Genomic DNA, 57,625 nt, shown 5'->3' on the forward strand with positions numbered 1-57,625 from the left:
GGTGGCGGTGCTCGGCGCGATGTACCGCTGGGCGGGGGCGGGGGGGGGGCGGGGGGGGGGTACAGGTGGTGCGTGCGGGGGGGGCCGCCCGCCGGTGCGCGTCGGCCGGCCCCGGGACCCGCACGCGCACGAAAGGCATGGGACAGGGGGCGCTGGCCAGATCTTTCGACGCAAGGGGTGCGACACGACATGACAACGACCGATCTGCCCACCACGGTTCCCTACCGGGAGGTCACCGACGCGAACGGTCGCGTCTACCGCCTCGGTGAGACCGACATCGACATCATGGGGCGCAAGCGCAAGTGGATGGTGATCCTGCCCTGGATCGGCATGATGGGCATCTCCTCCGCCGAGTACGCGTTCGCGTCCGCCGAGGACACCCTGCACACGGCGCACAGCTGGAACAGCATGCACATCTTCTGGATGATGACCGTCTGGGTCTTCTTCCAGGCCGCGGTGGCCTTCCCCGCGGGCAAGCTGCGTGAGAGCGGAAAACTGCCGGCTCGCTGGGCCATGATGCTCGGCGCGACGGGCACTCTGCTGGGCTACCTGTCCCTCGCCTTCGCGCCGCACGTCGTCTTCGCCTACATCGGCTTCAGCATGTTCAGCGGCATGGGCGCGGGCATGGTGTACGCGACCTGCGTCAACATGGTCGGCAAGTGGTATCCGGAGCGCAAGGGCGGCAAGACCGGCTTCGTCAACGGCGGTTTCGCCTACGGCTCGGTGCCGTTCGTCTTCCTCTTCAACGGCTACATGGACCTGACCAACTTCCGCTGGGTGCTGGTCTCGGTGGGTGTGCTCCTGGCCGGAATGGTCGCGTTCTCCGGCTACTTCTTCAAGGATCCGCCGAAGAACTGGTGGCCCGGCACCATCGACCCGCTGAACCCGCGGGACGACCCGCGTGCGGCCCGCTCCCTGCGGATGAACCCGCCCGCGGTGCACCAGTACTCCCCCAAGGAGGCCTGGAGGACCGGCCGGGTGGCCCTGATGTGGTTCTGTCTGGCCTGTACCTCCGGCGTGAACATCTTCGGTATCGCCTTCCAGGTGGAGATCGGCGAGGAGGCCGGATTCGCGGGCGGGATCGTCGCCACGGCCATGTCCCTGAAGGCCATCGTCAACGGCACCGGCCGCGGTGTCATCGGCTGGCTCTCGGACCTGTACGGCCGCAAGCGGTGCCTGCTCGTCGTGTGCGTGATCCTGGGCCTTTCCCAGTACGGCATCCTCTGGTCGGCGAACGCCGAGAACCTTCCGCTGTTCCTGGTCTTCTCGTCGATCTCCGGCTTCGGCGGCGGTGCCATCTTCCCGATGTTCGCGGCGCTCACGGCCGACTACTTCGGTGAGAACAACAACGCCTCCAACTACGGCATGGTCTACAGCGCCAAGCTCGTCTCCGGCCTGGGCGCCGGCATGGGTGCCGTGGTCGTCGGCGCCTGGGGGCACTCCGGTGCCTTCATCCTGGCCGGCTCCATCTCGCTCTTCGCCGGCTGTATGGCCCTGTTCCTGACCCCGCCGGGACGCGACAAGAAGACGGGCCGCATCTCCCCCAACCCGCAACCGCTCGGCGAGGACACAGCGTGACCTGACGGCAGGTCCTGGATCTCATCGGCTGCCACGTCGAGATCGTGGTCGTGGCCTGAGCGGTCTTCTTCACGGAACCGCCGAAGATCGGGTGGGGGGCGGCATTGCCCCGTCGGCCTGCTCCGGCGACCGGAAGAACGCCGCGGGCCTCGGGCTGCGTCAGCCGGGGCGGCAGCAAGCGGTGGGCTGAGGGCCGTTCCACACATGAGGAGGCCCCTCCCCGTCCGGGGAGGGGCCTCCTCATGCCCGTACGCCGGTCAGCACTTCTCCCTCAGGGAGTGCAGGTGCGCGCTGGAACGGCGCGCGAACGTGAAGGACTCGGCCGGGTTGTCGTGCTCGGCCTGCCAGTGGTGGGCCATGCGGTGGCCGCGCAGCCGGGTCACGGCGGAGATGAACCGCTGGTAGTCGATGTCCCCGTCGCCGACGTCGGTCATGCGGTAGCCGTACGGGTTCGACGGGTCGCTCTCGCCGTCCTTGACGTGGAAGAGCGGGTAGCGGTCGGGCCGCCTGAGGACGTAGTTCAGCGGCTCGAACGGCGCGGGTGTGCCGTCGGGCCGCTTGGAGAAGCGGAACTGGCCGACGTACGCCCAGTAGATGTCCATCTCCAGGTAGACGAGGTCCGGGTCGGTCTCCCTGAGGAGGATGTCGTAGAGGCGGACCTTGGGGTTGTCGGTCGCGAAGGAGAACTCCTCGGAGTGGTTGTGCTGGTAGAACTTCATGCCCCGGGCCCTCGCCGCCGCGCCGTAGGTGTTGAAGTCCTCGGCGGCACGCTTCCAGGCGTCGACGGTCGAGCCGTAGCGGAACGGTCCGGCGGCCGTGCCGATGTGCTTGAGGCCGAGGGCCTGGGCGTCGTCGAGGACCTTGGTGAGGTTCTGGGCGAAGGTGTAGGCGTTCGGGTCGTCGGAGTAGTAGCCGACGTGACTGCCGATGGGGTTCAAGCCGTGGTTCCGGGCCAGCCGCTTGAGCTGGGCGAGGGTGATGGGGCCCGCCGAGCCCTGGGTGTAACCGGCGAACTCGACCTCGTCGTAGCCGTACCGCTCCAGTTCGGCGAAGACGGGGCCGAAGCCGAGGGTGGAGACCTTGTCACGCAGGCTGTAGAGCTGGATGCCGAGGCGGCCGGGCGGCAGGACGGGGCGGCCACGGCCCTTGGCGCCGGAGGCGGTACCGGTGGACGCCGTCGTGGCGGCGGCGGTCGCGGGGGCCGCGGCACCGAGCAGGGCGGCTGCGGTGGCACCGGCGGCCACGCCGAGCATGCCTCGTCTGCTGAGGCGGTCGCTGAGCTCGGGGTCGGGCTGGGAGAAGCGGCTCATGCGTGGAACTCCTCGTGATCGCGGGGCGTTGTCAGTGGTGAGTGCTTCACTTGTGACCGGTCGTGACCGAGGGTTTCGACCTCAGCCGAGACCGGCGAGTCGGAGCAGCAGTGACTTCACATCGGTGGCCGCGAGGCGGTCGCCGACAGCACGGGGGGTGGAGCAGATGAGGAGCGGACCGTCGTCGTCGCTCGCCGGGAGGCGGCCGTGGCTGCCGCGAATAGGTGAGGGGTCCAGGGGCACGACCGCCATGCGGTAGCGCATGCCGAGCTTCTTGCGCGCCAGTGCGGTGGCCGCCTTGACCTTGACGTACGGGTCGAGGGGATCCATGAAGAGCTCGACCGGGTCGTAGCCGGGTTTGCGGTGGATCTCGACGAGTTGCGCGAAGTCGGGCGCGTGGTCGTCGTCGAGCCAGTAGTAGTACGTGAACCAGGCGTCGGGTTCCGCCACGGCGACGAGTTCGCCGGCGCGCGGATGGTCGAGGTGATGGGTCTTCTTGCCTTCGTCGTCCAGGAGTTGGTCGATGCCGGGCAGACCGTCGAGTGCGGCCCGGGTGGCATCCAGGTCCTCGGGACGGCGCACGTAGACATGGGCGATCTGGTGGTCGGCGACCGCGAAGGCGCGGGACGCCATCGGGTCGAGGTACTCCATGCCGTCCTGCGTGTGCACCTCCAGCAGGCCGGCGCGGCGCAGGGCGCGGTTGATGTCGACGTGCCGGTTCACGCGGGTGATCCCGTACTCGGACAGTGCGACGACGGTACGGCCCTCGGCGCGGGCGTCGTCCAGCAGGGGGGCCATGGCGGCGTCCAGGCCGGCGGCCGCTTTGAGGGAGCGCGGGTCGTCGGGGCCGAAGCGCTGCAGGTCGTAGTCGAGATGAGGGAGGTAGCAGAGCGTCAGGTCGGGATGCCGGGTGCGGATGATGTGGCGGGTCGCGTCGATGATCCACCGGCTGGAGACGAGGTCGGCTCCGGGGCCCCAGAAGTGGAACAGGGGGAACGTGCCGAGCTCTTCGGTGAGTTCGTCGTGCAGCGCGGCCGGCCGGGTGTAGCAGTCGGGTTCCTTGCGGCCGTCGGCGTAGTAGACCGGACGGGGGGTGACGGTGAGGTCGGTGTCGGCGCCCATGGCGTACCACCAGCAGATGTTCGCGACGGTGTAGCCGGGGTGGGCGCGGCGGGCGGCGTCCCAGAGCTTGTCACCGGCCACGAGCCCGTTGTGCTGGCGCCACAGCAGGACGTCACCGAGTTCGCGGAAGTACCAGCCGTTGCCGACGATGCCGTGCTCCGAGGGCATGGTGCCGGTGAGGAAGGTGGACTGGGCGGCGCAGGTGACGGCGGGCAGGACGGTGCCGAGCGTGGCGCGGGAGCCGGACTGGCCGAGCGCCTTGAGGTGGGGCATGTGGTCGAGGAGACGGGGGGTGAGACCGACGACATCGAGGACGAGGAGCGGGATGGGGCGGTCCGTGGCGGCCGGGGCGGGGTGCTCATGGGTGCCGGTGCTCATGGCAGCTCCTTCAGGCCGAGGTCCGTCAGCAGGTCGCGGGCGAGGGTGAGTTCGGCGGCGATGCCCTCGGCGAGCTGGGTGCGGCTCCTGGGACGCAGCTCCGGCGGGAGGGCTTGCCAGGTGTAGGTCTCGACCTCCAGGTGGCGGGTGAGCGGGGCCGGTCCGCCGACGAGCCCGGTCAGTGCGGATGTGAGCACCGCAAGGGTGGAGGTGAGGGGCGCGGCGGGGGCCGCGTGCAGGGGGACGTGGAAGTGGGCGCGCCAAGGTGAGGCGTCCGGCAGGGCGTTGCCGGCGACGGCCTCGTCGAGGTCGTCCGTGGCGCGCAGGCCGGCGGCGGTGGCTGTACGCGTCTGGTGCAGGAAGCGGGGCTCGGCGAAGGCGGCGAGGGCCTCGCGGACCTCGGGGAGGTGAGGGTGCTCGGCGTGCAGGGCGGCGGAGAGCTGGGATTTGACGACGGGGACGCGGGCTGCGGTGAGCGTGTCCAGGGCGGTGTGCGGTTCTTCGAAGGAGGTGGCGAGATGGCAGGTGTCGACGCAGATGCCGATGCGGTCGTGGCCGATCGCGGTGAGCGGGGCGATGGCGTCGTGGGTGGTCTCGACGACGCAGCCGGGCTCCGGTTCCAGGCCGACGCGGATCGAGCGGCCGGTCAGTTCCTCGAGGGCGTCGAGGCGTTCGGCGAGGGTGCGCAGCGCGGTGCGGGCGGTTTCCGCTCGTTCGTCGTCGTACGCGGTGCGCCAGGCGAGGGGCAGGGTGGAGATGGTCCCGTCGGTGACGTCGTCGGGGAGGAGCCCGGCGAGGACGCGGGCCAGTGCAGTGGTGTGGTCGAGGCGTTCCGGGTCGGCCCAGTCCGGCTTGTAGACGCGGTACTTCACCTCCTCGGCGCCGAAGCCCTCATAGGGGAAGCCGTTGAGGGTGACGACCTCGAGGCCACGCCGGTCGAGCTCGGTGCGCAGCCTGCGCAGTGCGGAGGGGTCGGTGACGAGGGCGTGCGCGGCGTCCTTGGCCAGCCACAGCCCGATACCGAGCCGGTCGCGGCCCAGGCGGCGGCGGACGGGCTCGCAGTGGTCGCGAAGCTGGGCGAGGACGCCGTCGAGGGTTTCGGCGGGATGGACGTTGGTGCAGTAGGCGAGGTGGACGGTGGAGCCGTCGGGGTGGCGGAAGCGCATGGTTCACGCCTCCGCGGCGGGGACCGGCGTGCCGGGTCCGGTGTCCGGCCCGTGCGGGTCCTTGGGCGCGCCGCGGAGGATGGAGTTGCCCTCATGGGTGGCCTCCGTGCCGGTGACGTCGAGGTTCAGGCGGCCGCTGAGACCGTAGAAGGCGACCGGGTTGCGCCACAGCACCTGGTCGACGTCGTCCTCGTCGAAGCCCTCGGCCAGCATCAGGTCACCGACCTTGCGGGTCTTGAGGGGGTCGCTCTTTCCCCAGTCGGCGGCGGAGTTCACCAGGACCTGCCCGGTCCCGTGGGCGCGCAGGAGCGCGACCATGCGTTCCTCGTCCATCTTGGTGTCGGGGTAAACCGAGAAGCCCAGCCAGCAGCCGCTGTCCCTGGCCTCCTTGACGGTGGTCTCGTTGAGGTGGTCGACCAGGACCCGGTCCGGGGCCAGCGCGGACTCCCGGACGACGTCGAGGGTGCGGCGCAGCCCGGCGAGCTTGTCGCGGTGCGGGGTGTGCACGAGGGCGGGCAGGCCGTGGTCGGCTGCGAGCTGGAGCTGTGCGGCGAGGGCGGTGTCCTCGGCGGGGGTCATGGAGTCGTAGCCGATCTCCCCGACCGCCACCACGTTGTCCTTGACGAGATACCGCGGCAGTTCGTCGAGGACGGGCAGGCAGCGCGGGTCGTTCGCCTCCTTGGGGTTGAGGGCGATCGTGCAGTGGTGGGCGATGCCGTACTGGGCGGCGCGGAAGGGCTCCCAGCCGAGAAGGGAGTCGAAGTAGTCACGGAAGGAGGCGGGCGAGGTGCGCGGCTGGCCGAGCCAGAAGGACGGCTCGACGACGGCGCGGACACCGGCGGCGTACATGGCCTCGTAGTCGTCGGTGGTCCGGGACGTCATGTGGATGTGGGGGTCGAAGATGCGCATCAGGACTCCTTGCCGTGGGGGTGGTCCGTGCCGGGGGCCGGAGTGACGGACTCGGTCAGGTCCAGGACGCGGTACAGGTCCTCGGGGACGGAGCGGCCGGCGGCGGCACGCTCGGCGGCGTAGTCGCCCAGCATCCGGGCGAGTTCACCGTCGCCGGCGGCGCGCCGGGGCAGGTCTGCCACATGGTCGACGGGGACACCGGTGAACAGGCACTTCAGAACGGCGTGACGCCACGCGTGGGCGGTCAGGTGCCGGGCGGCGTAGGGACCGACGGCGGCACTGAGGAGCCGGGTGTCGTGGGTGCGCAGGGCGTCCTCGATCAGCGGGAGGGCGCCCGGGCCGGCCACGAGGTGGGGCAGGGCGTACAGCACGGCTCGGCGCTCGTCGGCGGTGCCCTGGAAGTACACCCGGGTCAGGGCGCCGGCGTCGGCGCGGGCCGCCTCCAGGATCAGGACCCGGGCGGTGTCGGCGTGCGCGGGTCCGCAACGCCGGCCGGCTTCGGCGAGTCGCAGCTCCCACACGGAGATCGGCCCGTGCAGGCCGGGGTGGGCGACGGCCTCGTCGAGGGCGTGGTCTAGCCAGGTGCGCGCGGCCGGGTCGAGGTGGGTGGTGAGGTGGCGGCGGAGGTCTGTGAGTGACGGGTGGGAGGTGAGGGCGGTACCAGGGGTGGGTTCGCCGGTGTGGGTTCTGGGGCTCGGGGCGTCCTGGGTGTTCTCGGTTCTCGCCGCGGGCGTGGCCCGGGGGTGGGTCATCTGCTGCTCCCTTCAGGGGCGGTGGAGGGAGCGCCGTGGGGTGGCGCGGCCTGCTGGAGGGCCTGAGCGGGACCGGGTGGCACGGTGGCCGCGGTCTGCTCGGCGTGGCGGAGGAACGGGAGGGAGTGTGCGGCGAAATGAGGGCCTGCGTGGGAGTGGCGGGGCAGCTCGACGACGGTCAGGCCCTGGTAACCGGTGGCGGCGAGGGCCGTCAGGACGGGTGGGAAGTCGATCTCCCCGTCCCCGAACGGGAGGTGTTCGTGGACACCGCGCCGCATGTCCTCGATCTGCACGTGCCGCAGCCAGGGGGCGGCGGCCCGCACGCAGTCGGCGGGAGAGAGGGGTTCGAGGCACTGGCAGTGGCCGATGTCCAGGGTCAGGCCGAGGGGTTCGGGGTCGCCGAGAGCACTGCGGAGGTGATGGAAGTCGGCCAGGGTGGCGAGGAGGTGGCCCGGCTCAGGTTCGACGGCCAGCGGGACGTCGGCGGACACGGCGGCGTCCAGGACAGGGGTGAGGGCTTCGGCGAGCCGCTTCCACGCGGTGGCGGTGTCGGTGCCCTCCGGCACGATCCCGCTGAAGCAGTGCACCGCGTGGGCGCCGAGGTCGGCGGCGACCCGGACGGCCCGGGCGAGGAGGTCGACGCGGCGGGCCCGGTCGTCGGGGTCCGGGTCCAGCAGGGACGGGCCGTGCTTGCGGCGCGGGTCGAGCACATAGCGGGCGCCCGTCTCGATGGTGACGCCCAGCCCGAGCGCGTCAAGCCGGTGCGCGACCTGGCGGGTACGGGCCGCGAGGTCGGGGGCGAGCGGGTCGAGATGCATGTGGTCGAGGGTCAGTCCGACGCCGTCGTAGCCGAGGTCGGCGAGGAGGGAGAGGGCGTCGTCGAGCCGGAGGTCGGCGAGCCCGTTGGTGCCGTAGCCGAAGCGGAGGGAGGGGTGGGCGCCGGACTGGACGGTGACGGGGTGGGGCGAGGCGGTGCTCTGGGCTGTGGTGGAGGGCGAGGCGGTGCTGTGGGCCGTGGAACAGGGCAAGGCGGTGCTCTGGGCTGTGGAGCCGGGCGGGACCGCGGCCTGGACGGCCGGGCGGGGCGAGACGGCGCTCTGCGCGGTGGAACGGGGCAACGCCGCGGCCTGGACGGCGGAGCTGGGCGAACGCGCGCTCTGGACGGCCGGGCGATGCGAGACCGCGGTCTGGACGGCGGAGCGGGGCGAAGCCGCGGCCTGGACGGCGGAGCGGGGCAACGCCGCGGCCTGGACGGCGGAGCGGGGCGAACGCGCGCTCTGCACGGCAGGGCGATGCGAGACCGCGGTCTGGGTGCTGGGGGGTCGTGAAGCCTCGGCTGGGTTCTCGGAAGGTCGGGCTTCGGGGCTCATGTGACGCTCACCTTCTTCGCGAACCGGGCTCCCAGCGGGGCGAGGGCGGCGATGAGGAGTGCGGTGGCCGTCCCCCGGGAGCGGGCGGTGAGGGTGGCCTGGAGGGGGATCGTGGCGCGGATGCCGGCGCCGACGGCACGCTGGATGAGAGGAGGTGAGGGGTTCAGGGCGGCGTGGACGTAGGGGCGGGCGGTCGTCGTGGCGTAGACGGCTGCGAGACCGGTGGTGAGCAGCGCAGGGGATTGCCGCCCTGGGCACCCGGCAGTTCGGGGACCCGTCGGCCCGTGGTCGGTTGCCTGCGGGCGACCTCTCGTCAGCCCGGCGGGGCGGCGCGTCACCAGTCGGGTCAGCAAGGCCGTCGTCGCGAGGGCCGCCAGGGGGGCCAGCGGCGTGCCGCCCCGGGCCTCCTGCCGGGAGACCGTCGTGACGGCCAGGGTGTGGGTGCCGAGGAGGGTCGCGGAGGGCAGGGCCGGGCGGGTGCTGCCGGTCGTGGCGGCGGCTCCGAGGAGCAGGTCGAGGCCGCGGGCCGCGCCCATGGCCACAGGCCCGGCGGGCGTGTGCTTGAGTCCGAGGTCGTACGCCCAGACGGTTGCCGCCAGCGGTGCGGCGACGGCCAGGGCCGGGCGGCCCGCGCGCGCGGCCAGGGCCAGTCCGGCGCCGGTGAGGGCGCAGGCCGCGGTGAGTGCGGCGGCGGGCCGGACGCGGCCGGAGGGGAGGGGGCGGTGCGGGCGTTCGACGGCGTCGATGTCGCGGTCCGCCCAGTCGTTGAGGGCCATGCCGGCCTCGTAGAGGCAGAGGGAGGAGCCGATGGCGAGCAGGGTGCGGGAGCTGGGTGCCGCGCCGGTCGCGGCCGTACCGGCCAGGACGTCGCCGGGGACGCTGAACAGGGCGGGCAGACGCAGGAGTTCGGCCCAGGCACGGCTCCGGGACGAGTGGCTGCACGCGCGGGAGGCCGGGTCTCCGGCGGTGGCTTCGGGCGCGGCTGCGGACGCCCCGTCGGGGCAGCCGCACGGGCTCTCGCGCCAGGTCACAGCGCTTCCCCCGTCTCCTCGGTGTCCCTCACCGGCCGCGCGGCACGGTCCTCTCCACCGGCCCGCCCCAGGCTTCGCCCGAACCGGACCAGTTCTTCGTACTGCTCGGACAACCCCGAGGGCCCCTCCCCCACCGGGTCCTTGAAGTAGAAGCCGAGGGCGTCGAGCGGACCGGACACCCCCGTCTCGTGGGCGCGGGCGGTGAGACGGGCCAGGTCCAGCACCAGGGGTGCCGCGAGCGCCGAGTCGCAGCCCTGCCAGATGGTCTGGAGGATCATGCGGGTACCGAGGAAACCGTCGAAGGCGATGTGGTCCCAGGCGGTCTTCCAGTCGCCGAGGGCCGGGACGTCGTCGATGTGCACCTCGCCCTCGGGGACGGTACCGAGGGTGTCGGCGAGGACGCGTTCCTTGCCCGCGTTCTTCGCCGCCGCGGCGGCCGGGTCGGCGAGGGCCGCGCCGTCGCCGCCGCCGAGCACGTTCGTACCGGACCAGGCCCGGACCCTCAGTGCCCGCTGCGCGAACATCGGGCCCAGCACCGCTCGAAGCAGCGTCTGGCCGGTCTTGCCGTCCCGGCCGGCGTACGGCAGGCCGCTCCGCTCGGCTTCGCGGGCGGCGACGGGGTGGTGCATGCCCTCTGAGGGGGTGAAGTTGATGTAGGGGCAGTCCGCGCGCAGGGCGGCCAGTGCGTACAGGGTGCTGGCCGGCAGTGGGGCAGCGGGGCCCTGGGACGCGGGTTCGGTGGAGGCGACGTTCACCACCACGGCTCGCTCCAGTGCGTGGCGGTGGATGAAGTCGCGTATGTCGCCGGCGAAGGCCGTGATCAGTTCGGCCTCGCTCCTGGTGTCCCCCGGCGTGGGGCCGCCGGGCCTGATCTCCCGGTCGGCGGCGGTGAGTTCGGCGGCGACGGCGGTCGCGACGCCCGGTGGGAGGACGCCCCCCGCGGTCAGGGTCTCGGCGCGTTTGGGCAGGGGGCAGTCGAGGGTGTCGTGGCCGCCGAAGACGAGGTCGGACAGTGCGGGCAGACCGCTGTCGGTGAGCGCCGGGGTCTCGGTCACCATGCCGGTGGGCGGGTGCAGTCCCGCGGTGACGGCGGCGCACCCTGTGACGACGGTGGTGGCGACGGAGCCTCGGGCTCCGATCAGCCACACCCCCACACGCGGTCGGGAGAGGGACGCGGACATGGGCAGCCTCCTGATCGTGCGCGAGCCCCGGGGGGAGGTACGGGGACGGCGGGCGGGGGTCCGGCGTCCCCCGCCCGCCGCCGTTCAGCCACCCTTGACGGGCAGTTCCTTCAACTGGATGTTGCGGAAGGAGACCTGGTCGTCGGCGCCGTGGTTCTGCAACCCGATGTAGCCGTCGGTCAGGCTCCGCTGGGGGTCCTTGTTGGTGAAGTCGTTGATCTTGACTCCGTTGAGGAACACCCGGAGGCGTTCGCCCTGGACCTTGATCTCGTAGGAGTTCCACTGGCCGGGCGGCCGCAGAACCTGGTCACGGGCCTTGATGTCGGCCGACTTGAACGAGTAGACGGAGCCCGTGGTGCGGTCGGGGGCGTCCGTGGCGTCGATCTGGATCTCGTAGCCCTTGTTCACCGCGGACCAGGGGTCGTCGGAGGCCGGGAAGCCCACGAAGATCCCGGAGTTGTCGTCGCCCTGCATCTTCCAGTCGAGCTTGAGCGAGTACGACGTCAGCTCCTTGGCCTGGTACCAGAGCAGGCCCATGCCGCCCTCGGACTCCAGGGTGCCGTCCTTGACGTTGAACGTGCCGGGGCCGGCCTGCTTCCAGCCGTCCAGGGTCTGGCCGTTGAAGATCTTCCGGTAGTCCTTGCCCGGCCTGCAGTCCGCCTTCACCTGGCCGGTGGCGTACTGGAGGCCGCCGAGCAGATGTGCGCGGAAGGCCGCGTCGGCGTAGGACTCCTTGGTGTGGCCGCCGCCGGTGTAGAAGGACCGGCCGCCGCCGTAGCTCTGGCACCAGGCGATGGGATGGTCGCCCTTCATGGTGCCGCCCTGGTAGGTGGTCTCGTCCAGGGTGGCGAGGACCTTGGCCTTCTCACGCGGGTTGGTGCGGTAGTTGTACCACTCGTCGGTGCGCTCCCAGGCGTCGTCCAGGTGCCCGGTGGACGGGTGGTCGTGGTCCTCGACGCGGACGGTGGCCTTCTGGATGGCCGGGTGCGAGTGGAAGTAGGCGCCGACGAGGCCGCCGTAGAACTCCCAGTCGTACTCGGTGTCGGCTGCGGCGTGGATGCCCATGTAGCCGCCGCCACCCGCCACGTAGTTCTCGAACGCCTTCTGCTGCTCGGCGTTGAGGACGTCACCGGTGGTGGACAGGAACGCCACCGCGTCGTACTTGGCGAGGTTGGCCGTGGTGAACTGCCTTGCCTCCTCGGTCGCGTCGACCGTGATGCCCACCGGGCCGCCGAGCTCCTTCAGCGCGGTGATGCCGGCCGGGATGGAGTCGTGCCGGAAGCCGGCGGTCTTGGAGAAGACCAGGAGCTTCTTGCCGCCCTTGAACGGCTCCTTGGAGAACTCGAAGTCGTCCACGTCGTACAGCGCGCCCTCGCCGCCCTTGAAGACCAGGTAGATGTCCGTGGTCTTCCTGGGAAGCGACCGCAGCGGCACGTCGACGTTCTGGAAGGTCTCCCAGCCGCCGGTCGGCGGGATGTAGGCCGAGCCGTGCAGCGGTCCGTCGGGCGAGCCGGTGCGCAGTTCGACGAAGCCGCCGGCGCCGCCGGAGGAGGCCCGTACGGTCATCTTCTTCTGCCCGTCGAACCGGTAGGGGGCGAAGGAGATCCAGTCGCCGTCGTTGATGTCGCCGACGGTCTTGCCGCCGTTGGCGCCGGTCTTGTCGATGACCGAGACACCGGACTGGGTGGTGAAGTGCTCGCCCTGGCGGTGCAGCGGCTGGAGGACGGTGCGGGCGGTGCCGGTCAGGGCCTCCTGCCCGTTGGCCCCGCCGTCGGTGTAGGCGGCGCCGACGACACCGTAGATGTTGGCGTTGGGGTCGTGGCCGCCGTCACCGGCGGGCGGCGTCAGGGTGCCCTCGCAGCCCATCTCGCTGGTCAGCTCGTGGGCGTGGGAGTCGTGGCCGAGGCTGTAGGAGACCTTGACCCTGGAGCAGTCGACCGTCTCCTCGGGGTCGGTGACGGTCACCTTGAACGGGACGGGCTTGCCGAACTCGGCCAGGGCGCCGTTGCCCGGGACGACGATCCTCACCTTGGGCTCGGTGTTGCCGACGACGATCCGGACGCTGGCGTTGCCGGTGTTGCCCTCGGGGTCCTTGGCGGTGAAGGTGGCGCTGTAGGTGCCGACCTTCTTGTACCGGTGGATGGGGTTGAGGCCCTCGCCCCTGGTGCCGTCGCCGAAGTCCCAGCTGTAGGTGAGGTCCGGGGAGTCGGCGTCCTTGGCGGAGGCGGTGAACTTGACCTTCAGGCCCGCCGCACCGGACGTCTTGTCGGCGCTGACCTCGGCGATCGGGGAGAAGCCGTCCTCGGCGTTCTCGATCCGGTACAGCGCGGAGTGCTCGTCGCCCTGGAACCAGGAGACGCCGTAGTCGAGGACGTAGAGCGCGCCGTCGGGGCCGAACTCCATGTCCATGATCTGGGTGCCGGTCCACGGGAAGTCGTTGATCTTCGCGACGGAGCCGTCGGGTCCGTCCGAGGTCTGCTCGATCCGCTTGATCCAGCGGCGGCCGAACTCTCCGGCGAAGAAGTCGCCGTCGTACGCCTCGGGGAACTTCACGCTGGAGTCGAGCTCGGGGTCGTAGCGGTAGACCGGGCCGGCCATCGGGGACTCGGAGCCGCTGCCGAACTCGGGTACGGAGCCGCCGTCGTACGGGATCCAGGCGGCCTGCGCGGGCGGCAGGTCGACCAGGCCCGTGTTGTACGGCGAGGTGTTCTTCGGGGCGTCGCAGTCGAACGTCTCGCCGGACTCCTTGGTGGCGAAGTCGTAGTCGACGTAGGCGTCGTTGTCGCCGGTGCAGAAGGGCCAGCCGAAGTTGGTGGGCTTGGTCACCTTGGCGAACTCGACCTGCCCTCCCGGACCGCGGTTGGGGTCGGCGGCGCCGGCGTCGGGGCCGTAGTCGCCGACGTAGACGGTGCCGGTCTTGTCGTCGACGCTCATCCGGAACGGGTTGCGGAAGCCCATCGCGTAGATCTCGGGGCGGGTCTTCTCGGTGCCCGGGGCGAAGAGGTTGCCGTCCGGGACGGTGTACGAGCCGTCCTCGGCGACCTTGATCCGCAGGATCTTGCCGCGCAGGTCGTTGGTGTTGCCGGAGCTGCGGCGTGCGTCGAAGGCCGGGTTGCGGCCCTCGCGTTCGTCGATCGGGGTGTAGCCGTCGGAGGCGAAGGGGTTGGTGTCGTCGCCGGTCGACAGGTAGAGGTTGCCGTCCGCGTCGAAGTCGATGTCGCCGCCGACGTGGCAGCAGGTACCCCGGGAGGCCGCGACGTCCAGGACCTTCTTCTCGCTGGACATGTTCAGCGTGCCGTTGGGGTTCAGCACGAAGCGGGAGAGGCGGTTGACGCCGTCGAACTTCTTGAAGTCCTCGGCGGTGCCGGTCTCCGGGGCGTCGCCCGCGGGGGTGTCGAGCGGCGGGGCGTAGTAGAGGTAGATCGCCCTGTTGTTCTTGAAGTCCGGGTCGATGCCGACGCCCTGGAGGCCTTCCTCGTCGTGGCTGTAGACGTCGAGCCTGCCGGCGACCTTGGTGACGCCGCCCTGGTCGGTGAGGCGCAGCGTGCCGTCGCGCGAGGTGTGCAGGACGCTGCGGTCCGGGAGCACGGCGAGCGACATCGGCTCGCCCGTCTCGGGTTCGCCCTTGGCGAGCGGTACCTGCTGGAACTGCCCTTCGGCGGCTGCCGGTTCGTCGTGCTCCGGGTGACCGGGGTGGGCGCCGGCGACGGTGGCCGGGGTGCCCACGGCGAGGAGCAGGCCGGTGAACAGGGCGACGGTGGTGCGAAGCCTGGGCCGCCTGGGGGTGCGGGCGCTTCTGGGTGTGGTTCTGTGCACGAAGTCCCTCCGGGAACGGGGTGGGCCGTACGGGGTGGGTGCGAAGACGTGCGGTGCGGGCGCCGGGGTGCGCCGTCACCCCGGAGGTGTATGTGTCCTGAACACATCAAGGACGGTAGCCGTGTCCGTCCGGGGCGAACACCCCTTGGGACGGACTCGGTCGCCCTTTCTCCCAGCTCAGGACAGAGCAGGATCCGTGCAGGTCGGAGGGGGGCCCGGCGGTGCTGCCGGTCCTCGTCCCCGACCTGCGCCGGGTGCGTGGTTCAGCTGTTGAACGCGGCGTCGAAGGACGCGCTGGGCGGTTCGAAGTCGAACGCCTTGAGGCGGATCAGGGCCTCGGGGGCGCCCTGGAGACGGTCCATGCCGGCGTCCTCCCACTCGACCGAGACGGGGCCTTGGTAGTCGATGGAGCGCAGCATCCGGAAGACGTCCTCCCAGGGAACGTCGCCGTGCCCGGCGGAGACGAAGTCCCAGCCGCGCCTCGGGTCGCCCCAGGGCAGGTGGGAGCCGAGGCGGCCGTTGCGGCCGTCGAGGCGCTTGCGGGCCTCCTTGCAGTCGACGTGGTAGATCCGGTCGCGGAAGTCCCAGAGGAAGCCGACCGGATCGAGGTCCTGCCACACGAAGTGGCTGGGGTCGAAGTTGAGGCCGAAGGCGGGGCGTCGGCCGACGGCCTCCAGGGCCCTCTGGGTGGTCCAGTAGTCGTAGGCGATCTCGCTGGGATGGACCTCGTGCGCGAACCGCACGCCCTCGGCGTCGAAGACGTCCAGGATCGGGTTCCAGCGGTCGGCGAAGTCCTGGTAGCCCCGCTCGATCATCGCGTCGGGTGCGGGCGGGAACATGGCGACCAGGTGCCAGATGGCGGAGCCGGTGAAGCCGATGACGGTGTCGACCCCGAAGGCGGCCGCCGCCCGGGCGGTGTCCTTCATGCGTTCCGCGGCCCGCTGCCGGACTCCTTCCGGATCTCCGTCGCCCCACACCTCACCAGGCACGATGGCCTGGTGGCGTTCGTCGATGATGGCGTCGCAGACGGCCTGGCCGACCAGGTGGTTGGAGACGGCCCAGCACTTCAGGCCGTACTTGTCGAGCAGGGCCCGGCGGCCGTCGAGGTAGCCGGGGTCGGCAAGCGCCTTGTCGACTTCGAAGTGGTCGCCCCAGCAGGCGAGTTCCAGGCCGTCGTAGCCGAAGTCGCGGGCCAGGCGGCAGACCTCCTCCAGGGGCAGGTCGGCCCACTGGCCGGTGAACAGGGTGAAGGTGCGCGGCATCCTCGTGGCCTCCTCAGACCGCGATCGGCGTGTAGACGGAGTTCTTCTCGGCGCTCTCCTCGACTGCCGCGAGCACGCGCTGCACCTGCAGCCCGTCGGCGAAGGAGGGTTCGGGCCGGCGGCCCCCGGCGATGGCGTGCACGAGGTCGCGGGCCTGGTGGACGAAGGTGTGCTCGTAGCCGAGGCCGTGGCCCGGCGGCCACCAGGCGTCCAGGTAGGGGTGGTCGGGTTCGGTGACGAGGATGCGGCGGAAGCCCGCCTCCGCGCCGGGCTCGGTGCCGTCGTGGAAGGACAGCTCGTTGAGCCGCTCGAGGTCGAAGGCGAGGGAGCCGCGCTCCCCGTTGAGTTCGATGCGCAGGGCGTTCTTGCGGCCGGTGGCGTAGCGGGTGGCCTCGAAGGAGGCGAGCGCGCCGGAGGGGAAGCGGGCCGTGAACAGGGCGGCGTCGTCGACGGTGACCTGGCCGGTGCCTGCGGAGGTGACGGCGGACAGCCCGCTCGTGGCGCCGGTGGGCAGGGGCCGTTCGCGCACGAAGGTCTCCGTCAGCGCGGAGACGCCCGCCAGCGGCTCCCCCACCAGGTACTGCGCGAGGTCGACGATGTGCGCGCCCAGGTCGCCGAGCGAGCCCGAGCCGGCCTGCTCCCTGCGCAGCCGCCAGGTCAGCGGGAACTGCGGGTCGACCAGCCAGTCCTGGAGGTACGTCACGCGCACGTGCCGCAGCCTGCCCAGGCGGCCCTCGGCGACCATGCGGCGGGCCTGGGCGGTGGCGGGCACCCGACGGTAGTTGAATCCGACCATCGCCACCTGGCCGCGTGCGTGGGCCTCTTCGGCCGCCAGCACCATCGAGGTGGCTTCCTCGACCGTGTTGGCGAGGGGCTTCTCGCACAGGACGTGCTTGCCCGCGGCCAGGGCGGCGAGGGCGATCTCGGCATGGCTGTCGCCGGGGGTGCAGATGTCGACGAGGTCGACGTCGTCCCGTTCGACGAGGGCCCGCCAGTCGGTCTCGGTGGAGGCCCAGCCGTGCCGGTCGGCCGCCGCGCGCACGGCGGCGGCGTCCCGGCCGCAGATCACGGCCTGCACGGGGTTCAGCGGCAGATCGAAGACGCGGCCCGCGGTGCGCCAGCCCTGGGAGTGGGCGGCGCCCATGAAGGCGTAGCCCACCATCCCCACGCGCAGGGGTGGCTTGCCTGCCTCGGTCCCTTCTGGCTGCGCTTGCGGCTGTCCCATACGGGTGTCCTCCTCGTCCTGGTCGGGGTGGCGCACGTGGGGGGTGCGGGGTGGCTCACTTGAAGCCGGTGGACATGTACTGGTCGACGTTGGTCTTGTCGACGACGGCCGAGTAGAGGGTGAGCGACGACGGGATCTCGAACTCGGCCAGGCCGCCGATGCCCTTGCTCTGGCCGAGGGCGCGGGCGAGGTCGATCGCGGAGGCGGCCATGGTCGGCGGGTACAGCACGGTCGCCTTGAGCACGCCGTCGTCCTGCTTGATGGCCTGGAACGCGGAATGGGCGCCGGCTCCGCCGACCATCAGGAAGTCATCGCGTCCGGCCTGCTCGATGGCGCGCAGCGCGCCCACGCCCTGGTCGTCGTCGTGGTTCCACAGGGCGTCGAACTTCGACTGGGCCTGGAGCAGCTGGGCCATCTTGGCCTGCCCGGACTCGACGGTGAACTCGGCGGCCTGCCGGGCGACCTTCTTGATGTTGGGGTAGTTCTTCAGGGCGTCGTCGAAACCCTGGGTGCGCTGCTTGGTGAGCTCCAGGTTGTCCAGGCCCGCCAGTTCGATGACGCGGGCGCCGGACGTGCCCTTGAGCTTCTCGCCGATGTAGTGCCCGGCGTTGAGGCCCATGCCGTAGTTGTCACCGCCGATCCAGCAGCGGTAGGCCTGCGGGGTGTTGAAGATGCGGTCGAGGTTGACGACCGGGATGCCGGCGCGCATGGCCTTCAGGCCGACCTGGGTGAGGGCCTTGCCGTCGGCCGGGAGCACGACCAGGACGTCGACCTTCTTGTTGATGAGGGTCTCGATCTGGCCTATCTGCTGCGCGGTGTCGTTGGAACCCTCGGTGATCTCCAGGGTGACGTCGGAGTACTTCTCGGCGCGGCTCTTGGCGTTGTCGTTGATGGCGTTGAGCCAGCCGTGGTCGGCCTGCGGGCCGGCGAAGCCGATGGTGACCTGCTTGCCGGGCTTGTCGTCGGCGGCCGGCTGGTTGTTGCCGGCCGGTTCGTCCTCGGAGTCGGAGGGCTCGTTGCTCGTGCACCCCGTGAGGAGGGCACCGGCGGAGACGGCGGCCGCTCCGAAGAGCAGCCCTCTGCGGCTCGTGATCTCTGGCATGGCGGGGAACCCTTTCCTCAGGTCGTGCTCGCGGTACGGCGCTGGACCAGCACGGCGGCGACGATGATCGCGCCCTTGGCGATCTGCTGGACGTCGCTCTGCAGGTTGTTCAGGGCGAAGATGTTGGTGATCGTGGTGAAGATCAGGACGCCGAGGACGGAGCCGGTGATGGTGCCGCGGCCACCGGTGAGGAGGGTGCCGCCGATGATCGCGGCGGCGATGGCGTCGAGTTCGTAGAGGTTGCCGTTGGTGTTCTGGCCGGAACCGGCCAGGACGATCAGCAGGAAGGCGGCGATGCCGCAGCACAGCCCGGACAGCAGGTAGAGGTAGAGCCGCTGGCGGCGGACGTCGATGCCGGCGAGCCGGGCGGCCTCCGGGTTGCCGCCGACGGCGACCGTGCGGCGTCCGAAGGTGGTGCGGTTGAGCACCAGCCAGCCGATGACGGTGACGACGGCGAACACCATGACCAACGGCGGGACACCGAGGACGTAGGCGTCGCGTTCGCCCAGGTCGAGGACGGAGGGCACGGTGACGATCTGCGTCTTGCCGTCGGTGATCTGCAGGGCGAGACCGCGGGCCGAGGCCAGCATGGCGAGGGTGGCGATGAACGGCACCATCGCGCCGTAGGCGATGAGCACCCCGTTGACCAGGCCGCAGCCGACTCCGACGACGACCGCCGTGAAGAGGATGCCGGCGAAGCCGTACTCCTGGGTGGCGACGGTGGTCGCCCACACGGAGGCGAGGGCGACGATCGCGCCGACCGACAGGTCGATGCCGCCGGAGACGATGACGAAGGTCATGCCGACGGTGACGACTCCGATCACCGAGGCCTGGGTGAGGACGAGTTGCAGGTTGCGGGTGTCGAGGAACTCGTCGGGCTTGGTGATGCCGCCGATGAGGATCAGCACGGCGAGCACGCCGAGCAGGGACAGCGTGCGGACGTCGGCGCGGAACAGCAGGCCGCGCCAGGCGGGGGGCCGGGCCTGGGGCACCTTGCCGGTGCTGCTGTCCCGCGGCGGGGAGACGGGCTGCGTCATGACGCCGGGCTTCCTTCCATGACCAGGTCGAGTACGCGGTGTTCGTCGAGTTCACGCGCGGGTGCCGTGTGGACGACCCGGCCCTCGCGCAGTACCAGGACGCGGTCGGCGAGCCCGAGCACCTCAGGCACCTCGCTGGAGACCAGCAGTACGGCGAGGCCCTCGTCGGCGAGCCGGCGGATGACCGCGTAGAGCTCGGCGCGGGCTCCGACGTCGACGCCTCGGGTGGGTTCGTCGAGCAGCAGCACCTTGCAGCCGCGCAGGAGCCAGCGGGCGAGGACCGCCTTCTGCTGGTTGCCGCCGGACAGGGTGCGCACGGGCACGGACGGGTTGTCCGGCCTCAGCGACAGCTCGCGGGTGACGGCCCGGGCGGCACCGAGTTCGGCGCCCCGGTCGATCCAGCCGCCGCGCGAGAAGCGGGACATGGAGGAGACCGACACGTTGCGGGTGACGGACTCCAGCATCAGCAGGGCCTGCGCCTTGCGTTCCTCGGGGGCGAGCCCGAGTCCGGCCCGGACGGCGGACCGAACGCTGCCCGGCTTCAGGGCCTTGCCGTCGACCAGCACCCGGCCGGACGTCGGTTTGCGGGCGCCGTAGACGGTCTCCAGGATCTCGGAGCGGCCCGAGCCGACGAGTCCGGCGAGGCCGACGATCTCGCCCGGCCTGACGTCCAGGTCGAAGGGCTCGAACTCCCCTTGCCGGGACAGTTCCCGGACCTTCAGGACGGGTTCGCCGGGCGGCCGGGAGGCGGGCCGGCCGGGAAAGACGTACTCGACGTTGCGGCCGGTCATGAGGGCGACGACCTCGCGGGTGGGCGTCGCCTTCGCCGGGAGCCCGTTCGCGACGGCCCTGCCGTCCTTCAGCACGGTCACCCGGTCGCCGATCCGGCGGATCTCCTCCAGGCGGTGCGAGATGTAGACGACGGCGACTCCGGCAGCGGTGAGATCACCGACGATGCGGAAGAGGTTGTCGACCTCGTCCGGGTCGAGGGCGGCGGACGGCTCGTCCATCACGATCAGTCGTACGTCGTGGGAGAGCGCCCGCGCCATCGAGACGATCTGCTGCTGCGCCGCCGGCAACTCCCCCACGAGCCGGGACGGATCGATCTCGGCATGCCCGAGTCGCCCCAGCAGCACGGCCGTTGAGGCCTTGGCCGCTTTGCCGCGTACGACGAAGCCGGCGGTGGTCGGCTCATGCCCCAGATGGACGTTCTCGGCGACCGACAGGTGCTCCACCAGGTCGAGTTCCTGGTAGATGGTGGCGATGCCGAGGCGCATGGCGGCGATCGGCGAGCGGAGGGTGACCTCCTCGCCGCGCCAGCGGATGACGCCGGTGTCGGGCTGGTGGGCACCGGCCAGGACCTTGATGAGGGTGGACTTGCCGGCGCCGTTCTGGCCTAGCAGGCAGTGCACCTCGCCGGCCTGGACGTCGAGGTCGACGCCGTCGAGGGCCCGGACTCCGGGGAACGACTTGGTGATGCCGGACATGCTGAGCAGCGGTGGTTCTGGTGCCATGCGATTCCCCTTGGCGGGCGGGCCGGTGTCAGGGCGCTTGTCGGGCAGGCGTGTTCAGGGCAGGGCAGAGCAGGGCTCGGTACGCAGAGCGTGGAGCTGACGTACGGGAGTGCCGAAGTGCTGAAGTGCGCTTACGCGGGTGAGAACAGGTGGTCGCTGATGAGCCGGGCCGCGCCGATGACCCCGGCGGTGGGACCCAGCTCGCCCAGGACGATGGGCAGATTGCCGGTCGCCAGCGGCAGCGACTGGCGGTAGACCTGGGTGCGGATCGCGGCGAGCAGGGTGTGGCCGAGGCCGGTCACCCCGCCGCCGATCACCACCAGGCCCGGATTGAAGAAGCTGACCAGGCCGGCGATGACCTGGCCGGTGCGGTTGCCGCCCTCGCGGATCAGGTCGAGGGCGGTGGCGTCACCGGCGGAGGCCGCGGCGGCGACGTCGACAGCGGTGAGGCCGCCGTTCGTCTCCAGCCGCGAGGCCAGTTCGGGCGAAAGGCCCTGCTGGGCGGCCTCCACGGCGTCACGGGCGAGGGCCGCCCCGCTGAAATGGGCCTCCAGGCAGCCCCGGTTGCCACAGGCACAGGGGCGGCCGTCGGGGACGGCCTGGATGTGCCCGATGTCGCCGGCGCTGCCCGTCGTACCGCGGTAGACCTCACCGCCGACGACGATGCCGCAGCCGATGCCGGTGCCGATCTTGACGCAGAGGAAGTCGGCGACGGTGCGGGCGACGCCCGCGTGCTGCTCCCCCATCGCCATGAGGTTCACGTCGTTGTCGACCATGACCGGGCAGCCGAGTTCCTGGCTGAGCGCCTCCCGCACGGGGAAGCCGTCCCAGCCGGGCATGATCGGCGGTGCCACCGGGACGCCCTCGGGGAATCGCACCGGGCCCGGGACGCCGATGCCGGCGCCGTCGAACCCCTCAGCGAGCCCGGAGGCCCGCAGCTTCGCGGCCATGGCCAGGACCTGCTCGAAGACCGCGACCGGGCCTTCGCGTACGTCCATGGGCTGGTTGATGTGCCCGAGGGTCTCCAGCTCGGCGTTGGTGACGGCGACGTCGACCGAGGTCGCGCCGATGTCGACGCCGAGGAAGCGCAGTCCGGGGTTGAGCCTGACGTTGTGGCTGCGGCGGCCGCCGCGCGAGGCGGCGAGTCCGTCGGCCACGACCAGCCCCGTCTCCAGGAGCCGGTCCACCTCGACGGCGAGCTTGGACCGCGAGAGGTCGACCTGGTCGCCCAGCTGGGCACGGGAGTTGGGGCCACCGTCGCGCAACAGCCTGAGCAGACGGGCCTGATGGGCGTTTGCGGGTCGTGCGGTCATACGTCTCACGAGCCCCTCCCCGCCTCGATCGGCCTGTGCGCGCCGGTTTTCCGCCACCTCGGTGGCTTGCTTTCGGAGGGAACGTAGCAGCGGCTGCCGGAGGTGGGAAGAAGTCGCGCAGGAATTGCCCTCTACTTTTTCCACTCACAGGACAAAGGCGGGCGCAGGGCGGCCCCGGAGCTGTGGAGGGCGCCGACGGCCGGACGGCGCGGACCCAGACGGTGACGTCGCGAGGCCCGCCCTCCGGGCGGACGACGAGACGGTGTGGATTCCCCCTAGGAACGCGACCGCGCGTGGTACGACCGGCGGGTGTGCTCGGTGTGCTCGCGCATCAGCTGCGTGGCCCGCTGCTCGTCCCGGGCGGCGACCGCCGCGATCAGTTCGCGGTGCTCGATCCAGGACTGGTGGCCCCGTTGGCGGGCCACGGGCGTGTAGTACCAGCGCACGCGCCGGTCGACCTGGGCGGCGAGTTCGGCCAGGACCGCGTTGCCCGCGAGCTCCATGATCTTGGCATGGAAGCGGGCGTTCATGGCGACGGCCCCGTCCACGTCGTCGGCCTCGACGGCCTCCTCGCCCTCCGCGCACAGCGCTTCCAGGGCGGCGATGCCCGCGCTGTCGGCGTCGGCCGCCGCGAGCCGGGCCGCCTCGGCCTCCAGAAGCGTACGGACCGTGAGGAGCTGGTCGGCCTCCTCCTCCGTGGGCTCGTGCACGAACGCGCCCTGGGCCGGCCGCAGATCGACCCACCCCTCGGTGTTGAGTCGCTGCAGTGCCTCGCGCACCGGCTGCCGGGAGACCCCGAGGTGCCCGGCGAGTTCGCTCTCGACCAGGTGCTGACCGGGCTGCAGCGCACGGGTGGTGATGAGTTCGAGCAGTGCCTCGTAGACACGGTCACGCAGCGGACCCGGGCGTTCCAGCTTGGGTACCGCCCCCTGGGGCAGGCCTGTCGACAGCATCGCGGTCCCCCTCCTCGGCAGGGCCGTGCACAGCGCGGCGCGAACCGGTGCCGCCGCAGAGTCAGTATCGATTGTCTTTCGTCTACAGTCTACGGCGCACAGGAGCCAGGGTTTCGGGGAGTTGACCGCGTCACACCGCCCCGCCGCTCACGGGCAGCGCACGACCTGCCCGGCGTACGACAGGTTCCCGCCGAAGCCGAACAGCAGCACCGGGTCGCCCGTGACGACGGCTCCCTGCTCGACGAGCTTCGAGAAGGCCAGCGGAATGCTCGCGGCCGAGGTGTTGCCGGACTCGGTGACATCGCGTGCGACGACCGCGTTGACGGCACCGATCTTCTCCGCGAGGGGCTCGATGATGCGCAGGTTCGCCTGGTGCAGCACGACCCCGGCGAGGTCGGCAGGCTCCAGCCCGGCCCGCTCGCAGGCCCGGCGCGCGATGGGCGGCAGCTGCGTGGTGGCCCAGCGGTAGACGCTCTGCCCCTCCTGGGCGAAGCGCGGCGGGGTGCCCTCGATGCGCACCGCGTTGCCCATCTCGGGCACCGAGCCCCACAGCACCGGCCCGATGGCCGGCTCGCCGGCGGCCTCCACCACCGCGGCGCCCGCCCCGTCGCCGACGAGCACGCAGGTGCTGCGATCGCTCCAGTCGGCCACCTCGGACATCTTGTCGGCCCCGATGACCAGCACCCGGCTCGCGCCCCCCGCGCGGACGGCGTGGTCGGCGGTGGCCAGGGCGTGGGTGAAGCCGGCGCACACGACGTTGAGGTCTATGGTGGCGGCCTGCGGGATGCCCAGGCGGGCCGCGACCCGGGCGGCCGTGTTGGGCGAGCGGTCGACGGCGGTGGAGGTGGCGACCAGCACCAGGTCGATGTCCGCCGGGGTCAGCCCGGCCGCGGCGAGGGCCTTGGCGGCGGCGTGGGCGGCCAGTTCGTCGACCGGTTCGTCGGGTCCGGCGATGTGGCGCGTGCGGATGCCCACCCGGCTCCTGATCCACTCGTCACTGGTGTCGACCAGGCCCGCCAGGTCCTCGTTGGTGAGTACCTTGGCGGGCTGGTAGTGGCCGACGGCGGCGATGCGCGAGCCGTTCATGGGTGGATCCCCCTCGTTGCCTTGGGTAGCGGATCCACCAGTCTGATCAGTGACTCACGGGTACGAGGACAGCCAAGACGACAGGAAACGAGCGCCGGGGTTGTCAGCTTCGGTCAGCACCCTGGACCCCCGGACACCTGTCGAACGGCTACCCGGTGAACAGCTGCGTCGCCTTCCGCACCAGTTCGTACAGCCCGTAGGCGAGCGGTACGCCCACCCACACCCAGGCGAAGGTGATCAGCCACCGCCGGTCCGGACTAGGCGGACTCTGACTGCTGTCGCCGGCCATGGGCGGCCTCCTTCGGGGCGGGGATGTGGTGGCGCGGGTCGACGGGCCGGACCAGTTCGTTGGCGACGAAGCCGACGACGAGCAGCCCGATCATGATGACGAACGACAGCCCGTACAGGGACGCGCCGTGCCGGCCCGCCTCCTCCTGCCGGTCGGCGATCCAGTTCACGATCAGCGGGCCGAGCACCCCGGCCGTGGACCAGGCGGTGAGCAGCCGCCCGTGGATGGCACCGACCTGGTGCGTACCGAACAAATCCTTCAGATACGCCGGAACCGTGGCGAAACCACCGCCGTAGAAGGAGAGGATGACCAGCGCGCACAGGATGAACAGCGGCTTGGAGGAGTCGCCGAACAGGGCGATGAGGGCATACATCAGCGCGCCCACGCCCAGGTAGACGCGGTAGATGTTCTTGCGGCCGATGAGGTCGGACGTCGACGACCAGCCGATGCGGCCCGCCATGTTCGCCGCCGACAGCAGCGCGACGAAGCCGGCGGCGGCCGTCACCGACACCGGGGTGGAGGTGTCCGCGAAGAAGTCCGTGATCATCGGCGCGGCCTTCTCCAGGATGCCGATGCCGGCGGTGACGTTCATGCAGAGCACGAGCCACAGCAACCAGAACTGCGGGGTGCGCAGTGCCTGGTTCGCGGAGACCTGCGGGCCGGTGGGGACTTGTCGCGCACTTGCCCGCTCCCCTGGGGCGTGACGCGGAACCCGGACCAGAACGACGCCCAGCAACATGAAGACGGCGTACGACAGGCCGTGCACCAGGAAGGCGAGCGCGATACCGGAGCTGTCGCCGCCGAACGACTCCAGCATCTGGGCCGACCACGGTGAGGCGATGAGCGCGCCGCCGCCGAAGCCCATGATGGCGATGCCGGTGGCCATGCCGGGCCGGTCGGGGAACCACTTGATCAGTGTGGAGACGGGCGAGATGTAGCCGATGCCGAGACCGATGCCGCCGACGAATCCGTAGCCGAACACGATCAGCCAGTACTGCTCCAGGGACGCACCCAGCGCGGAGAGCAGAAATCCGGAGGAGAAGCAGAGCAGGGCGACGGTCATGGCCCAGCGCGGGCCCTTGCGCTCGACGAGCGTGCCGCCGAAGGCGGCGGACAGGCCCAGCATGACGATGCCCAGCTGGAAGGGCAGCGCACTCTGCGTGCCGCTGAGGCCGAGCGCGGACTCCAGGGGCGGTTTGAACACGCTCCAGGCGTAGGCCTGGCCGATGGAGAGATGTACGGAGAGAGCGGCGGGCGGAACGAGCCAGCGGCTCCAGCCCGGGGGCGCGACTGGGGGACTCATGAACCCCGGACGGTAGGGATCCGCACGGGAGTTGAGAAGGCGGCACGTCGACCGTATGCGGTGAGCGGTATGCAGCATGCGCCGAACGGTCGGCGCACGGACCCTTGCCGCCCCAACCTCCATACTGTAGACAATATTTCGTCGACACAAGCCGTCCGCGAGCCATACGCGACCCGTGGGCGGCCGACGGCAGCCACCTCCGCGGTATCCCTCAACCGAACGGAGTGTTCCCGTGAAAGTCGCAGTTCTCGGCGCCGGTGCCATCGGCGCCTACGTCGGCGCCGCGCTCCACCGCGCGGGTGCCGAGGTGCATCTCATCGCCCGTGGACCGCATCTGGCGGCCATGAGGCAGCACGGAGTCCGGGTGCGCAGCCCACGCGGCGACTTCACCGCGCGCCCCCACGCCACCGACGACCCGGCCGAGGTCGGCCCGGTCGACCATGTCTTCCTGGGTCTGAAGGCCAACGCGTACGCGGCGTGCGGGCCGCTGATCGCGCCCTTGCTGCACGAGACGACGTCGGTCGTCGCGGCCCAGAACGGCATCCCCTGGTGGTACTTCCACCGGCACGGCGGCCCGTACGACGGCCACCGTGTCGAGAGTGTCGACCCGGACGGCGCGGTCAGTGCGGTGCTCGCGCCCGAACGGGCCATCGGCTGTGTCGTCTACGCGGCGACCGAGCTCGAAGGGCCGGGCGTCGTGCGGCACTTGGAGGGCACGCGGTTCTCCATCGGCGAGCCCGACCGGAGCCGCTCCGCCCGCTGTCTCGCCTTCAGTGAGGCCCTGCAGGCGGGTGGTCTGAAGTGCCCGGTCGAACCGGACCTGCGGAGCGACATCTGGGTCAAGCTGCTCGGCAACATCTCCTTCAACCCGATCAGCGCGCTGGCCCGCGCGACCATGCGGCAGATGTGCCTGCACGGCGGCACCCGCAAGGTCATCGAGATCATGATGACCGAGACGCTGGCGGTCGCCGAGGCCCTCGGCTGCGAGGTCGGTGTCTCCATCGAGCGCCGGCTCGCGGGTGCCGAGCGGGTCGGCGACCACCGCACCTCCACGCTCCAGGACCTGGAGCGCGGCAAGCCGCTCGAACTCGACGTGCTGCTCGCCGCGGTCGTCGAGCTGGCGGAGATCACCGGCGTGGAGGTGCCCACCCTGCGCACCGTGCACGCCATCTCGGACCTGCTCGCGCTGAGGAGCGCCGCATGAGGAAACGCGACCGGACCCCCAAGACCTACACCCGGCTCACCCACCCGCTCGTCCGGGACTCCCGCGACCAGCCGTTCCGGCCGGCCGGCTGGGAGGAGGCCCTGGACCGGGCCGCCCTGGGCATCGGGCGCAACCGCGACGCCTTCGGCATGTTCAGCTGCGCCCGCGCCACCAACGAGATGAACTACGTGGCGCAGAAGTTCGCCCGGGTCGTGATGGGCACCAACAACGTCGACTCCTGCAACCGCACCTGCCACGCCCCGAGCGTGGCGGGCCTGTCGGCGGCGTTCGGCTCGGGCGGCGGGACGTCGTCGTACGAGGAGATCGAGCACACCGACGTCATCGTGATGTGGGGCTCCAACGCCCGGTTCGCGCACCCGATCTTCTTCCAGCACGTGCTGAAGGGGATCCGGAACGGCGCCCGGATGTACGCGGTCGACCCGCGCCGGACCTCGACCGCCGAATGGGCGGAGAGCTGGATGGGGCTCAACGTCGGCACGGACATACCGATGGCGCACGCGATCGGCCGCGAGATCATCCACGCGGGGCTCGCGAACGACGCGTTCATCGAGCGGGCGACCACCGGCTTCGAGGAGTACCGGGCCCTGGTCGAGCCGTGGACGCTGTCGCTCGCCGAGAAGGTGACGGGCGTACCGGCGGCGGCGATCCGCGAGCTGGCGCATGCCTACGGGCGTGCCGAGCGGGCCCAGTTGTGCTGGACCCTGGGCATCACCGAGCACCACAACGGCACCGACAACGTCCGCGCCCTGATCAACCTGTCCCTGCTGACCGGGCACGTCGGCCGCTACGGCTCCGGCCTGCAGCCCCTGCGCGGGCAGAACAACGTGCAGGGCGGCGGCGACATGGGCGCGATCCCCAACCGCCTGCCCGGCTTCCAGGACATCCTGGACGGGAGCGTGCGGCTGAAGTTCGAGTCGGCCTGGAACACCGTGATCCGGCCGCACTACGGCCTGAACCTCACGGAGATGTTCGAGGCGATGGAGGACGGCACGCTCAAGGCCGTCTACTGCATCGGCGAGAACCCCGCCCAGTCCGAAGCCGACAGCGAGCAGGCCGTACGGCGGCTGAAGGCCCTGGACTTCCTGGTCGTGCAGGACATCTTCCTGACGAAGACGGCCGAACTCGCGGACGTCGTCCTGCCCGCCACGGCCGGCTGGGCGGAGACCGACGGCACGACCACCAACAGCGAGCGGCGGGTCCAGCGCGTCCGCAAGGCCGTCACCCCGCCCGGCGAGGCCCGCGAGGACATCGACATCATCTGCGACCTCGCGGCCCGCCTCGGCCACGACTGGAAGTACGCCGACGCCGAGACCGTGTGGAACGAGCTCCGTTCCGTCTCGCCCGACCACTACGGCATGACGTACGAGCGCCTGGAGGAGCACCAGGGCATCCAGTGGCCCTGCCCGAGCACGGACGGGATCGAACCCACCTATCTGCACGGCCGGTTGTGGGAGGCCGATCCCGAAAGGCGCGGCCCGCTCGCTCCGTTCGGGATCGTGCGGCACGACCCGCCCGTGGACCTCACCGATGAGCGCTACCCGCTCCGGCTCACCACGGGGCGGCGGCTCGACTCGTACAACACCGGTGTGCAGAGCGGAGGTTACGCCTCGCCGCTGCGGCGCGGGGAGTTCATCGAGCTGAGCCCGGAGGACGCCGAGCGCTACGGGGTCGTGGTCGGCGAGCACGTCCAGGTGACCTCGCGGCGCGGGTCGGTGACCGCGCCGGTGTGGGTGGACACCGCGCTGCGGCCGGGGCTCGCCTTCATGACCATGCACTTCCCCGACGAGGTGGACACCAACCAGCTGACGATCGAGGCGAACTGCCCGATCGCGGGGACGGCGGAGTTCAAGGCGTCGGCGATCCGGATCGAGAAGCTGCCCGTCGCGACCATCGTGGGGTGAACGCAAGTGGACCTGCACTTCGGTGACAGCAAGCCGACGGACGAGGAGCGAGCAGCCGTCGACGCCCTCCTCGGGCCTCCGCAGTCCTCGTGGGAGGGCGCCGACCGCTCCGATGCGGATCTGCGGTGGGCGCGTGGCGGGCGCGAGGCCAGGGACCGGCGCGACCTGCTGCTGCCGGGGCTGCACGCGATCAACGACCGGGTCGGCTGGATCAGCGACGGCGCCCTCGACTACCTGTGCCGGCGGCTGACGGTGCCGCCGGCGGAGGCGTACGGGGTCGCCACCTTCTATGCCATGTTCTCGGTCGAGCCGCGTCCGGCGACCGTGCTCCACGTGTGCACGGACCTGGCGTGCGCGGCGGCCGGGGCGCCTCAGCTGTGCGCCGGGATCGAGGGGCGGCTGGGCCTCGGCAGCGGCGTGGGTGTCGAACGCAGCCCGTGCCTGGGCCTGTGCGAACGCGCCCCGGCCGTGCTCGCGATCAAGGCCGGGGATCCGGTCCGCACGGCGGTCTCGGCGCCGGCGACCGTCCATGACGCCGTGCTCGCGGCGAGCTCGCCCGGCTCCGCGCCCGAGGAGCCGCCGGCCGCGCTGGCGGTCCCCCAGGCGGGGCAGGACGGGCTGATGCTGCTGCACCGCGTCGGCGTGGTCGACCCGTCGTCCCTCGACGACTACCGCGCCCACGGCGGTTACACGGCCCTGCGCCGGGCCTTCGAGCTGGGTCCGGCCGGGGTCATCCGCGAGGTCACGGAGTCGGGCCTGGTCGGGCGCGGCGGCGCCGCCTTCCCCACCGGCCGCAAGTGGCAGGCCACGGCGTCCCAGCCCGACCAGCCGCACTACCTCGTCTGCAACGCCGACGAGTCGGAGCCGGGCACCTTCAAGGACCGGGTGCTCATGGAGGGCGACCCGTACGCGCTGATCGAGGCCATGACGATCGCCGGGTACGCGACCGGCGCCCACCGGGGCTACCTGTATCTGCGCGGCGAGTACCCGCGCGCCCTGCGCCTGCTGGAGCAGGCGATCGCGCAGGCCCGTGCGCGAGGGCTGCTCGGCGACGACGTCCTCGGGCAGGGCTACGCCTTCGACATCGAGATCCGGCGCGGCGCGGGCGCCTACATCTGCGGTGAGGAGACGGCCCTGTTCAACTCCATCGAGGGCTACCGCGGCGAGCCGCGTTCCAAGCCGCCGTTCCCTGTGGAGAAGGGCCTGTTCGGCAAGCCGACGGTCGAGAACAACGTGGAGACGCTGGTCAACGTCCTGCCGATCCTGACCATGGGGGCCCCGGCGTACGCGGCGATCGGCACCGGGCGCTCCACCGGACCGAAGCTGTTCTGCGTGTCCGGGAGTGTGGAGCGGCCCGGTGTCTACGAGGTGCCGTTCGGCGCGACCCTCGGTGATGTGCTCACCCTGGCCGGGGTGCGCGACGGGCTGCGGGCGGTGCTGCTCGGCGGGGCGGCCGGCGGTTTCGTGCGGGCCGACGAGCTGGACGTGCCGCTCACCTTCGAAGGGACGCGGGAGGCGGGCACGACGCTCGGCTCGGGGGTCGTGATGGCCTTCGACGACAGCGTGCCCCTGCCCCGGCTGCTGCTGCGCATCGCGGAGTTCTTCCGGGACGAGTCGTGCGGGCAGTGCGTGCCGTGCCGGGTGGGGACGGTGCGGCAGGAGGAGGCGCTGCACCGGATCGTGGAGCGCACGGGCGTCGACGCCGCCGGGGACATCGCGCTGCTGCGGGAGGTCGGCCGCGCCATGCGGGACGCCTCGATCTGCGGTCTCGGGCAGACCGCGTGGAACGCCGTGGAATCCGCCATCGACCGTCTGGGGGCGTACGAATGACCGTCACACCGCTGGGGATCCCGCGCCGCATGCTGGAGTTCACCCTCGACGGCGAGGTGGCCCGGGTCCCCGAGGGCTCGACCGTCCTGGACGCCTGCCGGGCGGCCGGGAAGGACATCCCGACCCTGTGCGAGGGCGACACCCTGCGCCCCAAGAACGCCTGCCGGGTCTGCGTCGTCGAGGTCGAGGGGGCCAGGACGCTCGTCCCGGCCTGCTCCCGCAAGGCCGAGCCGGGCATGGAGGTCCGCACGGACACCGAGCGCGCCCGGCACAGCCGCAAGGTCGTCCTGGAACTGCTCGCGTCCTCGGTCGACCTGTCGACGACGCCGAGGGTCGCCGGGTGGCTCAAGGAGTACGAGGCGAAGCCGGACCGCTTCGGCCCGGACGCGGCGCGGCTGAACGAGGAGCCGAAGATCGACAACGACCTGTACGTGCGCGACTACGACAAGTGCATCCTCTGCTACAAGTGCGTCGACGCCTGCGGCGACCAGTGGCAGAACTCCTTCGCGATCTCGGTCGCCGGGCGCGGTTTCGACGCCCGGATCGCCGTGGAGCACGACGCGCCGCTGACCGACTCGGCGTGCGTGTACTGCGGGAACTGCATCGAGGTGTGCCCCACGGGCGCGCTGTCCTTCAAGTCCGAGTTCGACATGCGCGCGGCGGGTACGTGGGACGAGGAGCGGCAGACGGAGACGACCACGGTGTGCGCGTACTGCGGAGTGGGCTGCAACCTGACGCTGCACGTGCAGGACAATGAGATCGTGAAGGTCACCTCGCCGCACGACAACCCGGTGACCCACGGCAATCTCTGCATCAAGGGCCGCTTCGGCTACCAGCACGTACAGAACCGGGACTGATCGGGACATGGGACGAGTCACGGAACGACGCAAGGTGATCCGCATCCGGGACGGGGTGGTCTCCAGCCGCCCGGACACGCTCGTCGCCGAGGAACCTCTGGAGATCCGGCTCAACGGCAAGTCCCTGGCGATCACCATGCGCACGCCGGGCGACGACTTCGCGCTGGCGGCGGGCTTCCTGGTGAGCGAGGGGGTGCTGGCCGGGCAGCAGGACCTGCGGAACATCGTCTACTGCGCCGGGGCGACGGCCGACGGCTCGAACACGTACAACGTGGTCGACGTGCAGACGGCCCCGGGCGTGGTGATCCCCGACATCACGCTGGAGCGCAACGTCTACACCACGTCCTCCTGCGGGCTGTGCGGCAAGGCGTCGCTGGACGCGGTGCGCACCACGGCCCGGTGGCCCATCGCCGACACTCCCCCGGTGCGGATCTCCCCCGAGCTGCTCGCGGACCTTCCCGGCCGGCTGCGCGCGGCCCAGCGGGTCTTCGACCGGACGGGGGGCCTGCACGCGGCGGCCCTGTTCTCGGAAGACGGCGAGCTGCTGGACGTCCGGGAGGACGTGGGCCGGCACAACGCGGTCGACAAGCTGGTCGGCCGCGCCCTGCAGAACGGGGACCTGCCGCTGTCCCGGGCGGTCCTGCTCGTGTCGGGCCGGGCCTCCTTCGAGCTGGCGCAGAAGGCCGTGATGGCCGGCATTCCCGTACTGGCGGCCGTGTCGGCGCCGTCCTCGCTGGCGGTGGACCTGGCCGCCGAGACGGGCCTGACGCTGGTGGGCTTCCTGCGGGGCAGCTCCATGAACGTGTACGCGGGTGAGGAGCGCATCGCCCTGCGGGCCGCCGCCCAGGGCTGAGCAGGTCCCTCCCGCGACACGGCGGCGGGGCCCCGGCCGGCGGGGAGCGCCCCCTGCGCCGCAGGGGCCCCGTCTCGGCCTGCCCCGCGAGGATCCGGGGTCGTCGTCAGTCCGCCGTGGCGGATATCCGGAGCAGCATCTCCGTGAACTGCTCCCGCTCGGCCGCCGACAGCGGTGCGAGCAGTTCGTCGTTGGCCGCGCGGGCCGCCTTCTCGCAGCGCTTCAGCAGCCGTGCTCCCCGCGGGGTGAGGGACACCGCGTTCTTGCGGCGGTCCCTCGGGTCCGGTTCTCGTACCACCAGGCCGGCCGACTGGAGGTCGTTGAGGACGCCGACCAAATCCTTGGGGTCCAGCCGGACGCCGCGGCCGAGGTCGGCCTGGGCGACGGGGGCGAGGTCACGGACGGCGGACAGCACCACGTGGTGCCACATCCGCATGTCCTCCCCGGCCAGCGCGTCGGCCACCAGGGCCCGGCCGTGGGCGGCGGCGCGGCCGAGCAGCCAGCTGGGCAGGGAGCGGATCGCGGGGAGGGGGGCTTCCGACATGGCCGCAGCCTAACCAAGAGATCGTTGGTCCTTCCTATGATCGTCCTATACCGTTGGGCTCCCCAACGAGTTCGTTGGGATCACCCACGACTCCGGAGGTGCGATGCGCCGCGTCCGCTGCGAATCCCGAGGCGGCCCCCTGTTCGTGGAGGAGGCACTGCTCCCCGAGCCCGGCCCGGGTGAGCTGCTCGTGCGCGCGGAGGCGATCGGCGTCACGCTCCCGGCGGTACGCAAGGTCACCGAGGCGGCTGAGCCCGGCCCGCTCGGCGGTGAGATCGCCGGCGAGGTCGTGGCCGCCGGCGAGGGCGCCACCCGCTTCGGCACCGGCGACCGGGTGACCGGGCTCTGCTTCGGCCACGGCTACGCCGACTTCGCGCTGCTGCACGAGGCCATGGCCTCCCCGGTCCCGCCCGGCGCGAGCGCCGTCGAAGCGGTCGCCCTGGTCCGCAGCGGGCTGGTCGCCCTCGGCGCCCTGGAGGCGGCCCGCCCCCAGCCTGGCGAGGCCGCCCTGGTCACCGCGGCCGCGGGCGGTGCCGGCCATCTGGCCGTGCAGCTGGCCGGGACGCGCGGCGCCGGACGGGTCGTGGGAGCCGTCTCCGACCCGGCCAAGGCCGACTTCGTCCGGGGCCTCGGCGCCGACCACGTCATCTCGTACGGCGACGACAGCTGGGGCACCCCGGTCGACTACGTCCTGGACGCGGTCGGCGGCGAGTTGCTCACCCCGGCCCTCGCCGCACTCGCCCCGGAGGGCCGGCTGGTGGCGTACAGCTCGGGCGGCGGCACCGTCCGGGCGTACGACCTGCTCGTGGGCGCCAAGTCGGTGATCGGGTTCCAGATGGCCCGTATCGCCCGCGGGAAGCCGGAGTTGTACGAGCAGTGGCGCGAGGAGCTGTGGCAGTTGTTCGCGGCGGGGGAACTCAGGCCCGTCGTCCACGGGGAGTTCGCCCTGGAGGACGCGGCCAAGGCGCACGGGGAGATCGAGGGGCGGACCAACCTGGGCAAGGTCGTCCTGATCCCCTGACGCACGCTTCTCGTGGGGGGCTGTGAACCCAAGTACCGTCTGTGACCCACCCATGGGACATGGAATGTCCGGATGACCGGATGTCTGTTCCCTGGTTCTGGTGGTCCAGCCGACAGACGCATGAAGGGCAGGTCGCACCATGCCGTCAAGTCTTCGCACCCGTCTGAGATCCACCCTGACAGCCGCTCTCGCAGCCGGCGCGCTGCTCGCGCCCACCGCCCCGGCGCACGGCAACCCCAGTACGGCCTTACCGGAGTTCGCACAACAGGTGCTCTTCAAGGCGTCCCGGGACCCGGGCTACGCCTGCTTCCGGATCCCGGCGATCGTGCGCACCGCCAGCGGCACACTGCTGGCCTTCGCCGAGGGCCGCGTCCTCAACTGCGGAGACGCGGCCGACATCGACATCGTCGTCAAGCGCTCCACCGACGGCGGCCGCACCTGGGGGCCGCTCCAGGTCGTCACCGAGGGCGCGGGCGACACGCACGGCAACCCGGCGCCCCTCGTAGACCGCAGGACCGGCCGGATCCTGCTGGCCGAGACGTTCAACACCGGCCGTACGGACGCCGGCAACTGCTCCGTCCCCTGCGACCGCACCCCGCACCTGCAGTACAGCGACGACGACGGCAGGACCTGGTCGGAGCCACGCGATCTGAGCGACGAGATCCTGCCCGGGCACTGGAACTCCTGGTACGCGACCGGTCCCGTGCACGGTGTGCAGCTGACCCGCGGCAAGCACGCCGGGCGGCTCGTGTTCGGCGTCAGCACCGAGACGTGGAACGGCAGCCGGGTCTCCGCCGACCACGCCGCGCTCATCGTCAGCGACGACGGCGGCGACTCCTGGCAGGTCGGCGCCACGGACACCTGGCCCATGGCGCAGGACGGCACGTTCCGGCAGAAGCCGTCCGAGGTGACGCTCACCGAACGTGCCGACGGCGCCCTCCTCGTCAGCGGCCGGGAGCAGGACGGCACCGACCTGGGCCACCGCTCCCAGACCCTCAGCCTGGACGGCGGCGACAGCTTCGAGGCACCGTTCCGCGAGCTCCCGGACCTGTACACCCCGCAGGTCCAGGGCGCGACCCTGCGCCTCGGCGACCGGATGCTGCTGTCCGCTCCGGCGGACCCCGACCGCCGCCGGACGATGATGATCCGCTCCTCCTACGACGGCGGGCGCACCTGGGAGAGCGTGGACCGGGGCACGGTCGTCACCACGGACTGGTCCGGCTACTCCGACATGGCGGCCGTCAACGGCACGACGGTGGGCTTGCTGTACGAGGGCGGCGCGGCCGACGCACGCGACGAGATCCGCTTCGCCCGCTTCACCGAGGACTGGCTGAAGCCACGCCGGGGCGCCGACCCGACCACCCGCGACGCGGCGGCGGGCGCCAGGCCCGCGGCCGTGCTCGGCGGCGCCGGGCGGACGGCCGGTGTCCGCGGCGGGGCGCTGTCCTTCGACGGCACCGACGACGCCGTGCGGCTGCCGTACCGGTCCCGGCTCCCGCTCGGCGAAGGTGACTTCACCGCCTCGCTGCACTTCCGCTACACGGCCACGACCGGCGAGCAGCCCTTCCTGTGGATGGGCGGCATCGGCACCACACAGCCGCAGATCTGGCTGCGCGGGGAGCCGGCGAGCGACCGGGTCCGGGGACTGATCACCACCCGGTCGGGCGCGGCGACCGTCAGGTCGGCCTCGGTATGGACCGACGGCGCCCGCAACGACGGCCGTTGGCACCATCTTGCGCTGCGCCGCGGCGGAGGACGGCTGACGCTCTTCCTCGACGGCAAGGCGCTCAGCACGGCGGACGTGCCGGGCTCGGTCAGCCGCAACTCCCCGTTCGGCGTGCACATCGGCCAGCGCATGGACAGCCGGGCGTTCCTCACCGGGGCGATCGACGACGTCCGGGTGTGGAACCGGGCCCTGAGCGACAGGGAGTTGGCCTACGGCACCTCGGGCGCGGCTTCCCGGGGCACGGTGCTGTGGCTGCCCATGGACCAGGTGAGCGGCAGCAACTAACGTCACGGAGCGTGCCCGACGACTCAGGAGAAGCACGAGCACGACAGCGCGCGGGAACCGGGATCGGCCTTCTGCTGGTCCTCGTTCTGGGCGCCGCGCTGCTCATCGCCCTGCCGGACGACGACGGTCCGGACGACGACGCCTGTCAGGCGCTCACGGTCGGCCCCTGGAAGGCGGACGACGGTCTCACCGCCGAGTTCGCCCGCTACGGCGACGACGCGAGCCGCACGGACGACTGGACCGGTGGCGACGGCACCCACTCGGTGCGGCTGCCGGACGGCCGGGTGCTGTGGCTGTTCTCGGACACCTACCTGGGCCGGGTGTACGGCCCGCCCAACCCGCACGGTGAGTCCTACGCCTGGCGGGACGCCACCACCCCGCTGGTGCGCAACTCGGCCGTGCTGATGCGCGACGGCCGGCTCGAATCCACCCTGCCCGCCCCGCTGTTCGCCGACCCGGCACCGAACCAGTGGCGCTGGCCGGTCGCCGCCCGCGTCGAACCCCGCTCCCCCGGCTCCTCGGAGCAGGTGGTCCGGGTGCTGCTGTGGGTGCGCACGGCGGGGCAGGCCCCGTGGATCTACGGCGTGCCCACCGCGACCGAGGTGGCCACGCTGTCGCTGCCCGATCTGCGGCTCGAGTCGGTCGTCAAGGTGCTGGACCAGCAGCTGGTACCCGACCCGTCCCGGCGCGTGCTGTTCGGCACGACGCTGGTCGAGGAGGACGGCTGGACCTATGTGTTCGGCGGCGACGACGGCCGCCCCGCCTCCCGCCCCGCCTCGCACGCGTACGCGGCCCGGGTGCCGGAGGGCGGGCTCGCGGATCCTGAGGCATGGCAGTACTGGAGCGGCTCGGCGTGGGTGCCTGGCGCCCGCCCCCGGCCGGTGCTCGGGGACGGGCGGCGCAAGGGCGTGGGCAGCGCGTTCTCGGTCGTCCGGGAGGGTGGCACGTACGTGCTGTTCACGATGGCCGCCGGCCCGAAGGGGCTGACCACCGTGGCGTCCTACTGGGCCTGCTCTGCCGCCGGGCCGTGGCACGGTCCGGCGAAGGAGTTCAGCCCGCCGCTGCCGCAGGGGCAGGTGGCCGCCTACAACCCGCAGGCGCATCCGGTGCTGAGCGGCGGCGGACGGCTCGTTCTGAGCTACGACGTCAACTGGCTGGAGATGACGGGCGCCGCCGCCCAGCTCAGCCGGAACGTGTCCTTGTACCGACCACGGTTCGTGTCGCTGCGGCTGATCGCGGCGCGGTGACCTCCGTCGCCGCTTCCCGCGCGCGTCGCTTGGCTATCACCGCACACACGATCAGCTGCATCTGGTGGAAGAGCATCAGCGGCAGCACGGCGAGTGCCGCGTGCGCGCCGAACAGGACGCTGGCCATGGGCAGGCCGGCGGCCAGGGACTTCTTCGAGCCGGCGAACTGGATGGCGATCCGGTCCGCCCGGCCGAAACGCAGCGCCTTGCCGCCGTACCAGGTGAGCAGCAGCATCACGGCGAGGATCACCGCCTCGACGACGACCAGGCCGCCGAGCCGCGCGGGGCTGACCTGGTGCCAGATGCCCTGGACCATGCCGGCGCTGAACGCGGTGTAGACGACGAGCAGGATCGCGCCGCGGTCCACCAGCCCGAGGGCCTGCTTGTGGCGGGTGACGGAGCCGGCGATCCAGCGGCGCAGCAGCTGCCCGGCGAGGAACGGCACCAGCAGCTGCAGCACGATCTTCAGCAGCGAGCCGGCGGAGAACCCGCCGCCGTTGCCGCCGAGCAGCGCGGCGGCGAGCAGCGGGGTGGCCATGATGCCGACGAGGGAGGAGAAGGAGCCCGCGCAGATCGCGGCGGGCACGTTGCCGCGGGCCATCGAAGTGAAGGCGATCGACGACTGGACGGTCGACGGGACGAGCGTCAAAAAGAGCAGTCCCTGGTAGAGCGGGTGCGTGAGGATCACCGGCACCAGCCCGCGGGCCGCGAGCCCGAGCAACGGGAAGACCAGGAAGGTGCAGGCCAGGACCGTGACGTGGAGCCGCCAGTGCCGCAGGCCGTCGAGCGCCTCACGTGTGGACAGCCGGGCGCCGTACAGGAAGAAGAGGAGGGCGACCGCCGCCGTGGAGGCACCGGAGGCGACATCGGCGGCCGATCCGCGTGCCGGGAACAGTGCGGCGAGACCCACCGTCCCGAGGAGCAGCAGGATGAAGGGGTCGATCGGCATCCAACTCGGCCGGTGCAGGCGTTTCACGGTGCTCCACTTGCTCGGTACTTCGGTCGGTCCGGGGCCGCAGCGGCCCCCTTCCATCCTGCTCCCCGGCCCGGCGATCGGGAATCCCGTATACGGCTCTCACTGTCATCGCGTTCCGCGATAACCTGGGGGTCATGTACGACCCGTCCCATCTGCGCACGTTCCTGTCGGTGGCGCAGACGCTGAGCTTCACGCAGGCCGCGCGGCGGCTCGGGCTGCGGCAGTCGACGGTCAGCCAGCACGTGCGGCGGCTGGAGGACGCCGCCGGGCGCACGCTGTTCACCCGGGACACGCACTCGGTGGAGCTGACGGAGGACGGCGAGGCCATGCTCGGCTTCGCGCGCCGGATCCTGGAGGTGCACGAGCAGGCGGCGGCCTTCTTCACGGGCACGCGGCTGCGCGGCCGGCTGCGCTTCGGCGCCTCGGAGGACTTCGTGCTGACCCGGCTGCCCGAGATCCTGGAGGGCTTCCGGCACGAGCACCCGGAGGTCGACCTGGAGCTGACGGTCGAGCTGTCGGGCACGCTGCACGAGCAGCTGGCCGCCGGGAAGCTGGACCTCGTCCTGGCCAAGCGGCGGCCCGAGGACCCGCGGGGCGAGCTCGTCCGGCACGACCGGCTGGTGTGGATCGGCGCGGAACGCCTCCGGCTCGACCCGGAACGCCCGGTGCCGCTCATCGTCTACCCGCCGCCGGGCATCACCCGCGCGCTCGCCCTGGAGGCTCTGGAGCGGCAGGGCCGTGAGTGGCGCGTGGTGTGCACCAGCGGCAGCCTCAACGGCCTCGTCGCGGCGGCCCGGGCCGGTCTCGGCGTGATGGCCCACTCCCGCGGCCTCATCCCGCCGGGACTGGTCCGGGTCCCGGACCGGGGCGGGCTGCCGGAACTGGGGCAGGTCGACTTCGTCCTGGTCCACGGCCGGCGCCGGACGTCCGCCCAGGGTGCGGCCGACGCCCTGGCGGCGGCGATCCTGGCGGGCGGGGACCGGCTGCACCGCAGCGCGCGCAAAGGGCTGTGACCTGCCCGGCCCTGGAGCGTCCGACGGAAGCGGAGTGACGGAATCCGCCGTCGGCGCGCTGTCAGAAGAAGACGCTTGAGCGGTCCGCGGAGATACGTGCCGGGCCGTGGCAGGGTCGTACAGATTCGGTGGAGATTACGGCACCGAAACTTACTCAACCGTCAGGTTTGTGTCCGACCCTTCCCCATGTGAGTGCTTTTTCCCTCGCTGACCAGTGCGGACAAGAGCGGTGCTCGCCTTCGCACCCCCTCCCGCCCCCTGTCCGGGTGGGGTAGCTTTCACGGCGCTGTGCGGGGCGTCACACGACAAGAGCGCTGAGGAACGGGGAGCGGGGTTTGCGCGAGTTCACCAACCCTCCGTTGGCGTTGGCACCTCCGGTGGGTGGTCTGGCCGACGTGGTCTTCGAGCATGCCCAGGAGGACCCGCTGCACATCGCGCTGGGCCGCAAGGACGAATCCGGCCAGTGGCGGGACGTCACCAGCGCCGAGTTCCGCGACGAGGTGCTCGCCCTGGCCAAAGGCCTGCTGGCGAGCGGTATCCGGTTCGGCGACCGGGTCGCGATCATGTCCCGCACACGCTACGAGTGGACCCTGTTCGACTACGCGCTGTGGACGATCGGCGCCCAGGTCGTGCCGGTCTACCCGACGTCCTCGGCCGAGCAGTGCTTCTGGATGCTGTACGACGCCGAGGTGACGGCCGCGGTCGTGGAGCACGAGGACCACGCGATGACGATCGCCACCGTCATCGACCGGCTGCCCCAGCTGCGCCGGCTGTGGCAGCTCGACTCCGGCGCCGTGCACGAGCTGTACGACGCGGGCGCGCACCTCGACGACGAGATGGTGCACCGCCACCGGCAGGCCGTCACACCCGACTCGGTCGCCACGATCATCTACACGTCGGGCACCACCGGCCGCCCCAAGGGGTGCGTCCTCACCCACGGCAACTTCATGTACGAGGCGGACACCGTCATCGAGCGCTGGGAGCCGGTGTTCCGCTCCAAGCGCGGCGACGAGACCGCGACCCTGCTGTTCCTGCCGCTCGCGCACGTCTTCGGGCGGATGGTCCAGGTCGCGGGGATCCGCGGCAAGGTGAAGTTCGGCCATCAGCCGCAGCTGAACGCGGCGGCCCTGCTGCCCGATCTGGCCGCGTTCAGGCCGACGTTCTTCCTGGCCGTGCCGTACATCTTCGAGAAGGTGTTCAACGCGGCCCGCCGCAAGGCCGAGAAGGAGGGGCGCTCCGGCCCCTTCGAGAAGGCCGTCGACATCGCGATCAAGTACGCGGACGCGATGGAGGCCAAGGCCTGGGGCACCGGCCCCGGCCCGTCGGCCGGTCTGCGCATGCAGCACCAGCTGTTCGACAAGCTGGTCTACGCCAAGATCCGCGCCGCCATGGGCGGCCGCATCAAGCACGCCATGTCCGGCGGATCGGCGATGGACCGCCGGCTCGGGCTGTTCTTCGCCGGAGCGGGCGTCCACATCTACGAGGGATACGGCCTGACGGAGTCCACGGCCGCCGCGACGGCCAACCCTCCGGGGCGTACCCGCTTCGGCACGGTCGGGCAGCCCATCCCCGGCATGACCGTGCACATCGCGGACGACGGCGAGATCTGGCTGAACGGCGAGAACGTCTTCCACGGCTACCTCAACAACCCCAAGGCCACCGACGAGAGCCTGCACGACGGCTGGCTCGCCACCGGCGACCTCGGCTCGCTGGACGAGGACGGCTTCCTCACCATCACCGGCCGCAAGAAGGAGATCCTGGTCACATCCGGCGGCAAGAGCGTTTCACCCGGTGTGCTGGAGGAACGCGTCCGGGACCATCCGCTGGTCAACCAGTGCATCCTCGTCGGCAACGACCGGCCGTACATCGCCGCCCTGATCACCCTCGACCGGGAGGCCGTGGAGCACTGGCTCGCCATGCGGGCCAAGCCGCAGATGTCCCCCGCGGAGCTGGTGCGCGACGCGGATCTGGAGACGGAGGTGCGCCGCGCCGTGGTCGCCGCCAACACCCTTGTCTCGCAGGCCGAGTCGATCCGCACCTTCCGCATACTGGCCCAGCCGTTCACCGAGGAGCACGGGCTGCTGACCCCGTCCCTGAAGCTGAAGCGCAAGGCGATCGAGAAGGCCTACGAGAACGAGGTCGAAGCGCTCTACCGGGCGTGACGTCCGCCCCGCGGGGCATGTGTGGCTTCGGAATTCTCCCGTCAGGAATGCATCACCGCCCGTGATCGTTGACGATGGGACGTACACCTGACCACTTACCGAAGGATCGAGAGCTCGTGAGCAAGGTCCCCCCGATCATCCTGAACAACGGCGTCGAGATGCCCCAGCTGGGCTTCGGCGTCTGGCAGGTGCCGGACGACGAGGCCGAGACGGCCGTCGCGACGGCGCTGGAGGCCGGGTACCGCAGCATCGACACAGCGGCGATCTACGGCAACGAGGAGGGCACCGGCAAGGCCATCGCCGCCGCCGGTCTGCCCCGCGAGGAGCTCTTCGTCACCACGAAGCTCTGGAACGCCGACCAGGGGTACGACTCCACGCTGCGCGCCTTCGACACGTCGCTGGAGAAGCTCGGCCTGGACTACGTCGACCTGTACCTGATCCACTGGCCGACGCCGGAGCGGGGTCTGTACGTCGACACCTACAAGGCGTTCGAGAAGCTGCACGCCGACGGCCGGATCCGGGCCATCGGTGTCTCCAACTTCCTTCCCGAGCACCTGGAGAAGCTGATCGGCGACACGTCGGTCGTCCCGGCGGTGAACCAGATCGAGCTGCACCCGCACCTGCAGCAGCAGGCCGCCCGTGAGTACCACGCGGAGCACGGCGTCGCCACGGAGGCCTGGTCGCCGCTGGGCCAGGGCAAGGGCCTGCTGGAGGTCCCGGCGATCGTGGCCATCGCCCGCAAGCACGACCGCACCCCGGCCCAGGTGGTGCTGCGCTGGCACGTCCAGCTGGGCAACGTGGTGATCCCGAAGTCCGTGACGCCGTCGCGGATCAAGGAGAACATCGGGGTCTTCGACTTCAGCCTCGACGACGAGGACCTGGCGGCGATCAGCGCCCTGAACGAGGACCGGCGCCTCGGCCCGGACCCGGCGGAGTTCAACGGAGCCTGAGCCGCACCGGCAGCGCCCCGGCCCGGGACCCCTCGTGGGCCCGGACCGGGGCGCTGCCGTTCCGCTGGCACCCTCGGACCGTCCCCGGCGAAGTCACTCAGCCGCCGCTGGGCCCGGAGTGCGATGCCGGGGAGATCCGATCAGAAGCCCCCTAGCCCGCCCGGACCGCCGTGTGCACCGTGTGGGCCTCGAGGACGAACACGTCCGGGCGGCGGTGCAGGCTCGCCTCGTCGTCGGGGTCGAGGAGCCGGTCGACGGTCGCGAGGTCCTCGGCGTCTAGCCCCTCGGTGAGCTTGTCGCGCATGTGTGACAAGGACGCCACGACATACGCACGCGCCCGGTCCGAGGCAGGGGCCGGGAGATCGAGCAGGAAACTGTGCGTCCTCGTGTGCTTGAGCCCTGCGGCGGCCAGCAGGGCCGGCCAGTCCTCCGTCTCGGCCACGTGCCCGGGCAGTTCGGTGCGCATCCGGGTGAACCACTCCGCCTCCACCGCGTCGATCCGCGCCTGGAGACCGGGCCGGCCCATGCCGATGTCGCGCGGCAGGAACCGCAGGGGCAGACCGCCCTCCATGAGAGCCAGCGTGCCACCTGGTGCCAGCCGTGCCGCGAACGCGGCCAGCGCGGCCCGCTGGTCGCCGAGGTGGTGCAGGCTCCGACTCGCCCAGAGCAGGTCGGCGGGGTAGTCCAGCTCGCCGAGTACGTCGGGCAGTTCACCGGAGATCGTGCCGAAGCGGTCGGCGACGCCCTGCCGCTCGGCCCGCGCCCGGGCCCGCTCCAGCAGCGCTTCGGAACCGTCCACCGCCACGATCCGCGCGCCCGGGAACGTCTCCGCGAACAGGCACGACACGACGCCCGGCCCGCTGCCCGCGTCGACGATCAGGCCCGGCTCGGTCACCTCCTTCGCCAGCCAGCCCAGCGCCCGCTCGTACAGGGACGCGAACAGCTCGGCCGAGGACTCCAGCATCGGGCCCATCTCGGCCCAGTCGATGTCCGTGTGGTCGTGGTGGTGGCCCTGCTCGGACGTGTGCTCGTGCTCGTGGTGGTGCGCCATGGTGGTCAGCCTCTCGCTCGGATGCGCTCAGCGTGCGCCGACGCACCGCGAGGAGGCCACTGCTGTTGCCGCTCCCGCAAATCTCCCGCCCACCGGTCCGCCGCAACCATGGCCCCGGCGGACCGGTGGGGACGGGATGTCAGCCGGTCACGACAGCGGCGGGTACGCGTTCTGCATCAACTGCCGGAACTGGGCGGAGAACCAGTGCCCGGACACCGGCGCGTCCGGCAGGGCACCGGACATGTTGTTGTTGTTGCGCGGGTTGCCGGTGTAGGTCGGGTCGCACATGCGGTCGAAGCCCTTGCCCTCGTCGTTCGGGATCGCCTTGCTCGCCCCGTCGGACTCACCCGGCGGCTTCATCCACACGTACGCGTCGATCCCGGCGGCCGGGTTGGCCTGCGGGCGCTCCCCGAGTCCGGCTCCGGACTGGTTGCACCAGTTGCCGAGGTGGATACGGCGGTCGTAGCGGCCGCCGTCGACGTAGGTGTCGACGGAGGTCTGCGCACCGGGGCCGGCGGGCCGGGCGGTGCCGCCCCAGCCGTTGCGGGAGGTGTCGATCAGCATGCCGATGCCGGCGGGGAAGCCGATCGAGACCAGCTGGTTGCGGAAGCCCTGGGCGAAGGACTGCTCGTCGACGTAGCGGTTCCAGTCGACCCACTTGGACTCGCGGACGGACTTGCCGGCCACGTTGTCGTTGATGGAGAAGTTCTCCTCCTTCAGGGCGCTGTAGTTCGCCGTGTTGGTGATGAAGCCGTGGACGTCGCTGACGGTCGCGCCCTCGGCGGTCGCCGCCTCCTTGAACAGGGTCGCGGAAGCGCCGAAGTTGTCGTCCCAGCCGATCCAGCCGTGGTGGCCGGCGTCGACGTAGTTGTACACGTTCGGCACGTCGCCGAGCTTGTTCAGCGCGTAGCCGACGCCCTTGACGTAGTTGCCGTTGGCCTTCATCACGTCGCACTGCGGGGTGGCCGTCGGGCGGCTGCCGGTGTTGGTGACGAGGTTGGGCAGCGAGTCGATCTCGACGGTGGTGACGATCCGCAGGCCGGCGTACTTCGGGTCGGCGAGGATCGCCTTGATCGGGTCGATGTACTCCGTCTTGTAGCGGCCGATCTCCGTCGGGCCGAGCTCGCCGTTCGAGGCGAGGGCGGCGCAGTCACGGCCGGGCAGGTTGTAGATGACGAGCTGGATGGCGAGCTCGCCGGAGCCCTTCTGGCGCAGCGCCTCGTCGAGGTGGTCGCGCAGGCCCATGCCGCCGTTGACGCCGTTGATCGCCGCGATGCGGTCCAGCCAGACGCCCGTGGGCTGGCCCGCGACGCGGCTGCCGCCCGGCTCGGCGGCGGCCTTCTCGGACCACTCCGGGTTCACGTACACCTTGGCGCCCTCGTAGGGATTGTTCACCCGGTCGCCAGGGCCGCCGGGACCGCCTGGATCGCCGGGACCGCCGGAGCCGCCGTCGTCGACGTTGCAGGTCACGCCGTCGAGGGTGAAGGTGGCCGGGACGGCGTTGCTGCCGCTGTAGCTGCCCTGGAAGCCGAAGCTGACCGAACCGCCGGTCGCCAGCTGGGCGTTGTAGCTCTCGTTGGCCGCGGTGACGGTGGCACCGCTCTGGCTGATCTTGGCGTTCCAGCCGCTGGTGACCTTCTGGTTCCCCGCGTAGGACCACTTCAGCGACCAGGACGACTTGGCGGCGCTGTTGTTGGTGAGGGTCACGGCGGCGGTGAAGCCGGTGCTCCACTGGTTCTGGATCTTGTAGTCGACCGTGCAGGGGACGGCGGCGGTGCCGAGACCGTCCGGGTCGGCGGCGAACGCGGTGCCGGTCGCGCCGGCGACCAGGGTCATGGCGGCCAGTAACGCGGTTCTCGTACGGCTCATGAGTGGGGGTTCCTCTTCCGTGGGGTGCGTGCGATGTCCGCAGGTACGTGGACGGTTCAGAGGTGCGATGGGGCTTTCGCGGGCATGCCGGGGCCGTTGCGGCGTCGTACGCGGCCGGCGCGGGGCGGCACGGTGCACGCCGCGCGCGGGAGGTCACGCCGGCGGCGGCTCAAAGTACTGAACGCGGGGGGTGTCGCATGAGCGACTCCTTGCAGCTCGGGCGCGCCGTGACGGACGCGTCGACTGATGGAACCGCTCCCACTGGTGTCAAGGAAGGTAGCGCCAAGCGTCGGCAAAGAACAGGGGAGGTGCCGACTTTCGCACGCCGCACGAGGTCGAATCTTTTTCGACTCTTCAAGGACTTGACCGATACAAGCCCCTTCTTCACTATGGGAGCGCTCCCACTGGTTCAGGCCTTGACTTCTCCGAGCCGCAAGGAGGAACCAGCACCATGCATCCCCCACCCCGGAGACGGGGAGCGGTGCGGCGCCTGTGGACCGCCGCCCTCGCAGCTCTCGCGCTTCCGTTGACGATGCTCTCCTCAGGATCGACACCCGCACAGGCAGCGGCACTTCAGTGCAGTGTCGACTACAAGACGAACGACTGGGGCTCCGGTTTCACGGTGGACCTGACCCTCACCAACCGCGGCGCGGACGCCATCGACGGCTGGACGCTGACCTACGCCTACTCCGGCAATCAGAAGCTGGGCAACGGCTGGAACGGCACCTGGTCGCAGTCCGGCCAGAACATCACCGTGAAGAACGCCCCGCACAACGCCCGGGTCGCCGCGGGCGCCGCCGTCTCCACCGGCGCCCAGTTCTCCTACAGCGGCGCCAACACCGCGCCCACGTCCTTCTCGGTCAACGGCACCGCCTGCACCGGCGCGCACCAGCCGCCGATCGCCGTGCTCACCAGCCCGGCGGCCGGCGCCGTCTACACCCAGGGCGAGGCGGTCCCGCTGGCGGCCACGGCCGCCGCCGCGGACAACGCCACGATCAGCAAGGTGGAGTTCTACGACGACACCGAGCTGCTGGGCACGGACACCAGCGCGCCCTACTCGCTCTCGGTCTCCAGCTTGGCCGTGGGCAGCCATTCCCTGGTGGCGAAGGCGTACGACAGCATGGGCGCGTCCGCCGACTCCACCCCGGTCGGCATCACGGTCGCCTCGGGTCCCACCGTCGTCGCCGCGCCGCTCCAACTGGGCGTGCAGTCCGGTAAGTCGGGCACGTACGAGGTGAAGCTGTCCAAGCAGCCTGCGTCCAGCGTGACGGTGACGTCGGCCCGTGCGAGCGGCAACACCAACCTGTCGGTCTCGGCCGGAGCCTCGCTCACCTTCACGCCGCAGAACTGGAACAACGCGCAGAAGGTGACCGTCGCGGCAGCCGACTCCGGTACCGGGTCAGCCGTGTTCGAGTCGACGGCCGCGGGCCACGCCAAGGCCTCGGTCACCGTCACCCAGCTGGCGGCGACGAAGGACTACGACGCCCGCTTCCTGGAGCTGTACGGGAAGATCACCAACCCGGCGAACGGCTACTTCTCCCCCGAGGGCATCCCGTACCACTCGGTCGAGACGCTGATCGTCGAGGCGCCGGACCACGGCCACGAGACCACCTCGGAGGCGTACAGCTACCTCCTGTGGCTCCAGGCCATGTACGGCAAGGTGACGGGCGACTGGGCCAAGTTCAACGGGGCGTGGGACCTCATGGAGAAGTACATGATCCCCACCCACGCCGACCAGCCGACCAACTCCTTCTACAACGCCTCCAAGCCGGCCACCTACGCGCCCGAGCTGGACACCCCGGGCGAGTACCCGGCCAAGCTCGACACCGGTGTCTCGGTCGGCCCGGACCCGATCGCGGCCGAGCTGAAGAGCGCGTACGGCACGGACGACGTCTACGGCATGCACTGGCTGCAGGACGTCGACAACGTCTACGGCTACGGCAACTCGCCCGGCAAGTGCGAGGCGGGCCCCTCGGACACCGGCCCGTCGTACATCAACACCTTCCAGCGCGGCGCGCAGGAGTCGGTGTGGGAGACGGTGCCGCAGCCGACCTGCGACGCCTTCAAGTACGGCGGCAGGAACGGCTACCTGGACCTGTTCACCGGTGACGCCTCCTATGCCAAGCAGTGGAAGTTCACCAACGCGCCGGACGCCGACGCCCGCGCCGTGCAGGCCGCCTACTGGGCGGACCTGTGGGCCAAGGACCAGGGCAAGGGCGGGCAGGTCTCCGCGACGGTCGCCAAGGCGGCCAAGATGGGCGACTACCTGCGCTACTCCATGTTCGACAAGTACTTCAAGAAGATCGGCAACTGCACCAGCACCTCCTGCCCGGCCGGCACCGGCAAGGACGCCTCGCACTACCTGATGTCCTGGTACTACGCCTGGGGCGGCGCCACGGACACCAGCGCCGGCTGGGCCTGGCGCATCGGCTCCAGCCACGCCCACGGCGGCTACCAGAACCCGCTGGCCGCCTACGCGCTCGCCAACTACGCCCCGCTGAAGCCCAAGTCGGCGACGGGCGCGGCGGACTGGGCCAAGTCCATGGACCGGCAGCTGGAGTTCTACCGCTGGCTGCAGGCCGACGAGGGCGCCATCGCCGGCGGCGCGACCAACAGCTGGGCGGGCCGGTACGCGTCCCCGCCCGCCGGGAAGTCGACGTTCTACGGCATGTACTACGACGAGAAGCCCGTGTACCACGACCCGCCGTCCAACCAGTGGTTCGGCTTCCAGGCGTGGTCCATGGAGCGGGTCGCCGAGCTGTACCAGCAGACGGGCAACGCCAAGGCCAAGACGGTCCTCGACAAGTGGGTCGACTGGGCGCTGTCCAAGACCACGTTCAACCCGGACGGCACGTTCCGCATCCCGTCGACGCTGCAGTGGTCGGGCCAGCCCGACACCTGGAACGCCTCCAGCCCCGGCTCCAACAGCGGGCTGCACGTCACCGTCGCCGACTACACCAACGACGTCGGTGTGGCGGCCGCGTACGCCAAGACCCTGACGTACTACGCGGACCGCTCCGGTGACACGGAGGCCGCGGCGGCGGCGAAGAAGCTGCTGGACGGCATGTGGGCGAACCACCAGACGGATCTCGGGATCGCCGTCCCGGAGAACCGCGCGGACTACAACCGCTTCGACGACCCGGTGCACATCCCGAGCGGCTGGACGGGCACGATGCCGAACGGTGACGCGATCAACTCGTCGTCGACGTTCGACTCGATCCGCTCCTTCTACGAGGACGATCCCGCCTGGTCGAAGATCGAGAGTTACCTCGCGGGCGGTGCGGTGCCGTCGTTCACGTATCACCGGTTCTGGGCCCAGGCGGACATCGCCCTGGCCATGGGCTCGTACGCGGAGCTTCTCGAATAGCCCCCGCCGGGCGCTCCGCGGGTTGGGCGGTACCTCGGCTGCCGGTCCCTTGTGGCTGATCGCGCAGTTCCCCGCGCCCCCAAGCAGCGTCCGAAGCTCCGCGTACGTGGCCCCGCACCTGACGCGGGGCCACGGCCGGGCGGCTCCACCCGCACAGGAGCCGCCCGGCCCTCGCACGTTCCCTCTCACGGAAGGACCCCCCACCGTGCGAAGAACCCGCATACTCACCGCCGTGCTCGCGCTGGCGGCCGGTCTGCTGTCGGGCGCCCCCACCGCCCTGGCCGCCGATCCGCTGCCGGTGAGGCTCGCCGCCGACACCTACACCTGGAAGAACGCCCGGATCGACGGCGGCGGGTTCGTCCCGGGGATCGTCTTCAACCGCTCCGAGAAGAACCTCGCCTACGCCCGCACCGACATCGGCGGTGCCTATCGCTGGCAGGAGCCCTCGAAGACCTGGACGCCGCTGCTGGACTCGGTCGGCTGGGACGACTGGGGGCACACGGGCGTCGTCAGCATCGCGTCCGACTCCGTCGATCCGGACCGGGTGTACGCGGCGGTCGGCACGTACACGAACAGCTGGGACCCGAAGAACGGTGCGGTCATGCGCTCCTCCGACCGGGGCGCGAGCTGGCGGAAGGCGAACCTGCCGTTCAAGCTGGGCGGCAACATGCCGGGGCGGGGCATGGGCGAACGGCTGGCCGTCGACCCGAACCGGAACAGCGTGCTGTACCTGGGCGCACCCAGCGGCAAGGGGCTGTGGCGGTCGACGGACTCGGGGGCCACCTGGTCCCAGGTGGCGAACTTCCCCAACGTGGGTAACTACGTGGCGGATCCGAGCGACACGTCCGGGTACTCCAGCGACAACCAGGGCATCGTCTGGGTCACCTTCGACGAGTCCACGGGCACCGCCGGGAACGCCACCAAGACGATCTACGTCGGGGTCGCCGACAAGGACAACGCGGTGTACCGGTCGACGGACGCGGGCGTGACCTGGCAGCGGCTGGCCGGGCAGCCCACCGGCTACCTCGCCCACAAGGGCGTGCTGGACGCGAGGAACGGACACCTCTACCTCGCCTACAGCGACAAGGGCGGCCCGTACGACGGCGGCAAGGGCCAGTTGTGGCGGTACGCGACCGGGACCGGGGCGTGGACGGACATCAGCCCGGTGGCGGAGGCCGACACCTTCTACGGCTTCAGCGGGCTGACGGTGGACCGGCAGAAGCCGGGCACGGTCATGGCGACCGCGTACAGCGCCTGGTGGCCGGACACCCAGATCTTCCGCTCCACCGACAGCGGCGCGACCTGGAGCAAGGCGTGGGACTACACGTCGTATCCGAACCGCGAGAACCGCTACACGATGGACGTCTCCTCCTCGCCGTGGCTGACCTGGGGCGCGAATCCGCAGCCGCCCGAGCAGACGCCGAAGCTGGGCTGGATGACCGAGGCGCTGGAGATCGACCCGTTCGACTCGAACCGGATGATGTACGGGACGGGCGCAACGATCTACGGCACCGAGAACCTCACGAACTGGGACAGCGGCGGCAAGTTCGCCATCAAGCCGATGGTGCAGGGCCTGGAGGAGACGGCGGTCAACGACCTCGCCTCTCCCCCGTCCGGGGCGCCGCTGCTCAGCGCGCTCGGCGACATCGGCGGGTTCCGGCACACGGACCTGACGAAGGTGCCGTCGATGATGTTCACCCGGCCGAACTTCACGACGACCACGAGCCTGGACTTCGCCGAGTCGAACCCGGGCACGGTGGTGCGGGTGGGCAACCTGGACTCGGGTCCGCACATCGCGTTCTCGACGGACAACGGCGCCAACTGGTTCGCCGGCACCGACCCTTCGGGAGTGAGCGGCGGTGGCACGGTCGCGTCGGCGGCCGACGGCGGCCGGTTCGTGTGGAGCCCCGAGGGCGCCGGCGTGCACCACACGACGGGCTTCGGCACGTCGTGGCAGGCGTCCGCCGGGATCCCCGCCGGGGCGGTCGTCGAGTCGGACCGGGTCGACCCGAAGGTCTTCTACGGCTTCAAGGCAGGGAAGTTCTACGTCAGTACGGACGGCGGCGCGACCTTCACCGCGTCCTCGGCGACCGGGCTGCCGAGCGGCGACAGCGTCCGCTTCAAGGCGCTGCCCGGGGTGAAGGGCGACGTGTGGCTGGCGGGGGGTGCGGCGGACGGCGCGTACGGGCTGTGGCACTCGACGGACGGCGGCGCGAGCTTCACCAGGCTCTCGAACGTCGAGCAGGCCGACACCATCGGCTTCGGCAAGGCGGCACCCGGTGCCTCCTACCAGGCCCTCTACACCAGTGCGAAGATCGGCGGTGTGCGAGGCGTCTTCCGCTCCACTGACAAGGGCGCGAACTGGACGCGCATCAACGACGACGCCCACCAGTGGGGCTGGACAGGCGCCGCCATCACCGGCGACCCGCGGGTGTACGGCCGTGTCTACGTCTCCACGAACGGCCGGGGCGTCGTCTACGGCGACAGCTCCGGCGGCGGCACGACGGATCCGGGGCCGGGCCCCGACCCGACGCCGACCGGCGCCTGCAAGGTGACGTACAAGGTCACCAGCGAGTGGTCGGGCGGCTTCCAGGCGGACGTCCAGCTCACCAACACGGGCACCGGCCCCTGGAACGGCTGGTCCCTGAACTGGACGTTCCCCGACGGCCAGAAACTGACCCAGGCCTGGAACGCCGCGGCGGCGCAGTCGGGGTCGGCGGTGACGGCGAGGAACGTCGCCTGGAACGCGAACGTGACGGCGGGCTCGTCGGTGAGCTTCGGCTTCACGGCGAACCGGTCGGACACGAACTCGAAACCGGCCTCCTTCAAGCTGGGTGAGCAGACCTGCGCGGTTTCCTGAGGGACGTCCCCCCGTCGATGCCGGCCGGAAGGCGACAGGTGCAGGGGATGCAGACGCGGTTCCCGCCGGCCTTCGCCCGGTGCGGGGACGGACGCGGCGGGTTCTGCGGCGGGGACACCTGGCTGACGTACCGGGTCATGGGGTTCACCCGGCCTTCCGGAACGACCGCAGGCTGAACACCGGGTCGGGGCGCGGCCGGTCCTGGTCGGGGAGGTGCGCGAGCCGGGTGGCGAATCCGTCGGCGAGCGGGTCGCCCGGCGGCAGGGTGACGAACCAGCCCCGGCGCAGGTCGGCGATCGTGCGGCGAGGGCTGCGGCCCTGGCCGTGGCCGGTGAAGCGGGCCTGCCCGGCCGGGACCAGGCCGTGGGCGGCGGCACAGGACGCGACGTCCGCCGCCGCATCCCGGACCGGGCTGGGCGGCCGGGAGGACAGCACGACATCGATGTCACTGCCCACGTTGTGGGAGGCGGCCTTGTCGACCGTGGTGACGTAGATCCCGCCGGGCCGCAGCACCCGGGCGCACTCGCCGACGATGGCCCGCACCTCGGCGGGCCCGGCGGCCAGGTGCAGCAGCCACACGCTGCACACGGCGTCGAACTGCCCGTCCCGGAAGGGCAGCCGGCGGCTGTCGGCGCGCACGACGGCACCGGGGAGCCGGACGGCGGCCTGCCGGGCCATCGCCGGGGCGAGGTCGACCCCCGTCACCCGCATGCCACCGCGGGCGGCCGCGAGCCGGCGGGTCACGATGCCGGTGCCGCAGGCGACGTCGAGGAGACTGCGCGTGTCCGGCGGTACGAGACGCAGCACGGCTTCCGCGGCGGCTGCCGCCCGGGGCTCGCCGCCGCGCGAGGCGTCGTACCGCTCCGCTTCCTTGTCGTAGTCGAGCACCCGGTCAGTGTGCCCCGTGCCCGGGGGCGAGGTCTTCCACCCTGCGGGCGAGCTCGAAGTCCTTCTCGGTGACGGCGCCGCCCGCGCTGTGCGTGTGCACGGCCAGGGAGACGGTGTTGTAGCCGAGTGTGAGGTCGGAGTGGTGGTTCAGTTCTTCCTGGACCTGGGCGATGTGCACGACCATCGCCGTCGCCGCGAAGTGCGAGCCGAGCCGGTAGGAGCGGATGAGGTGGTCCCTGTCGAGCGACCAGCCCGGCAGCTCGGCCAGCCGGTCCTCGACGTCCTTGTGCGACAGCGGTTCGACGGGCATCGGCCGCGCTCCTTCCCCAGGCTGCTGTGTTCTCTCAGCCTGCCACAGCGGGGCGGTCGGGGCCCTGGTCAGAAGGGTGCGTCTGTCCGGCACGACCGGTTCTCGACTACGGTCCCGGCATGACCACTCACCCGTCCGGCGCCGAGAAGGGCGTGGGCCCGCTGCTGCGGGCCTGGCGGGAGCAGCGGCGGGTCAGCCAGCTGGAGCTGGCCCTGCGCGCGGGCTCCTCGGCCCGGCACATCAGCTTCGTCGAGACCGGCCGCTCACGGCCCAGCGAGGAGATGGTGCTGCGGCTGGCCGAGCATCTGGACGTTCCCGTGCGGGAGCGCAACGCGTTGCTACTGGCGGCCGGTTACGCCCCCCGCTACCCGGAGACCCCGCTGGACGACCCGGCGCTGGGCGCGCTGCGGGAGGGCATCGAGCGGCTGATCAGCGGCTACGAGCCGTATCCGGCGCTGGTGGTGGACGCCTTCTACAACGTGCTGGCGGCCAACCGGGGGATCATGACGCTGGTCGACGGCGTGAGCGAGTCGCTGCTGGGGCCGCCGCTGAACGCGATGCGGCTGGCCCTGCACCCGCAGGGCCTCGCGCCCCGGATCCGTAATCTGCGCGCCTGGCGTGGTCATCTGCTGGAGCAGATGGAGCGGCAGATCGCGCTGCGCCGCTCGGAGCCGCTGCGGGCGCTGTACGAGGAGGTGGCGGCCTACCCGGTGCCCGCAGCGGACCCGGTGGGCGAGCCGTCGGAGCCGGCGCCGTACTTCGCGCTGCCGCTGCGGATCGAGCACGAGGGGCGGACGCTGTCGTTCATCTCCTCGATCTCCACGTTCAACACGCCGATGGACGTGACGGTCGCCGAGCTGGCCGTCGAGACGCTGCTCCCGGCCGACCCGGCGACGGCCAAGCACCTTCAGACATTCATGTTCTGACGGGCTCTCAGGGCTGTGTGCTGGAGGGCGGCGAACCCGGCCACGACCAGGGCCTGGAGGACCGTCCACACGGCGCCCGGCGTGCTCGGCGTGAGCCACAGCGCCAGGGCCGCGAGGCTCACCGCGGCCCAGGCGAGGTTGGCCTCGACCACGGCCCGCACACCGAGGGCCGGCGGCTGCCTGCGGGCGGCCAGCAGGCCCACGCCCGCCGCGTAGAGAGCGAGGAACGCGCCCAGGGCGAGCAGCAGCGTGGCGTCGACGCCGAGGAACCGTCCCAGCGGACCGGAGAACGCCAGGTAGGCGAGCGCGTTGGCGCCGGTCACGACGGCGTCCAGGGCGAGGAAGCGGCGCAGCATCGACTGCGGCTCGGAGGTCCGGGCGAATGCGGCGAGCTGGATCGCGGACCTGGCAGGCATCGCGGACATGGGAATCACTCTCCGTCAGGTCGTGGTGGGGCGGCTGGGCCGGGTCCCGGGCCGGAGTGCGCCGGCCCGGGATCCGGTACGTTCACGATCCCGTTCCGGCGGCGTCCGGTCGATTACCCGCGGGGTCATGCCCGCGCCGCTCCTCCGCTTTCCGGCGATCTCCTCGGTGCGAACCCTGTGATGCGGGCGCCCGGACGTGACAGACTGATCACAGGCTTGGGCGCGTTCGGGGAGGCGTGGCGTGAGTGAACGGCGGGCCGCACCCACCGTGGGCCAGGTGGTCCTGGGGAAACGGCTGCAGGAGCTGCGCGAGGCCGCGGGCCTCAGCCGTGACGAGGCCGCCAAGGTGCTGCGGGTCGCCCCGGCGACCGTCCGGCGGATGGAGACCGCAGACGTCGGGCTGAAGATCCCGTACGTGCAGATTCTGCTGACGGCGTACGGGGTGGCCGAGGACGAGGTGACGGCGTTCGTCGACCTCGCCGAGGAGGCGAACCGGCCGGGCTGGTGGCAGCGGTTCCACGACGTGCTGCCGGAGTGGTTCAGCCTGTACGTGAGCCTGGAGGGCGCCGCCCGGATCATCCGGTCGTACGAGCCGCACTTCGTGCCGGGGCTGCTGCAGACCGAGGGGTACGCGCGGGCCGTGCTGCAGGCCGGCACCATCGCGAACGCCGGTCCGGAGGCAGTCGACCGGCATGTGTCGCTGCGCATGGAGCGGCAGCGGCTCCTGGACCGCCCGAACCCGCCGCACCTGTGGGTCATCGTGGACGAGACGGTGCTGCGCCGCCCGGTGAGCGTCGACGGCCGGGTGATGCGCGACCAGCTGGACAAGCTGCTGGAGTACGCCGAGCGCGACCGGGTCACGCTCCAGATCGCCGAGTTCGCTGACGGCCCCCATCCGGGGACGTACGCCCCGTTCTCGCTGTTCCGCTTCGCCGAGCCGGAGCTGCCCGACATGGTCTTCACCGAGTATCTGACCGGCGCGCTGTACCTGGACTCCCGCAAGGAGGTCTCCGCGCATCTGGAGGTGCTGGACCACATGACGGCCCGGGCGGGCTCCGCGCAGCGCACGGAGGAGCTGCTGCGGGAGTACCGCGAGCAGTACTGAGGTTCCCGCCTCCCGTCCTGACGTCACGGCACGGGTTCTGACCCGTACGGGTGCCGTCGGCAGGTGTGCTCCCCGGACCGCCCCTAGCGTCGGGATGACGGGGCAGGCGAGGGAGCACACGCGAAGGAGGTCCGATGCCCGGATTCGAGGTGCTGTACCAGGCGGCCGCGCTGTGCCTGATGTACCCCGACGACGACTTCCGCGCCCGGCTGCCACTGCTGCGTGAAGCCGCCCCGCAGCTGCGGGAGTTCGCCGACCACGCGGCCGTCACCCCGCCGATGGAGCTGGCCGCGCACTACGTCGAGGTGTTCGAGGCCGGGCAGGAGCACAGCCTGTATCTGAGCGTCTGGCGCGAGGCGGCGCCGGCGCCCTCCGAGGAGCTGTACCGCGCGCACGGTCTGGAGACCACCGGCGAGGAGCCGCCGGACTTCCTGCCCGCGGTCCTGGAGTTCGCGGCCCGCACCGGCAACACCGAGCTGCTCGTGGACCACCGCGACGGCCTGGAGCAGCTCCGGTCCGGTCTCACCGACTTCGGCACGCCGTACGCGACCGTCCTGGACGCGGTCTGCGCGACCCTGCCGCCGGTCGCCACCGGGCACTAGCGCGACGGGGCGAATTGCCCGTCGGCGGACTGGCTCTCGTTGCTGTTGCCGCGGCGGGCCCGCTCGGCCTCGTCTCCTTCCGGCGCCGGCGGTTCACCCCTGGGAGGGGCCGCCCTGGTCCTTGTCCTTGTCCTTGTCCTTGTCCTTGTCCTCGTCCACGATCTCCGCGTCGACCACGCCCTCCTCGTCCTGCGGGGTGCCGGAGGGTTCCCCGGTGGGGGGCTGCTGGGTCTGGGCGTACATCGCCTGGCCCATCTTCTGGCTGACGGAGGCGAGTTTCTCGACGCCCGCGCGCAGGGCGGCGGTGTCCGCCTGCTGTTCCAGCCGGTCCTTCACCTCGGCGACGGCCGACTCGACCTCGGACTTCGTGTCGGCCGGGATCCGGTCGCCGTTCTCGCGGAGGAAGTTCTCGGTCTGGTAGACGAGTTGCTCGGCCTGGTTGCGGGTCTCGGCGGCCTCGCGGCGCCCCCGGTCCTCCTCCGCGTACTGCTCGGCCTCGCGCATCATGCGGTCGATGTCGTCCTTGGGCAGGGCGGAGCCGCCGGTGACGGTCATCTTCTGCTCGCGGCCGGTCGCCATGTCCTTGGCAGAGACGTGCATGATGCCGTTGGCGTCGATGTCGAACGCCACCTCGATCTGCGGCACACCGCGCGGCGCCGGCGGCAGGCCCGTCAGGTCGAAGACGCCGAGCTTCTTGTTGTACGCGGCGATCTCCCGTTCGCCCTGGTAGACCTGGATGCCGACCGAGGGCTGGTTGTCGGCCGCCGTCGTGAAGATCTCCGAACGCCGGGTCGGAATGGTCGTGTTGCGCTCGATGAGCTTCGTCATGATGCCGCCCTTGGTCTCGATGCCCAGGGACAGCGGGGTGACGTCGAGCAGCAGCACGTCCTTGACGTCGCCGCGGATGACGCCCGCCTGGAGCGCCGCGCCCACGGCCACGACCTCGTCGGGGTTGACGCCCTTGTGCGGCTCCTTGCCGGTGAGTTCCTTGACCAGGTCGGTCACGGCGGGCATCCGCGTCGAGCCGCCGACGAGGATCACGTGGTCGATCACCGAGAGCTGCACACCGGCGTCCTGGATCGCCTGGTGGAAGGGTGCCTTGCAGCGGTCCAGCAGATCGGCGGTGAGTTCCTGGAACTGGGCCCGGGTCAGCTTCTCGTCGAGATGCAGGGGCCCTTCGGCGGAGGCCGTGATGTAGGGCAGGTTGATCGTCGTCTCCGTCGAGCTGGACAGCTCGATCTTGGCTCGCTCGGCGCCCTCGCGCAGCCGCTGCACCGCCATCTTGTCGTTGCCGAGGTCGACACCGTTCTGGCCCTTGAACCGCTTGATCAGGTACTCGACGATCCGCTGGTCCCAGTCGTCGCCGCCGAGGTGGGTGTCGCCGTTGGTGGCCTTCACCTCGATGACGCCCTCGCCCATCTCCAGCAGCGACACGTCGAAGGTGCCGCCGCCGAGGTCGAAGACGAGCACTGTCTGGTCGTTCTCCTTGTCCAGGCCGTAGGCGAGGGCCGCGGCCGTCGGCTCGTTGATGATCCGCAGGACCTTCAGGCCCGCGACCTCACCGGCCTCCTTGGTCGCCTGGCGCTGGGAGTCGTCGAAGTAGGCGGGGACGGTGATCACCGCGTCGGTGACGTCCTCGCCGAGGTAGGACTCCGCGTCCCGCTTCAGCTTCTGCAGGACCCGCGCGGAGAGCTCCTGCGCCCGGTAGCGGGTGCCGTCCACGTCGCCCTCGCCGGGGAAGCGCCAGTGCGCGTCGCCCATGTACCGCTTGACCGAGCGGGCGGTGCGCTCCACGTTCGTCACGGCCTGCCGTTTGGCCACCTCCCCGACCAGCACCTCGCCGTTCTTGGCGAACGCCACGACCGAGGGGGTGGTTCTGGCCCCCTCGGCGTTGGCGATGACGGTGGGCTCGCCGCCTTCCAGCACGGCGACCAC

Annotated in this window: 43 protein-coding genes; 17 read left to right on the forward strand and 26 right to left on the reverse strand. The window is 71.2% G+C overall.

The features are described 5' to 3' along the window. Window positions 1-189: 189 nt before the first annotated feature. Window positions 190-1,578 (forward strand): OFA family MFS transporter, encoded by a 1,389-nt coding sequence (locus tag ACFU3E_RS29440; protein ID WP_384164749.1) that lies wholly within the window; start codon window positions 190-192, stop codon window positions 1,576-1,578. A 257-nt stretch (window positions 1,579-1,835) separates the two neighbouring features. On the opposite strand, the gene ACFU3E_RS29445 is transcribed toward ACFU3E_RS29440, so the two are convergent. The 18 genes from ACFU3E_RS29445 to ACFU3E_RS29530 all read right to left on the reverse strand — a co-directional run bounded on the left by ACFU3E_RS29445 (window position 1,836) and on the right by ACFU3E_RS29530 (window position 25,697). Beyond that, window positions 1,836-2,888 (reverse strand): sugar phosphate isomerase/epimerase family protein, encoded by a 1,053-nt coding sequence (locus tag ACFU3E_RS29445; RefSeq protein WP_384164752.1) that lies wholly within the window; start codon window positions 2,886-2,888, stop codon window positions 1,836-1,838. An 81-nt stretch (window positions 2,889-2,969) separates the two neighbouring features. Beyond that, window positions 2,970-4,388, reverse strand: a complete 1,419-nt coding sequence (locus ACFU3E_RS29450) for an alkaline phosphatase family protein (RefSeq protein WP_384164755.1) — start codon at window positions 4,386-4,388, stop codon at window positions 2,970-2,972. Beyond that, the gene (gene eboE, locus ACFU3E_RS29455) at window positions 4,385-5,554 is read right to left on the reverse strand and encodes a metabolite traffic protein EboE (RefSeq protein ID WP_384164758.1); all 1,170 of its coding nucleotides are present in this window, start codon (window positions 5,552-5,554) and stop codon (window positions 4,385-4,387) included. The genes ACFU3E_RS29450 and eboE overlap by 4 nt, the downstream gene beginning before the upstream one ends. A 3-nt stretch (window positions 5,555-5,557) precedes the next feature. Then, window positions 5,558-6,463, reverse strand: a complete 906-nt coding sequence (locus ACFU3E_RS29460) for a TatD family hydrolase (protein ID WP_384164761.1) — start codon at window positions 6,461-6,463, stop codon at window positions 5,558-5,560. Further along, window positions 6,463-7,215, reverse strand: coding sequence for an EboA domain-containing protein (locus ACFU3E_RS29465; protein ID WP_384164764.1), 753 nt, complete (start codon window positions 7,213-7,215; stop codon window positions 6,463-6,465). The genes ACFU3E_RS29460 and ACFU3E_RS29465 overlap by 1 nt, the downstream gene beginning before the upstream one ends. After that, the gene (locus ACFU3E_RS29470; protein WP_384164877.1) at window positions 7,212-8,333 is read right to left on the reverse strand and encodes a sugar phosphate isomerase/epimerase family protein; all 1,122 of its coding nucleotides are present in this window, start codon (window positions 8,331-8,333) and stop codon (window positions 7,212-7,214) included. Before ACFU3E_RS29470 ends, ACFU3E_RS29465 begins: the two co-directional genes overlap by 4 nt. A 248-nt stretch (window positions 8,334-8,581) precedes the next feature. Next, entirely contained in the window at window positions 8,582-9,616 is a 1,035-nt protein-coding gene (locus ACFU3E_RS29475) for an SCO3242 family prenyltransferase (RefSeq protein WP_384164767.1), read from the reverse strand. Then, complete coding sequence (locus ACFU3E_RS29480; protein WP_384164770.1) at window positions 9,613-10,797, reverse strand: inositol-3-phosphate synthase; 1,185 nt, start codon at window positions 10,795-10,797, stop codon at window positions 9,613-9,615. The genes ACFU3E_RS29475 and ACFU3E_RS29480 overlap by 4 nt, the downstream gene beginning before the upstream one ends. Window positions 10,798-10,881: 84 nt before the next feature. Continuing rightward, entirely contained in the window at window positions 10,882-14,613 is a 3,732-nt protein-coding gene (locus ACFU3E_RS29485) for a ThuA domain-containing protein (protein ID WP_384164774.1), read from the reverse strand. A gap of 263 nt (window positions 14,614-14,876) precedes the next feature. Then, on the reverse strand, window positions 14,877-15,875 hold the full coding sequence (locus ACFU3E_RS29490) for a sugar phosphate isomerase/epimerase family protein (RefSeq protein WP_384164777.1): 999 nt from the start codon (window positions 15,873-15,875) through the stop codon (window positions 14,877-14,879). Window positions 15,876-15,888: 13 nt separating this feature from the next. Beyond that, a complete protein-coding gene (locus ACFU3E_RS29495) occupies window positions 15,889-17,100 on the reverse strand; it encodes a Gfo/Idh/MocA family protein (protein ID WP_384164780.1) in 1,212 nt (403 codons plus the stop codon). Window positions 17,101-17,155: 55 nt separating this feature from the next. Further along, window positions 17,156-18,202: a substrate-binding domain-containing protein gene (locus ACFU3E_RS29500; RefSeq protein ID WP_384164784.1), complete on the reverse strand. Its 1,047-nt coding sequence runs from the start codon at window positions 18,200-18,202 to the stop codon at window positions 17,156-17,158. Window positions 18,203-18,219: 17 nt separating this feature from the next. Beyond that, window positions 18,220-19,239 (reverse strand): ABC transporter permease, encoded by a 1,020-nt coding sequence (locus ACFU3E_RS29505; RefSeq protein ID WP_384164787.1) that lies wholly within the window; start codon window positions 19,237-19,239, stop codon window positions 18,220-18,222. Further along, on the reverse strand, window positions 19,236-20,753 hold the full coding sequence (locus tag ACFU3E_RS29510; RefSeq protein ID WP_384164790.1) for a sugar ABC transporter ATP-binding protein: 1,518 nt from the start codon (window positions 20,751-20,753) through the stop codon (window positions 19,236-19,238). The genes ACFU3E_RS29505 and ACFU3E_RS29510 overlap by 4 nt, the downstream gene beginning before the upstream one ends. Before the next feature lie 131 nt (window positions 20,754-20,884). Beyond that, window positions 20,885-22,066, reverse strand: a complete 1,182-nt coding sequence (locus ACFU3E_RS29515) for an ROK family protein (RefSeq protein ID WP_384164793.1) — start codon at window positions 22,064-22,066, stop codon at window positions 20,885-20,887. A 275-nt stretch (window positions 22,067-22,341) separates the two neighbouring features. Then, entirely contained in the window at window positions 22,342-23,019 is a 678-nt protein-coding gene (locus ACFU3E_RS29520) for a GntR family transcriptional regulator (protein ID WP_384164796.1), read from the reverse strand. Between the two features lie 147 nt (window positions 23,020-23,166). Further along, on the reverse strand, window positions 23,167-24,105 hold the full coding sequence (locus ACFU3E_RS29525; RefSeq protein WP_384164799.1) for a beta-ketoacyl-ACP synthase III: 939 nt from the start codon (window positions 24,103-24,105) through the stop codon (window positions 23,167-23,169). Between the two features lie 257 nt (window positions 24,106-24,362). Beyond that, window positions 24,363-25,697: an OFA family MFS transporter gene (locus ACFU3E_RS29530; RefSeq protein ID WP_384164802.1), complete on the reverse strand. Its 1,335-nt coding sequence runs from the start codon at window positions 25,695-25,697 to the stop codon at window positions 24,363-24,365. Window positions 25,698-25,929: 232 nt separating this feature from the next. Between ACFU3E_RS29530 and ACFU3E_RS29535 the strand changes: the two genes are divergently transcribed. Genes ACFU3E_RS29535 through fdhD form a run of 5 tightly spaced genes read left to right on the forward strand, consistent with a single transcriptional unit; the run spans window position 25,930 to window position 32,363 of the window. Further along, window positions 25,930-26,901: a 2-dehydropantoate 2-reductase gene (locus tag ACFU3E_RS29535; protein ID WP_384164805.1), complete on the forward strand. Its 972-nt coding sequence runs from the start codon at window positions 25,930-25,932 to the stop codon at window positions 26,899-26,901. Further along, window positions 26,898-28,823: a molybdopterin oxidoreductase family protein gene (locus ACFU3E_RS29540; RefSeq protein ID WP_384164808.1), complete on the forward strand. Its 1,926-nt coding sequence runs from the start codon at window positions 26,898-26,900 to the stop codon at window positions 28,821-28,823. The genes ACFU3E_RS29535 and ACFU3E_RS29540 overlap by 4 nt, the downstream gene beginning before the upstream one ends. Window positions 28,824-28,829: 6 nt before the next feature. Next, on the forward strand, window positions 28,830-30,653 hold the full coding sequence (locus ACFU3E_RS29545; protein ID WP_384164811.1) for an NAD(P)H-dependent oxidoreductase subunit E: 1,824 nt from the start codon (window positions 28,830-28,832) through the stop codon (window positions 30,651-30,653). After that, on the forward strand, window positions 30,650-31,510 hold the full coding sequence (locus ACFU3E_RS29550; RefSeq protein WP_384164814.1) for a 2Fe-2S iron-sulfur cluster-binding protein: 861 nt from the start codon (window positions 30,650-30,652) through the stop codon (window positions 31,508-31,510). Before ACFU3E_RS29545 ends, ACFU3E_RS29550 begins: the two co-directional genes overlap by 4 nt. Window positions 31,511-31,517: 7 nt before the next feature. After that, window positions 31,518-32,363, forward strand: coding sequence for a formate dehydrogenase accessory sulfurtransferase FdhD (gene fdhD, locus ACFU3E_RS29555; RefSeq protein ID WP_384164817.1), 846 nt, complete (start codon window positions 31,518-31,520; stop codon window positions 32,361-32,363). A 106-nt stretch (window positions 32,364-32,469) separates the two neighbouring features. Here the strand turns inward: fdhD and ACFU3E_RS29560 are convergent, their stop codons facing one another. Then, entirely contained in the window at window positions 32,470-32,907 is a 438-nt protein-coding gene (locus tag ACFU3E_RS29560) for a MarR family winged helix-turn-helix transcriptional regulator (protein ID WP_384164820.1), read from the reverse strand. A gap of 103 nt (window positions 32,908-33,010) precedes the next feature. Here ACFU3E_RS29560 and ACFU3E_RS29565 point away from each other — a divergent pair, with 103 nt between their 5' ends. The 3 genes from ACFU3E_RS29565 to ACFU3E_RS29575 all read left to right on the forward strand — a co-directional run bounded on the left by ACFU3E_RS29565 (window position 33,011) and on the right by ACFU3E_RS29575 (window position 37,186). Further along, the gene (locus tag ACFU3E_RS29565; protein ID WP_384164823.1) at window positions 33,011-33,928 is read left to right on the forward strand and encodes a zinc-binding alcohol dehydrogenase family protein; all 918 of its coding nucleotides are present in this window, start codon (window positions 33,011-33,013) and stop codon (window positions 33,926-33,928) included. Between the two features lie 139 nt (window positions 33,929-34,067). Next, entirely contained in the window at window positions 34,068-35,939 is a 1,872-nt protein-coding gene (locus ACFU3E_RS29570; RefSeq protein ID WP_384164827.1) for an exo-alpha-sialidase, read from the forward strand. An 11-nt stretch (window positions 35,940-35,950) separates the two neighbouring features. Continuing rightward, window positions 35,951-37,186 carry a DUF4185 domain-containing protein gene (locus ACFU3E_RS29575; RefSeq protein WP_384164830.1) on the forward strand — a complete coding sequence of 412 codons (1,236 nt, stop codon included), beginning with the start codon at window positions 35,951-35,953 and terminating at the stop codon, window positions 37,184-37,186. Here ACFU3E_RS29575 and ACFU3E_RS29580 read toward each other — a convergent pair. Then, window positions 37,122-38,135: a bile acid:sodium symporter family protein gene (locus ACFU3E_RS29580; protein ID WP_384164880.1), complete on the reverse strand. Its 1,014-nt coding sequence runs from the start codon at window positions 38,133-38,135 to the stop codon at window positions 37,122-37,124. The two genes, ACFU3E_RS29575 and ACFU3E_RS29580, sit on opposite strands and share 65 nt — an antisense overlap. A gap of 161 nt (window positions 38,136-38,296) precedes the next feature. Here ACFU3E_RS29580 and ACFU3E_RS29585 point away from each other — a divergent pair, with 161 nt between their 5' ends. The 3 genes from ACFU3E_RS29585 to ACFU3E_RS29595 all read left to right on the forward strand — a co-directional run bounded on the left by ACFU3E_RS29585 (window position 38,297) and on the right by ACFU3E_RS29595 (window position 42,287). Then, a complete protein-coding gene (locus tag ACFU3E_RS29585) occupies window positions 38,297-39,175 on the forward strand; it encodes a LysR substrate-binding domain-containing protein (RefSeq protein ID WP_384164833.1) in 879 nt (292 codons plus the stop codon). Between the two features lie 335 nt (window positions 39,176-39,510). Then, window positions 39,511-41,337 (forward strand): AMP-dependent synthetase/ligase, encoded by a 1,827-nt coding sequence (locus tag ACFU3E_RS29590; protein WP_384164836.1) that lies wholly within the window; start codon window positions 39,511-39,513, stop codon window positions 41,335-41,337. Window positions 41,338-41,411: 74 nt separating this feature from the next. Further along, on the forward strand, window positions 41,412-42,287 hold the full coding sequence (locus ACFU3E_RS29595; RefSeq protein WP_384164839.1) for an aldo/keto reductase: 876 nt from the start codon (window positions 41,412-41,414) through the stop codon (window positions 42,285-42,287). Window positions 42,288-42,438: 151 nt separating this feature from the next. Here ACFU3E_RS29595 and ACFU3E_RS29600 read toward each other — a convergent pair whose 3' ends face one another. Together ACFU3E_RS29600 and ACFU3E_RS29605 are read right to left on the reverse strand one after the other, a co-directional pair. Then, complete coding sequence (locus ACFU3E_RS29600; protein WP_384164842.1) at window positions 42,439-43,338, reverse strand: class I SAM-dependent methyltransferase; 900 nt, start codon at window positions 43,336-43,338, stop codon at window positions 42,439-42,441. A gap of 147 nt (window positions 43,339-43,485) precedes the next feature. Next, the gene (locus ACFU3E_RS29605) at window positions 43,486-45,207 is read right to left on the reverse strand and encodes a glycoside hydrolase family 6 protein (RefSeq protein WP_384164845.1); all 1,722 of its coding nucleotides are present in this window, start codon (window positions 45,205-45,207) and stop codon (window positions 43,486-43,488) included. Between the two features lie 451 nt (window positions 45,208-45,658). Here ACFU3E_RS29605 and ACFU3E_RS29610 point away from each other — a divergent pair, with 451 nt between their 5' ends. Together ACFU3E_RS29610 and ACFU3E_RS29615 are read left to right on the forward strand one after the other, a co-directional pair. Further along, window positions 45,659-48,574, forward strand: coding sequence for a glycoside hydrolase family 48 protein (locus ACFU3E_RS29610; RefSeq protein ID WP_384164848.1), 2,916 nt, complete (start codon window positions 45,659-45,661; stop codon window positions 48,572-48,574). A gap of 205 nt (window positions 48,575-48,779) precedes the next feature. Next, entirely contained in the window at window positions 48,780-51,434 is a 2,655-nt protein-coding gene (locus tag ACFU3E_RS29615; RefSeq protein ID WP_384164851.1) for a cellulose binding domain-containing protein, read from the forward strand. 144 nt (window positions 51,435-51,578) lie between these two features. Here ACFU3E_RS29615 and ACFU3E_RS29620 read toward each other — a convergent pair whose 3' ends face one another. After that, window positions 51,579-52,322 (reverse strand): class I SAM-dependent methyltransferase, encoded by a 744-nt coding sequence (locus tag ACFU3E_RS29620; protein WP_384164854.1) that lies wholly within the window; start codon window positions 52,320-52,322, stop codon window positions 51,579-51,581. Between the two features lie 4 nt (window positions 52,323-52,326). After that, complete coding sequence (locus ACFU3E_RS29625) at window positions 52,327-52,632, reverse strand: 4a-hydroxytetrahydrobiopterin dehydratase (protein WP_384164857.1); 306 nt, start codon at window positions 52,630-52,632, stop codon at window positions 52,327-52,329. A 119-nt stretch (window positions 52,633-52,751) separates the two neighbouring features. On the opposite strand from ACFU3E_RS29625, the gene ACFU3E_RS29630 reads away from it, so the two are divergent. Beyond that, window positions 52,752-53,558 carry a helix-turn-helix domain-containing protein gene (locus ACFU3E_RS29630; RefSeq protein WP_384164860.1) on the forward strand — a complete coding sequence of 269 codons (807 nt, stop codon included), beginning with the start codon at window positions 52,752-52,754 and terminating at the stop codon, window positions 53,556-53,558. Here ACFU3E_RS29630 and ACFU3E_RS29635 read toward each other — a convergent pair. Continuing rightward, complete coding sequence (locus tag ACFU3E_RS29635; RefSeq protein WP_384164864.1) at window positions 53,540-53,983, reverse strand: hypothetical protein; 444 nt, start codon at window positions 53,981-53,983, stop codon at window positions 53,540-53,542. The two genes, ACFU3E_RS29630 and ACFU3E_RS29635, sit on opposite strands and share 19 nt — an antisense overlap. 241 nt (window positions 53,984-54,224) lie before the next feature. Here ACFU3E_RS29635 and ACFU3E_RS29640 point away from each other — a divergent pair, with 241 nt between their 5' ends. Further along, a complete protein-coding gene (locus ACFU3E_RS29640; protein WP_384164867.1) occupies window positions 54,225-55,088 on the forward strand; it encodes a helix-turn-helix domain-containing protein in 864 nt (287 codons plus the stop codon). Window positions 55,089-55,222: 134 nt separating this feature from the next. After that, the gene (locus ACFU3E_RS29645; RefSeq protein ID WP_384164870.1) at window positions 55,223-55,690 is read left to right on the forward strand and encodes a nitrate reductase molybdenum cofactor assembly chaperone; all 468 of its coding nucleotides are present in this window, start codon (window positions 55,223-55,225) and stop codon (window positions 55,688-55,690) included. A 93-nt stretch (window positions 55,691-55,783) separates the two neighbouring features. Here ACFU3E_RS29645 and dnaK read toward each other — a convergent pair. Beyond that, window positions 55,784-57,625: molecular chaperone DnaK (gene dnaK, locus ACFU3E_RS29650; protein WP_384164874.1), on the reverse strand; the 1,842-nt coding region annotated here is incomplete at its 5' end.

Origin of the sequence: Streptomyces sp. NPDC057424 (assembly GCF_042803315.1) — a bacterium.
Lineage (GTDB): Bacteria > Actinomycetota > Actinomycetes > Streptomycetales > Streptomycetaceae > Streptomyces.

Bases quoted from the DNA above. Each gene is read 5' to 3' on its own strand.
- ACFU3E_RS29440 (WP_384164749.1), top strand. From the start codon at position 190: ATGACAACGACCGATCTGCCCACCACGGTTCCCTACCGGGAGGTCACC.
- ACFU3E_RS29445 (WP_384164752.1), bottom strand. From the start codon at position 2,888: ATGAGCCGCTTCTCCCAGCCCGACCCCGAGCTCAGCGACCGCCTCAGC.
- ACFU3E_RS29450 (WP_384164755.1), bottom strand. From the start codon at position 4,388: ATGAGCACCGGCACCCATGAGCACCCCGCCCCGGCCGCCACGGACCGC.
- eboE (WP_384164758.1), bottom strand. From the start codon at position 5,554: ATGCGCTTCCGCCACCCCGACGGCTCCACCGTCCACCTCGCCTACTGC.
- ACFU3E_RS29460 (WP_384164761.1), bottom strand. From the start codon at position 6,463: ATGCGCATCTTCGACCCCCACATCCACATGACGTCCCGGACCACCGAC.
- ACFU3E_RS29465 (WP_384164764.1), bottom strand. From the start codon at position 7,215: ATGACCCACCCCCGGGCCACGCCCGCGGCGAGAACCGAGAACACCCAG.
- ACFU3E_RS29480 (WP_384164770.1), bottom strand. From the start codon at position 10,797: ATGTCCGCGTCCCTCTCCCGACCGCGTGTGGGGGTGTGGCTGATCGGA.
- ACFU3E_RS29490 (WP_384164777.1), bottom strand. From the start codon at position 15,875: ATGCCGCGCACCTTCACCCTGTTCACCGGCCAGTGGGCCGACCTGCCC.
- ACFU3E_RS29495 (WP_384164780.1), bottom strand. From the start codon at position 17,100: ATGGGACAGCCGCAAGCGCAGCCAGAAGGGACCGAGGCAGGCAAGCCA.
- ACFU3E_RS29500 (WP_384164784.1), bottom strand. From the start codon at position 18,202: ATGCCAGAGATCACGAGCCGCAGAGGGCTGCTCTTCGGAGCGGCCGCC.
- ACFU3E_RS29505 (WP_384164787.1), bottom strand. From the start codon at position 19,239: ATGACGCAGCCCGTCTCCCCGCCGCGGGACAGCAGCACCGGCAAGGTG.
- ACFU3E_RS29510 (WP_384164790.1), bottom strand. From the start codon at position 20,753: ATGGCACCAGAACCACCGCTGCTCAGCATGTCCGGCATCACCAAGTCG.
- ACFU3E_RS29515 (WP_384164793.1), bottom strand. From the start codon at position 22,066: ATGACCGCACGACCCGCAAACGCCCATCAGGCCCGTCTGCTCAGGCTG.
- ACFU3E_RS29520 (WP_384164796.1), bottom strand. From the start codon at position 23,019: ATGCTGTCGACAGGCCTGCCCCAGGGGGCGGTACCCAAGCTGGAACGC.
- ACFU3E_RS29525 (WP_384164799.1), bottom strand. From the start codon at position 24,105: ATGAACGGCTCGCGCATCGCCGCCGTCGGCCACTACCAGCCCGCCAAG.
- ACFU3E_RS29530 (WP_384164802.1), bottom strand. From the start codon at position 25,697: ATGAGTCCCCCAGTCGCGCCCCCGGGCTGGAGCCGCTGGCTCGTTCCG.
- ACFU3E_RS29540 (WP_384164808.1), top strand. From the start codon at position 26,898: ATGAGGAAACGCGACCGGACCCCCAAGACCTACACCCGGCTCACCCAC.
- ACFU3E_RS29550 (WP_384164814.1), top strand. From the start codon at position 30,650: ATGACCGTCACACCGCTGGGGATCCCGCGCCGCATGCTGGAGTTCACC.
- fdhD (WP_384164817.1), top strand. From the start codon at position 31,518: ATGGGACGAGTCACGGAACGACGCAAGGTGATCCGCATCCGGGACGGG.
- ACFU3E_RS29560 (WP_384164820.1), bottom strand. From the start codon at position 32,907: ATGTCGGAAGCCCCCCTCCCCGCGATCCGCTCCCTGCCCAGCTGGCTG.
- ACFU3E_RS29565 (WP_384164823.1), top strand. From the start codon at position 33,011: ATGCGCCGCGTCCGCTGCGAATCCCGAGGCGGCCCCCTGTTCGTGGAG.
- ACFU3E_RS29570 (WP_384164827.1), top strand. From the start codon at position 34,068: ATGCCGTCAAGTCTTCGCACCCGTCTGAGATCCACCCTGACAGCCGCT.
- ACFU3E_RS29580 (WP_384164880.1), bottom strand. From the start codon at position 38,135: ATGCCGATCGACCCCTTCATCCTGCTGCTCCTCGGGACGGTGGGTCTC.
- ACFU3E_RS29585 (WP_384164833.1), top strand. From the start codon at position 38,297: ATGTACGACCCGTCCCATCTGCGCACGTTCCTGTCGGTGGCGCAGACG.
- ACFU3E_RS29595 (WP_384164839.1), top strand. From the start codon at position 41,412: ATGGGACGTACACCTGACCACTTACCGAAGGATCGAGAGCTCGTGAGC.
- ACFU3E_RS29600 (WP_384164842.1), bottom strand. From the start codon at position 43,338: ATGGCGCACCACCACGAGCACGAGCACACGTCCGAGCAGGGCCACCAC.
- ACFU3E_RS29605 (WP_384164845.1), bottom strand. From the start codon at position 45,207: ATGAGCCGTACGAGAACCGCGTTACTGGCCGCCATGACCCTGGTCGCC.
- ACFU3E_RS29610 (WP_384164848.1), top strand. From the start codon at position 45,659: ATGCATCCCCCACCCCGGAGACGGGGAGCGGTGCGGCGCCTGTGGACC.
- ACFU3E_RS29625 (WP_384164857.1), bottom strand. From the start codon at position 52,632: ATGCCCGTCGAACCGCTGTCGCACAAGGACGTCGAGGACCGGCTGGCC.
- ACFU3E_RS29630 (WP_384164860.1), top strand. From the start codon at position 52,752: ATGACCACTCACCCGTCCGGCGCCGAGAAGGGCGTGGGCCCGCTGCTG.
- ACFU3E_RS29635 (WP_384164864.1), bottom strand. From the start codon at position 53,983: ATGTCCGCGATGCCTGCCAGGTCCGCGATCCAGCTCGCCGCATTCGCC.
- ACFU3E_RS29645 (WP_384164870.1), top strand. From the start codon at position 55,223: ATGCCCGGATTCGAGGTGCTGTACCAGGCGGCCGCGCTGTGCCTGATG.